Below are 57,671 nucleotides of genomic sequence, written 5' to 3'. Positions count from 1 at the left end.
TCAACCTGCCCAAGGGCACCGAGCATTTTATGAGCGATGTGCATGGCGAGTACGAAGCCTTTATGCACATCCTCAACAACTGCTCGGGCGTCGTGCGCGAGCATGTCGACGAAATCTTTGGCGACACGCTCTCCTTTAACGAAAAGGGCGAGCTGTGCACGCTCATCTACTACCCGCGCGAGAAGATCGATCTGGTCCGCAGCCGGCACGAGGACTCGCCCACCTGGTACAAGACCATGCTCAACCAGCTCATTGTGGTTGCCCGCTCGCTTTCGAGCCGCTACACCCGCTCCAAGGTACGTAAGGCCATCCCGCGCGATTACGCCTACATCATCGACGAGCTGCTGCACACGCATCCGGACGAGAACAACTACCGCGTGCGTTATCACGAGCGCATTATCGAATCCATCTTGGAGACCGCCAGCGCCGACGACTTTATCGAGTCGCTCGCCTCGCTCATCAAGCGCCTCGCTGTGGACCACCTGCACTTGGTGGGCGACATCTTCGACCGCGGCGGCGGCGCGGCCAAGATTATGGACCGCCTGCTCACCTATCATTCGCTCGATATTCAGTGGGGCAACCACGATCTGTTGTGGATGGGCGCCGCTGCCGGCGAGCCCGCCTGCATCGCCACGGTGCTACGCAACAACCTGCGCTACGACAACTACGAGATTCTCGAGAACGACTACGGCATCTCGCTGCGCGAGCTTGTCGCCTTTGCCAACGCTACCTATACCGCCGGCGAGCCCATCAGCCCGCTCATCAAAGCCATCAACGTTCTGCTCTTTAAGCTCGAGGGCCAGATTATCCAGCGCCACCCCGAGTTCGACATGGCCGACCGTCTACTGCTCGACAAGGTCGATCACGACGCCGGCACGGTCACCCTCGCCGACGGCAGTGTGTGGCCGCTCACGACCAACGACTTCCCCACCGTCGATCCGGCAGACCCCTACACGCTCACGCCCGAGGAACAGCACATCATAGACAAGCTCGTGTCCGAGTTTGTCACCGCCGATCATCTGCATCGCCACATCGATTTCCTCTATACCCACGGCTCCATGTATAAGGTCGCCAACGGCAATCTGCTGTTCCACGGCTGCGTACCGCTCAACGAAGACGGCACCTTTAGCAGCATGAACTGCCTGGGTACCTGGCACGCCGGCCGCGATTATTTTGATTTTTGCGACTATATCGCCCGCCGCGCCTGGCGTGCCGGCGACCGCGATGCCCTCGACTGGATGTGGTACCTGTGGATCGGCTTTAACTCACCCGCCAGCGGACGCGTGGTGCGCACCTTCGAGCGCGCCTACATTGCCGACAAGAGCACGTGGGTCGAGCCGATGGACCCGTACTACACGCTCACCACGTCCTCGTCCGTTTGCGACGACATCATGCGGGAGTTTGGCGTCGCCCCCATGGCCTGCTCGCCGACGGGCCATATCATCAACGGCCATACGCCCGTCAAGACCACCAAGGGCGAGCAGCCCATCCGCGCCAACGGAAAGTTGCTGGTCATCGACGGCGGTTTCTGTCGCGCCTACCACCCCAAAACGGGCATCGCCGGTTACACGCTCATCTCGAGCTCGCGCGGATGCCGCCTTAAGTCGCACCAGGCCTTTACCAGCGTTGCCGAGGCGCTCACCCGCAACATCGATATCGAAAGCGAGACCAACCGCTTTGACGAGGCCGACCGGCGCCGCATGGTGAGCGACACCGATACCGGCGTCAAGATTCGCAGTCAGATCCAAGACCTGCGCCAGCTCCTCGATGCATATAGAAACGGTGCTATCGAGGAGCGCGCCTAGCCCCGCCTGCGGGGATTGGTTAAACTTGCTAGGTTTGTCATCCCCGCGGCGCCCCGGCGCCACCCTAAGGCAGGTACCATGCAAAAGCTCCTTGCGCAGATCATAAAGTTTGGCGTCGTCGGCGTCGTTGCCACCGTCATCGACTTTGGCATCATGAATCTGCTCCACTACGGCCTGGGCCTCAACATCTTGATCGCCAACACCAGCGGTTTTATCGTCTCGCTCATCTTTAACTACGTCGCGAGCATGAAGTACGTGTTTGCACACAAGGAGGGCATGAGCCGCCGCCGCGAGTTCATCATCTTTGTCGTGCTATCCGTTATTGGCCTGGCGCTCAACGACGGCATCGTGCTTGCCCTCAACGCCGGCCTGGGCCTCGAGGCCAATATCGCCAAGATTTGCGCTACCGCACTCGTCATGGTCTACAACTTTGTAACGCGAAAAATCTTCCTAGAGGGCGAGCAGACCAAATAGCTCGGCCTCCTCGTTGCACTACGAGACCCATGAATGACGCGCGTCGAGTGCTGTGTTATTCGCGGGCCTTGCTCGTTTACGGGTAGATTTGCAACGTTTGCAGATTACCTCTTGAATATTTGGCGAGTTCGTATAGTTCTTGCCAAAGACCTTACGTTTGCCATGCAAAAGCTCTAAAGTATCTCGTTGCTCGATTCATCAACGCATTGGATGTGATTACGTGCGTAACGCGCTGGCACAACCTCATACCAAGCAGTTCCTCAAGTTCGCTGTCGTGGGCCTTATCTCCTTTGGCGTCGACTGGGGCATGCTTATTGCGCTCGTCGAGCTGTTCCACCTCGACTTTTTGATGAGCACGACGGTCTCGTTTACCACGTCCGTCGTGGTTAACTACTGGCTCAGCATGAAGTACGTGTTCGACCATCGCGAGGGCATGAGCCGTAAACGCGAGTTCACGATCTTTACCATCCTGTCGGTGATCGGTCTGGGCCTCAACGACCTGTACATGTTTGTGGGCGTCACGTTTTTGAGCATCGGCTACCAGGCCATGAAGGCCATCGCCACGTTCCTGGTCACCTGGTACAACTACTTTAGCCGTCGCTTTTTCCTCGAAGGCGCACGGTCGTAGTCAGCCAAACATACCCTTGCATTCGCAACCGGTTGGAATTCCCATTCCAGCCGGTTTTTGTTTGCAGAGTCTGCCGAGGAAGGCGGGCTACGGTGCATGAATGGGACGCAGTTTCCCCATGAACGCCGTTCCGGAAAGTGTATCCCAGATTGCAGCCTCAGAATGGGATGCAGCTTCCGCAACGCCGTCCTAGCGGAAACTGTGTCCCGGAATCAGCCAACAGAACGGGACGCAGTTTCCAGATGAGCCCCCATGCGGAAAGTCTATCCCGGAATGAGCCCCCAGAGCGGGGCACGCTTTCCGAAACCCGCCCCATCGGGAAACCGTATCCCGGTCTGAGCGTGGATTCCGGGACGCAGTTTCCCGCGGACGCCGAAACGGAAAGCACATCCCGTTATCGATGTCTAGAACGAGATGCGCTTTCCCAATGGATGCTGATGCGGAAATTGCGTCCCGGAATTCACCTTCAGAGTGGGATGCGATTTCCGGTTGAGCCTCGATTGGGAAACGACGTCCCATTCGCATAAAAACGGGCGGCTCGGATGTTGGTCCGAACCGCCCGTTTGGCATGTTATGTCGAGGCATTTAGCCCGTTACGTAATACCAGACCACGCTGTCGCCATTGGAGAGAACGTAGTTGCTGCAAGCCGTGTTGGGCGTTACGCCGTTGACAGAGTACATCCAGCCGCTTGTACCACCGTGCTCCTTCTCGGCCAAACCACCGATAGCGGCGACATACGTGCCGTACGATGAGCCGTGCGCATTTACGGAAAGGCCCAGTGCGCACAGGGCATCGTAGGGGGTAGCACCCTCGTTGAAGGTGAACGTACCGCCAGAAGACACCGGGTTACCCACGGCACTCGACGTCACTGAGACCGTCACAGTAATGTAGCCAGGCTGCTGCGAGCCGCCCTGATTGCCAGCAGAAGCGCTGTCGCCGTTGGATACAGACCCACCGCCAGACACCGAGCCGCCGCCCGAAGAGGAGCCGTCAGAAGAACTCGATCCACCAGCGGATTCGGAGCCCTGTCCGGCAGACGCGTTGTTGGACTTCTTGCCGCCCTTGCCTTCGGACTTCTTCTCTTTCGAATCCTTGTCTGACTTCTCGTCCGAAGACTCGGAAGCGTCCTTGGAATCCGATTCATTCGAGTCCTTGGACTCGGAGTCCACAGCGTCAGAAGACGAGGAGCCCGCTGTCTCCGTCTTGCGAAAGGCGATAGAGCCAGAGTCGGCAACGCTCCTCCCCGCCACGGCCCGAGCGATCCAATCGATGGACCAGGCGCCGCTGGCGGAAGGGTGAACAAAGCCCAGCGAGACGAAAATCAGCGCGATGCAGACGGCCGTCAGAGAGCCAAGTAGCGCCTTGCGCCGAGGGGCGGACACCGCCGAAGCGGCGCCCTTTTGCTTAGCATCGTCGAGCTGAATGAACGACGAGTCGGGTTGCTTGGAGTCGGCATCCTGAGGTTTATTGGACACAGCTCTCACCTACCGGCGCTTGGTAAACACGAACACGCCAATGACCGCAAGCCCGATCACGCCGGCCGCTACGCCGACAATGGCGAGCGGGTTGAAGCCAGACTGCTGTGCCAGAGCCTCAGCGGACTTCTTAGCGGTAGTCGCGGCAGCCGATCCCGTATCGGACTTGGAGCTGGACTTGCCGGACTTCTTGTCAGACTTCTTGCTGTCCTTCTTGTCGCCCTTGCCGGAATCCTTCTTGGAATCCTTGCCGTCCTTGGTCTCGGTCTTGGTCGTTGTGGATACCGGCTTCTGGCCCGGAGCAACAGCACCGCCAGTCTGCTGGCCATTTGTGCCGTTACCGGAGCCAGAACCAGCACCGGCATTACCCGAGCCGCCATTGCCGCCGTTGGAGCCAGAGCCGCCGTTACCGCCAGGGGCAACAGCCTTCTTGTTCCACTTGGCATACAACGTCATATCGGCCGTCACCGCAACGCTAAAGTCATACGCCTTGGTGCAGGCAGCATCGGTGTACCAACCGGCGAAGGTGTAGCCCTTGCACTGCGGCTTAGTCGAGGGCTCCGTCACCGCTTTGCCTTCCTTCACGCGTTGAGAATCGGGCATCGCCGCATCCTTACCGTTGGCGTCGAACGTCACAGTATAGCGTTTGACCCTTTGGCCATTGCCCTTGACAGCAAACAGCTTGCCCGAGTCATTGACATAGTAGAGTGAGCCATCGGATCCGACCGAAATAGAAGCCATGCAGTACTGCTGGTCGCCCGCCGCGGGCGTATAAAGCAGCTCGGCCTCGTCGTCGCCAATACGGTAGCGATAGATGCCGCCCGGGTTGTTGTTAGACGTAAAGTAGACGTACGTCTCGCCATTCTGGACAGAAACGACCGGCTGCGACTTTACATCACCGCCGCCCGAAGCCCCCTGACGAATATAGCTACCGTCCGCCTTGCAAATGGAATAGTCCACGGCAAGCGTCTCGGCATCAATCACTGCAAGCTGACCGTAGTAGTACGTGTACTTGTTCTGATAGCCGCCCATAAAGGACTCGGTCGATGCGCCTCCGACCACAATTTTGCCGTTGACCAACACCGGCGTCGAGGTCGAGCTGCTGCCAAACGAAACCTTGCCGAGCTCAGAAAGCGCTCCGTCTTTCCCAACCGAAAGCTTATGCAAAACGCCATCGGCACTTACAACATAAGCGGTTGACCCATCGACCAGCACCGTTGTACGGACGCGATCGGCAACCTTGAGCGACGCAACGGTCTTTCCAGTTTCGGGGTCGACCGTGCTCACCGTACCGGAATCATCTGCGATGACGCCATAATTGCCCGAGAACGCCAAGCCGGCCCAGTAGTAGCCCTTGCTGTTCTCGTTCTTATGCTGCCACATAACCTTGCCATCGGAGATGCGCACGCAGAGCAGGTAGCCGTCGCTCGAGTCGGACCAGCTGGCCGATGCCGTCCCAAAGTAAGCAAAGCCGTCACGAACCGTAATGGACGCAAGAGACTGCTGGGCACCATCGGGACCAGCAGGCAACTCATCGGTTACCCAAACCGTCGCCAGGGCATCAACGGTCAGCGCTTGCAGGCGACCGCCCGAAAGCGGCACGAGCACGACGCCGCCGGTGTATACCATGCGCGAGGTCGTATCGATTTTTGCTGCCAAAGGCGATTCGGCAACGGTCTCACCCGTATCGACATTCTTCTTAAGCAGCTTGGAGCCAACGGCCACGTAGAGGTAGTCACCGACCAGCAGCGGGTCGGAAATACCCTTGCTCCATTCGCTCGAGCCCTTGAGCTCGCTCACCCATTTTGCCTCGGCGTCCTTCGTGGGCACAGAAGCATCGGTTACCTTGTTGGCGCTCGTATAACCAGGCCAATCGCTGTCCCAGTTGGGACGTGTGGCGCTCGGGTTCAAAACTACGCCGTCAAGCGGTTTTTCACTATCGGACGCGTAAACATACTGGATGTTGTCGCCGGGCTTGAGCACAACCTGGTCGGCACCAACCTTGGAATATTCGCCATTGACGTAGAGCTGCCAATAGCGACCCGTCGCCTCATTCGAACCCAGCTTTCGACCGTCGGTCGACGTAATGCTCTCCAGGAGGAAGTAGCCGTCCTTCTCCGGCGTCTTCAACTCGTACCCAAGGCCCGAAGCCTTCAGCGCCATCGACGTCAGGTCGGCAGCCGTCGCACCGCTCTGGAGCTTCGCGTCGTTGAAGGAGTACCAGACCGAAGTCTTCTCGTTAGCATCAGGACCAATCAAACTCAACGAGGCCTTGACTTTAGCCTGCCCAATCTCGTCAAGACTGGTACCAAAAGCGGAATAGTAGAGCACGACGCTATCGCCGGGGGCGAGGTGAACCTGGCCGGCGCCGACCTCAGACGCCTTCCCGTTAACAAAAAGCTGCCAGTACTTGCCCGTCGACGCATCCCAGCCCAGCTTGCGACCATCCGCCGAAGTGATATCACTCAGATAGTAACTCGCCGTGCCCACACCGGTCGCGGTATGGGTCATGCCCTTTAGAGCGTCTTCAATCACATCGCCGGCAGTCGAGCCGTAAACTACACTCTTGGCGGAATCGGCCCAAACCTCGTCGTTGCCGTCGGCGTCGATACCAACGAGCTTAAAGGCAACGGAAATCTTGGGGTCGGAATGATCGACCGTACCAACAACGCGATACGTCGCCTTAACGCTCTGGTTAATGAGGCTCTGCAGCTTAGCGTTCTCGGGATGCGCCTTCGCCAGAGATTCGTACTTGGCGTACGTCAGGTTGCTCTCGACCGTAACAAGGGTATCGGCCTTGGGGCGCGTCACCTTTAGATTTTCGTTCGAGATGACCGAGGTGTCGCTCGTACGATACGTGCGCCAGTCGTTCCCCGACATCGCGTCGTATCCAGGAAGGTCTGCTGCCACAACGCCGGATAGCTTGCTGTCCTTACCCTTGCGGTACTCGATGCCGCCGTCTGCCGTAGGCACCGCCTCGGCAAAGGTCGACAGATTCTCGGTAACCGCGTCAACCGAAGCGTTAGCGCCGAGCAGAGACTTTGCGTAGGCATCCTTGACCTGCTGCATAAATGCCACAGCCTGGTCAATCTCGGAATCGTCGATGGGCTTAACCTTGATGACGATGTCGCGCGTTACGGTTATGTCGTCCTTGGCAAGCGTAGCCGTAATAACTACTTCATTCGAGACGCCTTTGGTATCACGGGTAACAACCACGCGGTAGCCGTTGACCTTCGCAACAGCCTCATCGTTCGATGCATAGGAGAGCTTGGCGCCGGATGGAGCGTCGATACCAGAACGACGGGGCAGCTGGATGTCGCCCTCAACGGTATTGGCATCGATTACCTTGTTGGTAGCGAAATCCTTGAGCACAATGCGGTCAAGCGCAGCTGACAGCTCGGCCTTTTCGGCATCGATCTGCTCCTGAGTTTTCGCCTTGACGGTATAGGTGACAAGATAAGCCGTCCCGTTTGACGGGGCATTATTGTAGCCAGGAACCGCCAGCGAGAGCGTAGCCGTGAGCCAAGCAATCTGGTCGGTCATACCGTGGGTATACGTAACCGTCGGATCGCCGTAGCTGGAATTCACCTTGGCAACAGAGTCATCAAGACTCATCCAGACAATAGAAGCAACCTTTATACCGTTGATGCTAATTGAGCCGGGAAGCGTTCCCTGCGTGACGCCCGCCTCAATCTCGTCGGGCAGACCCTCAGCATGAGCCCATGCCGCCTTAAGATAGGCGATGACCTTGCCGCCGTCCCATGCGAGCGTCGATGCGCGACCGGGCGTATACGACACGCTCTCGGAGCCAAGCGTCAGCGTATACGTCGGCGTAAACTGGCGAAGCAGCGAGTAATCAAGCGCGGAAGTCTTATCTGCAGGAGACAGGAAGAAATAGGAAATCTTTCCATCATCCGCGATGCCGCCATCCTGCTTGGGATCGCGACCGCCATAGGTTACGCCCGCAAGCGAAACCTTGATATCCGAGTAGCCCAAGTTGGCAAGCTTCGCCAAAAGCATGGAGCAGATGTTGGTATCGGTTCCCTGGGATGGATTGGGATACCAGCCTGAATAGCCATCGGCTTTGAGCTTCGCAACCGCCTCGTCCAGCTTCTTCGCATCGTCAGACTTGAGGGCTTCGGGTTCGGCAGGAGCCTCTACGGGATACTTGAGGCTTGCCGTGAACTCGTAGTCGCCGGCGCCATACGTAACACGGCATGCGACATACTTGCCGGCAAGATTGGAGGTCAACTTGAGATCACGAGCAGTTGCGCCTTCGATAGCGGTGTAGCCCGACGCCGTCGGAGCGGTAGACTGGCTATTGCCGACATACCACTGATAGCCCAGCTGGTCGTACTCTGAGGAGAGAATCTCCTCGTCTTCGCCAAACTCGTCCTTGTAATAAGCTGCGACCTTAACGGTATCGCCAACCTTGGCGATACCGCTGCCATAGGCAAGCCCGTTGCCGTCAGCATCAACAATTTCAGCCGAGTTAACGGTCACATATGCCGAACGTGCGGAAACGGCGACGGAGTCGGACGCATCGCCCTGCTCGGAAGCGACGGATACCGGCGCAGCCGAACCCTCTGTATTGACAGCATCACCGGCCGTCGCGTTATCGCTGCCAGCGGCATTTTCGGCGGCATCATCGTCGGCGCCTTCGGCCGCCGCGCCCTCGCCGCCCGTCGCAGCCTGAGCCACGGCCTCGGCAATGCCCTCGGCGCCCTCGGCCCAAAGTTGCGCCGGTGTGGTACCAAAAGCCATGGCAAAAGCCAGGAACGCCACCAGACCGCGCTTGGCTACGCCGCACGCAATCGCCCCATGACGACGCCACGAGGCGCGCTGGCGCTCGTCCTCAAACATATCCATTTGTCTCCTACTGTCTGCACTTGGAGCATTGCCTAGCGGCTGCCCCACGTCATCGCGCATATTGCGCTCGAGTACCCCCATCGGGGTCCCCCCTTCCCTCCAGAGCCCAACGCGTACCGGCGGCATGCGCCGCGGCCGCGTACAAGATGGGAGGCGATCCGACTTAACCTTACCGACCCGGGCGCGCCGTCCGATCTGCGGCGCGGCCATCCCGGACCAAGAGGAATTACGGTTACTGGTACAGCCGGGGACTTGCACCCCGATTCTCCCAAACGCGCAGGAAAACCGCGCATTTGTGCGTCTCCGCACCACCATCTAGGCCATCGATTATTACTGTCAATATGGTAGCACGCAAAAGGGCCCCGCACGCAGGCGAAGCCCAAGGTAAAAGCTATTGTTTGCGATAGGAGAATGCGGTGACGGTCGCAGTCTCTACCGCTTGCCGCCGTGACTGTTGCGCCAGATCTCGCGGCCCAGCATCAGCGCCAGCACCAGCGCACTCACGTAGCCCATAAAGCCAATGACCGGGATACCGAACACAACCGGCTCGATGCGCGCGTAGTACACAACCGACGAGCCGATAAACAGGCCGGCGATCACAATTGCCATCGACATGCGGTCGATAATTCCACCCAGCTGTCGCAGCGCCTTATCGCTGCTCATGATCTGCGTGTTCACCTTAAGCTGGCCGCGCGTGAGCATGCGCGACGCCAAGCCCAGATACTCGGCCGCCTCGAGCGAGCCTTTTGCCGCGCGATAGCTGCTCGCGGCAAGATCGTGCCCCATTTCGCGGACGCGCGCATAGGTGCTCTTCTCGTTTTTGATGTGCGTCTGGATGATCTGGATCATGTTGACGTCGGGCATATACTCGGTCAGCAGACCCTCGAGCGTCACCATGCCGCGCGCGAACATCGTCACCACGCTCGGCAGCTCAACGTCGTTTTTGCGCGCCAGATTTAACAGCGAGGTCAAAAACTCGCCGATATCCAGGTCCTTAAGATCGAGCCCTGCAAAGTCGGCGACGATAAAGTCCAAGTCGGACAAAAAGGCCGAATGGTCGAGCTCGGCAGAATCGCCGCGCGTCACGGCAAAGCGCATAAGCGAATCCTTGAGCTTGGGAACGTCACCTTCGGCCACGGCGAAAATCATGTCCTTGACGATACCGCGGTCGTGACTCGACATGCGCCCGACCATGCCCAGGTCGATAAAGTAGACGATCCCGTCTTTGAGGATGATGTTTCCCGCATGCGGGTCGGCATGGAAAAAGCCATCGTCGAGCACCTGCGTCGAGTAGTCCTCGACGATCACGGCGCCAATCTTTTCCAAGTCATAACCCTCGGCCACCAGGCGCTCGGGATCGGCAATGGAGATGCCGTCGATGTAGTCCATGACCACGACGTGTTCGGTACAAAGGTCCAAGTAGGATTTGGGACACGAGACGCCATGCACGCTTTTGTGGAAGTCATAGAAATCGTTGAGGTTTTTGGCCTCGGCCAAAAAGTTGGTCTCCTCGCGAAACGAGGTCCACAGCTCTTCGACCACGCCATGCAGGTCCACAAACTGGTCGGTGTTGACGAACTTGGAAACGATGCGCACCACCGAGCGAATGATGTCGATGTCCTGAGCCATCACCTGCTGCGCGCCGGGGCGCTGTACCTTAACGGCCACGTCCTCGCCGGTCACCAGACGGGCGCGGTGTACCTGCGCGAGCGACGCGCTACCGAGCGGGTTGGGGTCAATCGCGTCGAATATCTGCCCCAGGCGCTGGCCGTATTCCTCTTCCAAACAGCGGAGCACTACCTCATACGGCACCGGCTCTACGTCGGAGCGCAGACGGCGCAGCTCGTCGCAAAACCGCTGCGGCAAAATCTCGGAGCGGTTGGCCAGAATCTGCCCCATCTTGACGAACATGGGACCGAGCTCTTCGAGCAGACGACGCAGGCGCACCGGCGTGAGGTTGTCCCACACGCGATACTTTTTGATCAGGCGAACGATCTGACCAATGCGCTCACGACGACCTGCCGGCGTGAGCTGGTATTCCTCGTCCGGCGCCATCGCGTCGGGCTCCTCGGGGACCATATCGACAGCGCGCGGCTTCTTGCGAGCGCCCGAGACGGCGGCCTCGACCTCGTCGACAACCGCCGTCTCGTCACCCAAGGGATCTTGATTGTTGTAATCGGTGGTGGAATCTGCCATCTGCGCTGCTACTCGGCCTCTTCGGCGTCCTCTGCGTCGTCGGGCTCAACGGACTCGACGGGCACCGAGGTCACGTTGTCCTCGACCGAATCGACGATGTCGCGCACATGGGCCAAAAAGGCCGTGCGCTCGGGGGCGGTCATGACGCGCACGCGGGCGAGGATGAGCTCGTCGAGCACGCGCTGGGCCGCAGTCTCGCCCTGCATGCCCAGGCGCTCGGTCAGGTCGGAGATGGTACCGCCGGCCTGCTCGAACATGTCGGACACGCTGCGGGCGATATCGGGGGTGCCGGCGTCCTTGCGCACCTGCTCGCCCTTGGCATTGAGGTCGTCGAGGACCTTCTTGCCGCCCTCGACGGCAACGGCGGCGGCGCCGAAGCCCACGTTGATGGCACCGTTAACAAGCTGATCGAATTTCATAACCATGGTTGGCTCCAATCGTGAACAACTTCATTGGCCTACTTGTACCCAAGATTGGGCAAACGACACAAAATCGTTTGTCACCGAGATAGAAATCGAGCGAGGCAAAGCCTTTGACGGCGTTTGCCCCGCTCGCTCGTTGCAAGGTTATCTTTACCTAATGTTATCGTTCATCGCGAAGGAATTCTTCATGGCACAGCTCGTGGTGTAGAGCACCTTGCCCAACAGGGCATCGGTCTCCACGCGCACAAGCTCGGCAAAGGCCTCGTTGGCGCGGGCGAGCTCGGCAGACACCTCGGCCTCGGGCAGTACGGCGACAACGGCGTCGACGTCGTGAATCTGCTTGTGGCCCATGCCGCCGACCTTCTCCTGATAATCCTCGACCGCGCGACCGCACTCATGGAAGCGGACATCGGCCAAGGCGCCAATCAGGCGATTTGCCCAATAGAAATTCTCGGACGTCACGCGAGCCTGCGTGTCGGCATAGTACTCGGGCATGGTCTCGACATTGGCGTACAGCGGCACAAGCGCGTTAAACGAGTTGGAGCCAAACGCCATCCACTGCACGGCGCGATACGCCGGCTGCGCATAGGGGCGCAGCTGCAGCACGGCGAGCTGGCTGTTGCGGTTGATGCCGATGGGACGATAGGCGCCGCGCGTGGCGGGCGTACCCTTGCTGCCGTAGCAGTCGTACTCCGTGCCCTGATAGTGGCTCGAAAGCACGTACTTGATGTCCTCGAGGGTCACCTTGCGCTCGGGCACGCGGCTCCAGGGAATGTCGTCGCTCTCGGGCGTGTAGTCGGCGTCGGGACCGTCCCACACATCGCTGGGGTTGAGGCAGCGCTGCATGTACCAGGCGCGCGGTGTGTTGTAGACGTGGTCGCTGTCGCTGTGCGAGCCAAAGGCCTCGCGCGGATTAAAGACCGCGGCGGGACCGTCGCCCTTAACGCCCAACGTCAGGTCCAGATGCCACTCGGCCATCCAGGTGCGTAGGTCGGCCGAGCACATGTGGTCGACCTGCGCGCCCTCGGCGTCGTCCAAGTCAAAGCTGTCGATACCCAGCTGGTTGGGCATGGTCACATAGGCGTCGTCGGGTACGCGCTTGGCGATCCAGTGGTGGCCGCCGATGGTCTCGAGCCACCAGATCTCGTCAACGTCACTAAAGGCGATGCCGTTGTTCTCGTAGGTGCCGTAGCGCTCGAGCAGGTCGCCCAGAATGCGCACACCGTCGCGGGCGGACTTGGCGTATGGCAGCACCAGGGTCACCATGTCCTCCTCGCCCAAACCGCCGGGCTGCGCCGGCACATAGCCGTCCTCGCCCTCGTTACCCTTGGCGGGCACGAAATCCACGAGCGGATCGGCGCCGCGGACGCGCTCGTTGGTGGTGAGCGTCTCGGTTGCGGACATGCCAACATTGAGCTCGTTGAAACCGGCCTCGGCCCAAATGCCATGACCCGGGACAACGTCGGGGACGCTTGTGTAACGCATGGGATTGTCGGACAGCTCAACGGTCAGGTGGCTCAGGACACTCGTGTAGACACGCGGCTGCTCGTCGGGATGCACTACGCGCATGCGCTTGGGCTCAAATACCCCATTGGGCGAGTCCTCGTTGCGGGCAACCAGCGTCGACCCGTCATAGCTCGCGTTCTTACCGACCAAAATCGTTGTGCACGGCATGCGCATCCTCCTTGAGCGAAGAAATCAAACGGTAACAGTGTATCGCTTCGGTGCAAAAAGGGCGAAACCACAGCCTCGGCAGCCCCCGTGGTCAAAAGCCTATTTCGATGCGCGCTCGGCCGCTTCGATCACGTGTTTGGCGAGAATCGCGGTGGTCACAGCCCCCACGCCGCCCGGCACGGGTGTGATGGCGTTAACGATCGGCTCCGCAGCATCAAAATCGACGTCGCCGACCAGCTTGCCAGCGGCCTCGTCCCAGTTAATGCCCACATCGATGATCGTCTGGCCCTCGCGAACCGCATCCGCGCCAATCGTGCGCGCGCGCCCAACGGCCGCAACCACTACATCAGCCGCACGACACTCGGCAACAAGGTCGCGCGTATGCGTATGGCACGTCGTCACCGTGGCATTGCGAGCCGTAAGCATGGCGGCAACGGGACGGCCAATCACCAGAGACCGACCGACGACCGCGACCTTGGCCCCATCCAGCTCAACACCGTAATGGTCCAGCAACGCCAACACGGCCTCGGCCGTGCAAGGAGCAAAGCCCTCGCCTCGCCCTGAAAGCGTGGTAAGCAGCGAGGCCGGCGTCATGGAGTCGACATCCTTGGCGGGATCGAGTGCCGCGGCAACCGCATCCTCGTCAAGCCCAGCGGGCAGCGGGCGAAACACTAGGCAGCCATGAACGGCGGGGTCGGCATTGATGTCCTTAATAGCCGCCAGCAGCTCATCCTGCGAAGCATCGGCGGGAAGCAAAACGCGGCGAGCCTCAATGCCAGCCTTTTCACAGCGCTTGAGGGCGCCGCGCTCGTACGATAGATCGTCCTCGCGCTCGCCCACACGAACGATGGCCAGCGTCGGCACAACGCCGCGTTCGCGCAAAGCAACGCAGCGAGCGGCAAGCTCCTCGGTCAAAGTACGGGCAACGGGAGCGCCTTTGAGCAGCTCTGCCATGGCTATCCCCTCTTCCTGGCTGCGTCGGCGGCACGGCGCGCCAGCGCATCGGCACGCGGCAGCCACGTATCGAGCAGCTCATCGCACGCCGCCTCGAGCTCCTCGGCGCGCGCCCGGTCTTTCATAGACGTAGTGTTGGCAAAGAGCGTCAGACTCGCGCCCTGCATGGCGGCGCGGCAGAACACGGCACCGCACGCCACGTCGGACAGCAGCTGGCGCGACCCCTTGTCCGCCATGTCCTCGAGCAGCGCCAGCGCGCGCCCGCAGGCATCCATAATGCGATACGGTGGCATAGCCGCCACATGCAGCGCATCCTGAATCGCAGCCGGTCGAGCCGGATCGTCACGCGGAATACCGTACGCCGCGGACACCTGGCCGTAGGCACGAACATCCTCGGCGACCAGGTCCACAAGTTCCTGTGCCAACTCATCCGCCCGGGCAAACGCGTGCGCCAAATCGTCCGCTCGATCAGCAAGCGCAGGGTTCGTCGCCCCGTAGCGCGCGACCATCCCGCACAGCGAGGCGCCCAGCGCGCCCACAAAGGCGCTCGCGCTGCCGCCGCCGGGAACCGGCTCGCGCGCGGCAAGTGCCTCGGCAAATCCGCGACAGGTTTTATCCATCATCTCTTGGCTCATACGCACGCACCTTCAAGTCATATAGATCGGTCGGGCGGCAACCGCCGGCCAACTGTATCGATCAAGTAATGGTGCTAAGTCTAGCCCATAAGCACATAAGCGTCAGCGCATCTGGCCATCGCGGATTTCTATGACACACGATAGGCGTCGGCGCCGCAAGCATGGGACACATGGCCCACCCGCGCGAGCCGCCCGCGCGTACAGTAAAGGCAGGTAATCCATGGGCGGTTACAGATGAGGAGACACGACCATAAAAAAGAAGGCCTTTGCGATTGTCACCCTCTGCATCAGTCTCTTTGCCGCGGTTGCCCTGGTGGGTTGCGGCGGAAGCGGTGGCGCTACCGGCAGTGGCGGTGGCGGCGGCGCGGAAAAGCCAGCCGTGGATATGCGGACCGACTTCATTTGGTTTAAGGTCGAGGTCCCCGAGGGCGTCGAGATCATCGACGTAGACGGTGGTAGCGTGTATGTGCGCATCGACAACGTCGAAGAGCACAAGGACGCTGTCGAGACCATGATGAAGTCCCTGGAGTTTGCCGATGACATCGCCAAGGCCAAGACCGAGGCCATGAACGTCAAGCTCGACGATATCGAGATCAAGCGCTAAAGCTCCAATGGCATGCAGCAGCGCCGCTTTAACTCAGCCGGGATGCAAGGTGCGACTCCTTGCATCCCGGTTTTTTTGTGTTCGAAAGCGCCCGATCACATCACCATATTGAACACGTTGACGAATTCCTGCGCCTTCGCGTGGCTGCTGAGGCCAAGGTGCAGGCGGTCAACAGCCGGCTACTGCGCCTCTGTTTTCCCTAGCATTTCAATCTAGTAGCCACGAGACCCTTTCTCGAAGACCTCCGACGACGTCGCAGTTTCTGTCCCCGCCAGGCTTTATGATAATCGCCATTAGCCAGCCATTATCTATTAAGCAGCATCCCTCAAGAGGAAAGCGGGAGATACGAATGGGCACACCAAAACCGTCTTTGCGCGACTGCATCTACGGACTTGCCGTTGGCGACGCACTGGGCGTTCCCTACGAGTTTATGCCTCGCGGCACGTTCGAATGCACCGACATGATTGGCTATGGCACGCATGGGCAACCCGCCGGCACCTGGAGCGACGACACATCTATGACGCTTGCTACCTGTGACTCGATTAGGGAGCTCGGGCATATCGACACCGCAGACATGCGCGACAAGTTCGTAGGCTGGATTGCCCGTGGCGAGTATACGATTGACGGTGTTTTCGATTACGGCGGCACGACCGCTCGAGCCCTGCGCACCGGCAAAGGAGGCTCCGGCGAGCGCGACAACGGCAACGGATCGCTCATGCGCATCGCGCCCCTGGCATTTGTCGACGCGACGGACGAAGAAATCTGCGAGGTCTCCGCGATAACGCACGCTCACAGAACGTCAACTGAGTCATGCATCATATTTGTTGAGCTGATGAGGTCCGCGATGGACGGCGCGCTCCCCGAATGGGCACTCTGTCTGAAAGATGTACCCGAGCACGAAATTAGGTCCGGCGGTTTCGTGCGCGACACGCTTAAAGCCGCTACCTGGTGCTTCGTCAACACTAACAGCTACGAGGATTGCGTGCTTGCCGCCGTCAACCTGGGCGACGACACCGACACCACCGCAGCCGTCGCAGGTGCACTCGCAGGCACAGCCTACGGCATGGACGCAATTCCACAGGAGTGGGTCGACACCCTGCGAGGGAAGGATCTGATTGAGAACTGCCTGTTTTAGGGCACCATTCAAGAAATAAGGAGGAGGCATCGTGGAGGGGAAGATCGCAAATACCGATGAGTTCCAAATGGAAGAAAACGGGACTCCAATGCTCCCAGCGGGGCTGAGGGAGGAAGGAAACCTTTACGTCCTCCCCGACGGGCGTTACCTCCCCTGCGGGGTCTACCGGACCAAAGATGGCGGCTCACTCATTTATGAGCCGTTTGAGCTCAGCACCTTCGGGCAAATGCTTGCCCAATTCGAGGAAAACTAAAGACATGATTACCAGCTGGATTGACGCTGCTCAAAACAAAAGGCAGAACCATCAATAACCCTCTCATTAAAGAGCAGCAGCGCAGCGAAACCAAATAAGTAAAGAAGACGGTTCCAACCCCAGACCGAGCCCAGGGCGGAACCGCCAAGCAATTTCATCTTATCAGCTCTGCAGGATTGGTTTGATGGTGGCAGGAGACACCTGAAGCCCAGCGCAGAGTAATCATGCATAAGCCTCCTCCGGAAGGTTGCCGTCGATGGCAGCATAGGGCCGGCCGTCGCGGTCCTCCCAGCTCGCGCAGACGTAGTTGTATTTTTCGAGCTCTACACCATCGTCGTCAATCCATGCGGCCTTGAACTCATGCACAAGCTCATTCGGGACTGCCCAGCCGAACATATCCCAACAGTGCTTGCCTCGGATAATCTCCTGATCGACATCGGCCGTATCGAAGAAGAAGCGCTTCCCGCTACGCTCAAGCTGAGCATTGACCGGGTCAACGGAATCGATTATGCATTCGCTAAACCCATCGTATCGTTCCCGGCACTCTTTGGACCTATATTCAGTTTAATTACCGGTTAGATCGACGCTGATTCAAAGCCTACCGCGATAAACCGCTTGTATGCATCGGCTTGATTTCCAGCTAGATCGACATTGATCCAAAGCTTGATAAGGTTGCCAGCGTAAGGGGAAATAGGAATCACGAAAAGTAGCGCAGTACGAAGAGCGCCCTTGATTGAGGAGACGTAGGTGCAAATCCTACCGCCGCGCAAGCCGTCCTTCGGGGCGGCTTTTTATGCCGATACGAGGCGAGGGATGTCCCTCGAGAAACCCGCCGCGGTTGCCGCCGACCCCGTGGAGAGCGCCAAGTGGGACAAGCTCACCGCCGGCCACGCGAGATCATCCCCGCATGTGTGAAGAACAGGTGGAAGAAGTTCCGGGGCTTTGACGGCTGCCGGGGTCATCCCCGCGTGTGCGGGGAGCAGTATCCCGTGCAGCCCGCGAACACGCTCTGGCTGGGATCATCCCCACGCGTGCGGGGAGCAGGAATTGCCGTTCGCCGCGTTGGTGCTGTTGACGGGATCATCCCCGCGTGTGCGGGGAGCAGTACCAAGGCCCTGCGTTAGAACCGTTCCTCAAGGGATCATCCCCGCGCGTGCGGGGAGCAGTACTTCACGCACGTCACGTATGACCTGTGTATGGGATCATCCCCGCGTGTGCGGGGAGCAGTCGCGCTTCAGGTCGAGAGCACCCTTGCGTTCAGGATCATCCCCGAGTGTGTGGGGAGCAGGAATTGCCGTTCGCTGCGTTGGTGTTGTTGACGGGATCATCCCCACGCGTGCGGGGAGGAGGAGGCTTCGTCGCCGGTCGACTCTACCTCTTTGGGATCATCCCCGCGTGTGCGGGGAGCAGCAGTCGGCACACACGTATTGCGCGCGCCCTCCGGGATCATCCCCGCGTGTGCGGGGAGCAGCCATGGCAAATATGTACGTGAGTACCTTCGGAGGGATCATCCCCGCGCGTGCGGGGAGCAGTCCATGAGTGTCTTCATCCCCTCAATCAAGGTGGGATCATCCCCGCGCGTGCGGGGAGCAGTTGGCCTCGCAGTGCCGCGAGCAGGCGGTCAGGGGATCATCCCCGCGCGTGCGGGGAGCAGGTTGCCACGGCCTTGTCGATGGATGCGACGGTGGGATCATCCCCGCGCGTGCGGGGAGCAGAGTACCGAAGCAAGCCGATGAACGGGCGCACCGGGATCATCCCCGCGCGTGCGGGGAGCAGACTTAGCGTCCAGCAATGACGAAGGCGATCCTGGGATCATCCCCGCGCGTGCGGGGAGCAGGTGCTGCCCGAGGGCGCGTCCACGCGCTGCCTGGAATCATCCCCGCGCGTGCGGGGAGCAGTTGCTATGCAAAACGGATACAGGTGCATACACGGGATCATCCCCGCGCGTGCGCGGAGCAGCCGTCCCATTCGCACCAGCGGATGCGCCATTTGGGGTCATCCCCGCGTGTGCGGGGAGCAGTCGCGCTTCAGGTCCAGCGCGCCCTTGCGCTCGGGATCATCCCCGCGCGTGCGGGGAGCAGGAAGACATTATCCGCAAGCTGACCAGCCGCAAGGGATCATCCCCGCGTGTGCGGGGAGCAGGTCTGCGTCCAGGCCGCGACCGTCCACTGCGGGGGATCATCCCCGCGTGTGCGGGGAGCAGACGAGGTAGTCGTGCCTGCGGCCGCCCCGGACGGGATCATCCCCGCGTGTGCGGGGAGCAGTTTTTGGCTTGGCGGCGTGCCGGATAGAGGCCGGGATCATCCCCGCGTGTGCGGGGAGCAGGCGAAGACGGCCTTCTCGCTCAGGCCGAACTCGGGATCATCCCCGCGTGTGCGGGGAGCAGTCAAGATACGGCATATGTTCGATTATGTTTGAGGGATCATCCCCGCGTGTGCGGGGAGCAGCGTCTTTACAGCGCTATTGTATTCCTCTTTCAGGGATCATCCCCGCGTGTGCGGGGAGCAGTCTGCAAACGGGTCGTTGGCGTACTTCATAAAGGGATCATCCCCGCGTGTGCGGGGAGCAGCTTTTTATGCAATTTTAGGACACTGGGCAACGGGGATCATCCCCGCGTGTGCGGGGAGCAGGAGTGGGTCGCGGCAGGAGGCACGGAGCGGCAGGGATCATCCCCGCGTGTGCGGGGAGCAGGAATGGAGGAGCAACCCCTCAGCAGTGGTTAAAGGGATCATCCCCGCGTGTGCGGGGAGCAGCGCTAGCGAGCAATGGAGGACGCGCCCAGTACGGGATCATCCCCGCGTGTGCGGGGAGCAGTACGCGAACGACCCGTTCGCCGACCCGTACAAGGGATCATCCCCGCGTGTGCGGGGAGCAGCAATATCTACACATTCGGCGCTGGAAGATCACGGGATCATCCCCGCGTGTGCGGGGAGCAGAATGTGTAGACTTCGTGTAGACCGACTTTGTCGGGATCATCCCCGCGTGTGCGGGGAGCAGCTTTTTATGCAATTTTTGGACACTGGTTAACGGGGATCATCCCCGCGTGTGCGGGGAGCAGCGGGATATAGGCCTCTCACTAGTCCGCTCATCGGGATCATCCCCGCGTGTGCGGGGAGCAGTCCTCGCTCAGCTCGGTGTCGGCGAACAGCTCGGGATCATCCCCGCGTGTGCGGGGAGCAGTGTTTGTAGGTTAATCGCATATCGACTACAATGGGATCATCCCCGCGTGTGCGGGGAGCAGGTTACAAATCTTCTCAAGTTAAACCCTATGACGGGATCATCCCCGCGTGTGCGGGGAGCAGTCGCCGTGTCCAATATGCACGTGCGTGCCCTCGGGATCATCCCCGCGTGTGCGGGGAGCAGCGCTACCTATTGTATACGTACTCTTCGAGATAAGGATCATCCCCGCGTGTGCGGGGAGCAGTGCGCAAGCTTTTTGCCTACGGAATCTATAGCGGGATCATCCCCGCGTGTGCGGGGAGCAGTATTCCATCCAGAAAGGTCACCAACAGAAGTAAGGGATCATCCCCGCGTGTGCGGGGAGCAGCAGCTCAGGGAGTACGGCATACCGTCCGGCTCGGGATCATCCCCGCGTGTGCGGGGAGCAGCGTGAGTTGTTTACTGGTCAACGTCTGCGTTAGGGATCATCCCCGCGTGTGCGGGGAGCAGTCAATCTTGTCGCGGTACATATGCGCGAACTCGGGATCATCCCCGCGTGTGCGGGGAGCAGTGTAGGCAAGTGCAGCGGCGGATATTGTGCATGGGATCATCCCCGCGTGTGCGGGGAGCAGACTCCGCCGAAGGCCTGACCGGCAACGATGGCGGGATCATCCCCGCGTGTGCGGGGAGCAGCCTGTCCACCATCGGCGCCAGCTCGCAGACCGGGGATCATCCCCGCGTGTGCGGGGAGCAGAGGCGCTCAACGGTCGTCCATGTTTTAGCGTTGGGATCATCCCCGCGTGTGCGGGGAGCAGACGCCTGCCGCAGCTCTCGTCTCAGAAGCAACGGGATCATCCCCGCGTGTGCGGGGAGCAGGCGGTATCCCTTGACCTATAGTGTGGTATTCGTGGATCATCCCCGCGTGTGCGGGGAGCAGTTTTTGAGTGCGGGCTTGCAGTGCTTAGGGTCGGGATCATCCCCGCGTGTGCGGGGAGCAGCCGCTTCCAGTTGCTAGAGGAAAGCACGAACTGGGATCATCCCCGCGTGTGCGGGGAGCAGACTAGCGATTGTACTAGCGAGTTCGAGGATATGGGATCATCCCCGCGTGTGCGGGGAGCAGCAGTTCATCGACGCTCTTCCAATCTCGTTCCCGGGATCATCCCCGCGTGTGCGGGGAGCAGGCGTCCTCCATCTGTCTCGTGAGGATGTCAACGGGATCATCCCCGCGTGTGCGGGGAGCAGTGACTTCAACACGTGGGTGCGTGGTTGCGAGGGGGATCATCCCCGCGTGTGCGGGGAGCAGCATCTAACCCCCTACGCGATTAAACGCTATATGGGATCATCCCCGCGTGTGCGGGGAGCAGGCGGCAAGCTCGCCACGTGTGAGCGCGTCTACGGGATCATCCCCGCGTGTGCGGGGAGCAGAAGGACTAACAATGAACGTCAACGAAGCTATTGGGATCATCCCCGCGTGTGCGGGGAGCAGTTGAAGCCATCTGCGCTCTGACCTAGGTGGTTGGGACCATCCCCGCGTGTGCGGGGAGCAGCAGTTTATCGACGCGCTGCCCATCGCTTTCCCGGGATCATCCCCGCGTGTGCGGGGAGCAGTGGACGGCAACGACCTAAGGACGGTGCTTACAAGGATCATCCCCGCGTGTGCGGGGAGCAGATCGGTGCAAAACGTCCCGGAAAGTTCTTCGTGGGATCATCCCCGCGTGTGCGGGGAGCAGCGTCACGAGGTTTCCAACAGTGATGTTGGAAAGGGATCATCCCCGCGTGTGCGGGGAGCAGCCACCTATACAGCTTAAAGTAATAAGCAGCAAGGGATCATCCCCGCGTGTGCGGGGAGCAGAACTTAGGTAGGCGGTATTCAATAGTCGTCCTGGGATCATCCCCGCGTGTGCGGGGAGCAGCGAAGCTCGTCACCCGCCCACTTCACTGCTTCGGGATCATCCCCGCGTGTGCGGGGAGCAGAACGTTTTTATTAGTAGGGGTTGCAGCCGTATGGGATCATCCCCGCGTGTGCGGGGAGCAGTGGCGGGCATCTGGGGCCAGACTATAGACGGCGGGATCATCCCCGCGTGTGCGGGGAGCAGCAATACCTCCAGCTCAAGGAATCGGCCATCGAGGGATCATCCCCGCGTGTGCGGGGAGCAGAGCACCGAGGGCTTCAAGGCAGAGGGTGTCGTAGGATCATCCCCGCGTGTGCGGGGAGCAGGACGAGTCCGAATCGACAACAAGGGGCCTTGGGGGATCATCCCCGCGTGTGCGGGGAGCAGCCGATAGACACGTCGGAGCCGCTGTAGCTCTCGGGATCATCCCCGCGTGTGCGGGGAGCAGGTGGGGTTTCCGTCCTCGTCTTTAACTTCCACGGGATCATCCCCGCGTGTGCGGGGAGCAGGCCTTCGGTACCGTCGGACAGTTCCCGTATACGGGATCATCCCCGCGTGTGCGGGGAGCAGGCCTACTACACTACTGACAAGCCGTCCATAAAGGGATCATCCCCGCGTGTGCGGGGAGCAGAACTTCGGTAGGCGGTACTCTATCGTGGTTCGGGGATCATCCCCGCGTGTGCGGGGAGCAGTGATACTGATACTTTGATACTGGGGGGGCTTGGGGATCATCCCCGCGTGTGCGGGGAGCAGGAGTGGAAGCGCAGGGCGTTCGACTCGGGAACGGGATCATCCCCGCGTGTGCGGGGAGCAGGTCTCGTTGCCCATCAGGTCGCTGACGTTCTCGGGATCATCCCCGCGTGTGCGGGGAGCAGTGATACTGATACTTTGATACTGGGGGGGCTTGGGGATCATCCCCGCGTGTGCGGGGAGCAGCTGGCTACGTTTTCTCAGAGGCGAACGGCAACGGGATCATCCCCGCGTGTGCGGGGAGCAGGACATAACTGGTGGGCGGAACTCATTCAAGAAGGGATCATCCCCGCGTGTGCGGGGAGCAGCGCAACCTCGCGCCCACGCGTTGAAGTCACCTGGGATCATCCCCGCGTGTGCGGGGAGCAGTCCTCCTTGGTACCGCCGTAGCCCAACTTCAAGGGATCATCCCCGCGTGTGCGGGGAGCAGGTATTCCATCCGGCGATGACGTCGGGATGGTTGGGATCATCCCCGCGTGTGCGGGGAGCAGTATACCAGCAATGATTACCATGGCCTTTGCTAAGGATCATCCCCGCGTGTGCGGGGAGCAGCTGGTGTGTCAGCAGGCAGCGACACGTCGGTCGGGATCATCCCCGCGTGTGCGGGGAGCAGGCCTTCGGTACGGTCGGCCAGTTCCCGTACACGGGATCATCCCCGCGTGTGCGGGGAGCAGACTTAAAAATCCCAGCTCAAAACACCCTATCCCTTTGATGTGGGCCCCATTTTAATCAGTTTTCTAAACAAGCTCAAGGTCGCCTCACAATCAGACTCGGCACGATGAGGTATTTGATTGTCAAGGTTCAAAAGGCCGAGCAGGGTCTTCAAGCGGTAGTTCGGCGCATCGGGCATCTTCTTCTTTGCCAGTGTAATGGTGTCGATGCACTCATTGTCAAAATCGTCTAGGTCGCATTCTTCGCACGCTGCCTGCACGAAACCGGTATCGAACGAAGCGTTATGCGCAACCACTATGCGGCTCCCGACAAAGGAAAGCAGGCCGCTCACCGCTCGCTCAAGCTCGATCCCCTTTTCGGCAAGCATCTCATCGGTAATGCCTGTTAGCTCGACTATCTTCTTAGGGATGCCTTTCTCGTATCGAATAAGCTCATGGAGCCTGCCCTCCTCAACACCCTGCTCAACTTTGATGGCGGCAATCTCGATAATCGCATCTTTGTCTGGGTCCAGCCCCGTGGTCTCAACATCAAGTACAACGTATTCGCGCGGCTCGTCCCTTTCGGCTGCCACGCTCCCGCGACGTGCCTTCGATCGCATCGCCGCGTAACTCCATCCCACTCTCTTCGTGCCAAGGGCCTTCATGCGCGAAGGCGAAGGCCGCATCATTAGCTTGATGCCATCAAAGTCGATAGGTTCCCACGCGGTGTTGTGCACTCGATAGTTGAGGTGTTGCTCGTTGCGTGCAGAAAAAACCATCGTGGCACGCCCTGTTTTGCATTCTTTGCAAATACGACTCCAAAGCTCATCTCTTACACGCGCGCTCACCCTGCCGACATACACGCCTAGGCTAATCTCCTGTAACCATTTCGTTAGGTCGCCGCGAAGTGCAAGGGGACATTTTTCCAAAACAACAACAATCACCCGTTATCCTTCCACAAGCACTCCGTTATTCTCTTCGGTGGCATCCACCTGGACGTCGTTTTCCTTGCCATAGGACACTCCAAAAGCAACGGCAGGGCGCCTCTCATCCCAGAGGAACATCGTATCGATATCAGGCTCGTCCTCTGTCTCGAAGTCGCCCAACAGCAGACCCCTGATATCGCGAGCACAGCGCTCCATTATCTTCCCGTCAAGAAACGCATCACGAGTGCACCGACGCGCTTCCGCCCCGATATCCTCTGGAGGATCGGAAGCCACTTCGAAAGCGATGGGAATCGTCACCTCTGCTTTATACAAATCGGCAATGTCATACACAAACGAGCGCTCATGGCCAACGTGGACAAATCCCAATGCCGGAGAGCACCCCAGCGCCACAATCACGCTGTGAACGACTCCGTAAAGGCATGCATGGGCAGCCGACAGCGCCTGATTGATTGGGCTTGCATCAAGAAAATCATCGGGGTTGTATTCCCTCCCATCCCATGGGACGTCGTATTGCTTCGACAGCCGCCGATAAAGTGTTCGAATCCGAGCTCCCTCGCGGCCACGGAGCTGCTGCATCGTGTAATTCGATACATCCTCGCCGGGAAAACGCATGCCGTACATCGCTCGTGCCACGGCAAGACGCCTTCGAGTGTTCGACACGAGCTCAGCCTGCGCGACAACCAACCGAGAAGAATGGGTGAGCGGGCGGCCGTGCGCATAGTAGCGAACGCCGTGCTCGCCCACCCAAATCACGCTTGTCCCCGAATCGCCGAGCAACTCAACCGCACGATGAGAGATATTGGTCCCAGGCCCCAGCATAAGCACCCCAAGAGAAGCCGCGGGGACATACGCCGTTCCGCGCGCATCGGTTATGCTCACTGCGCTATCTTGCCTGCTCACAAGACATCGCTCGACATAAAGAAACGTCATTCGCTCCTTTATCGTGGGCAGTGCGCGCAAATCAGGCTTGATCATGCCAGGATTATCACCCATGCCGCTCACCTATCCAGTGGAACCAGCGTGAGAAGGCCGCATCCGAATCCTTTGGCATGCCCGATGCCACACACAAGCGCATGGCGCAAGGCATCAGCATCGGTCACGCGCAACACGCCATCGTACTGGGCGCGCGTAAAGGTGACTTTGTTTCCTTGGACACCCTTGGTAAACGAGATTCTGTTGGAATTACTAACAATCAAGCTCGGGCAGCCCTCATCGTCGCTCAAAACCTCAAAACCATTCCTTTGGGCACGTGATCCCCGCTCGGGCGCAAAAATGCTTGGCACTTCCTTGTCGGCGCCCTTATATGCTTGAGCTCCAACGAGCCAGGCAGTTTGCTCCAGAATGGTCAGGTGGCCAATTCTATTTCTCTTAGGTTCGCCCTCGCTGTTTAGCAGGTCGCTTTTGCCGCCACGCGTGCTTCTGTTGAGCGACGGATTCGCTACCAAGCGAAACGAATAGGTCTGTCCGTTCGAGATGCGCCCCAAAAACGGATCGTATCCGCGCGTGCCCCACTGCGGTTCGCAGTCGGGCCACCCAATTTGTTCATCAAGCCCTACCAAGCTCGGCTTGCCGGGACTCACGATATAAAGGCGAGAACCCCCATCAGGCATTCTATCCACGCGCCAAAGCACGCGGCCGTCCCCGCTCGTCTGAGAAAAGGGGAAGCTGCCTGCAATCGCCGCATGCATGCGATAGGGCGAGGCAAGCATCGCACACGACTCCCTCCGCGTCATATTGATGGGAAACTGGGTAAAGAACATCGGCTATACCTCCTTTCCTAGAGCAGACCAAGGATCATGGTCGGCCTGCGCGCCAACATATTTCGGGTTCCTAACCGTTGCTGTTGTATGGGCAACAGTACGAAAGCTGTATTGGCGATGCTCCTGCGAAAAGCTGATGGGCACGTCGCGCAGCGAAACATCGTAGCCCTCGCCTTCGTCAGAACCCTGCTTATCGTAGAGAATCTCCAGGTCAACGCTTTCCTTGCCATGAAACTTCCAGTTGCCCTGATATCTCTCGCTTGCTTCCCAGGGGTGATTGCGCAAAGCTTGGAGTAACGTCACATCCTCAAACAGCCCAATATGCACCCTGCACGCGGGTGGACAGGAACGGCGACCTAGAAACAGGGGAAACGCCGGTGCGTCAAGCGCCTCGGCGCACCTTTGCAAGAGCTCTCCATCGCCCTCAAATGCCGCAACAAACACAGCATCGGCCAGATAATGCCGACGAGTTAAAGGCAGGGCATCGCCCGACACCCATCGAGCGCTCTGCGAGTCCCACTTTCGTTTGTGCTCGGTTTGAAAGTCACTTAGAAACGTTCCTGGCTGATCGATACGCACGCCAAAGCGTAGTGCCGCAAGGTCATCAACGGGATCTGTTCGGTAACGACCCAAGGCTGCGGCAAGCAGACCTACAACGCCGCTCTTCGTCGGCTCGTGCTCTGTTCCGCGCTCAGCGAACCTACTCGAAGACCCCCACGATTGCAGCGGACCCGCCAATTTGAGCAGCAGGACCGCCATGGCTAGTCCACCTCTTCGGTTTGGTAGCCGTTTTCGGCAAGATAAGCAGCGCACGCTTGCGAGATTTGCGCAATTGCGGCGTCAAGACTACATGCCCCTTCGACACCCATGGCACCGGGAAGAGACTGCGCATCCGGAGATGCAGTTATAACGAACGTCTTTTGCGGGGTCGTTCCAAACGCCTTGTCAACCGCCTCTTCCTGCTTGGCCAAACGCTCACAGCCAATTTCAATCTGGCTTTTCCCATGCGATGCCTCAACAGGTTTTTCAAAGGCATTCACCAAGCTCACTGGTTGCGTATCCCTCAGTTGAAGGACAACCGCTCCGGGGAGCGTGCGGTTTGCAAACGAATTCTGCTTTCCCGTGGGCATGGAAGTGATGAATGCCTTCAAAAACGCCTCGATGCCGCGGCAAGCAACCGCAGCCGAACCAAGGTTTTCGCAAAGGTGCAGCACATCAATAGTTGCATAGCGATACATTGTCGATGATGTGAACTCCGTTGTCTCAATCATTGCTGCGCCGGCATTATCTTCGGGAGAGCAATCGTCAAGAGCGGTGAAGTAATCGAACTCTGGATTCATCTTCCCAATGCCAATGGCATGGGCGACCTGAACGGAGGCGTCGACGTTCAAATCAGGAGCATCCGCCACCATACGCCCGAACATCGCCACATCGATGCTGTTAAGCGTCGGCTTCTTCTTGATGTCAAGAATTTCCTTAGCGAGTTTCTTGTCGACAGCCCCGCCCGCTTCAAAGGCCTGCGCCGCCAACGATGCAAGGGCTTTAATCTGTGCTGTAGAAAGAAACAATAAGTAGCCCGTTTCGCCGCCTTTGACTTTGACGCCCGTTGCCGCCAAGGCCTTCTCGGCAACAACTTCGGCCTGATCGTCCTCAATTTCCGGCAAAATAGCGGCCACGGCTTCCGCGATCAAGCTTGCTGCGCGCTTCGTACGCCAACCAAGACCGAACTCATCCAACAGATCGGAGAAACTATCGCGCGTGGCCTTCTTCCACGCTTGGCTTGAAACCCTTGAGCGCTTGACTCCGCCGAAATATGCCGTTTTTGGACTACCCGTGTCATCTCGATTGATGTTGCTCGGGGGGACAGTCTGAAGGATATGGATATCGATGAACTGGGGCTTTTTCATTGTAGGTCCTTTCTTGTTGATTTCCTCATCAACTATTCTTCTGAAGGGCTGGCATCGATGCCGGACTCGGCCTTTGGCATTCGGCTATATTCACGCCCCCACGCAAGGCGCACCTTATCTGCTGTATAGGGGCTTTGCAGCTTGTATAGCTGTGCTGCAAAACGCGCGTAATCAACGGGAATCTCGGCAGCTCGCAGCTGTTGCACAAGCTGCCTTGCATAGTGAAGCGTCTCTTCCATGCAATCGGCCGTTATAAAAGCCCTAAACCTTCGAGGCATTTCACCCTCTTCGAGATTCGAGAAACGCTCTTTATGGCCGCTCACGAGTTGCCGCAGGGCCGCGCCAAACGAATGCTCACCACCAGGCACATACATTGCCTTGGTTTTGCCCTGTTGATGGACCGCATAGAGCGTGAGCGCGGCATGTACCGCCGTCTCGGCCCACGATGGTTCGGTGCCTCTCCCCACAAGCTCGGCAGGAAGGCCCTCGAACTCAAGCGGCCATGCATCTGCATTTGAGCCCATGGGCATAAGAAGCGCATGGCGCAATGTTGCCAGCTTTCGTGCTCCTCGTGGTTTTCCGCTGGCAGACAGATAGTCGTTTTGGATAGAGCATATGCGCCCGTGCACGAATGTGAGCATAAGCTGCTCTGACTTTTGCGCGCTGTTGTCCGTCATATCTAAACCTCCTTATCTCTTGGTTCGTCTTCTTCAAGAGGCAGATACTTTTTTAGGGCAGTGTCGAGCATCGCCTTGGCTCGCGGTGCCGTCATCCACCCGTTTATCTTGCCTGTTTTCATAGGAGCTCCAACGATTGCCTCTGGGCCAGCCTCGCGAAGAAGGGCCCTTGCGTTTACTTCGATAATCGCGCGGGCCGTGCAGTGCCACCGCATCCGCTCGGCTACCGCGTTGCTGCTCTCGTTAAGACCGGCGAGCCACTGGCGAAACGGCATATCAATCTCGAAGAAAGTACGCGTCTCCGCTTTCTCTTTCGCGCCCTTAAGCTCATCTGCCCCATTTCCACCAGACGCTACACAGAGGTTTGCGGCAAGGGTACCCAAGGCAAAAACCGCGTCCGACGTTGAAGAAGCAAGGCTTTTGGCAAGAGCAGCCAAGTCTTTCCCTTCGCTTGACAGGAGAAATGCACTCAGCTCAACCGTGTCATTGATGACATTGGAAACGACTGAGTTTTGTGTACCATATTCCATTCCAATCGCGTGGACTTGAATAAGCGCATTATCGAGCTGACATCCCGAATCTCTGCTCGCAAGATAGGAAACCCAACCTTTCAGCCCGGACCCAAGAACGGTTGAGTCCGCTTCTGGCGAACTGACGCCAAACACGGAATCGAGACCTCGCCAGAGGGCTCTTCTGGGCTGATGCGTCTTGGGCAGGTAAACGAGAGGCAATTTCAACTGTCTTTCCTGGTTCGGACTACGCCTCCATGCCGTCATGGGTTCACAGCCCTGACGGTTAATCTGCGCAAGCTTGTCGCCGTTCGTCAAAACCACGGCAACCACGTAGCCGCTCTCAGGAATCAAACGAACTCTTCGAGCTTGCCAAGTGTATAGATCAAGCCTACCAGTCGGAGCAAGGTCATCGACTCCGGCGGGCGCCGTCGACTTCTCCCAACAGGGCAAGTCATCGTCCGAAAACAGCTCGTTTATCTCATCGCCACACAGAATAGAATTAAGCAAGAGGGTTTCTTTAAGCGAAGGGCCCTCAAAACACAACCCTCCTAAACAGCCCGACCATCCGGTACCAATTGGATAGCTCTTCCCCTTCTTAACGCGTGCATCGCCAACCGTTCCGCTTTTAATGCCAGCAGTATCAAAAGCGTGAACGTGAATAAGCCAGCGCGCGGATTCCGAGAAAGTCAGACGATCCGCCCCCTCACCTGATCGAAGCGAAAAGAGCGTATCCCCATCCGGTATGTCAGCGATCACCTTTCTTATTTCAGAGAACTCGTTCTTTGCCGTATGCAGACCAGCGACCTGCATAAAAGGTTGTTCCTCGTCAAACAGATCGAAACGATGGTGCCACTCGTCGAGGTATTTGTGAATCTGGTCGATGGGCAGTTCGTGCGCACGCCATAGGCGCCCCCAAACCTCCGCTGGAACGTCGTCATCGTCGAGCATCGGAGAAATTGCCCTTTGCAGCACTGCCAGTAAAACGCGCAGAATCGCAAAATCCTGTGTGGGTAGATCGTTAGCCAAGCACTTGATGCTTGACGCTTGCTCAAATAGCTCGAGCAGTGATACCTCGCGCGTCGCCCCGCCCAAATCGCGAACGCAGATCCATGGTTCGTCCACGAGGTTAAAACTCACATTCTGGCTCATTGCGCATCTCCTTTCTTCCTCACTGTTTCAACAAGTTCAAGCCCGGCCTTACGCGAATAGTGCATGCGATAGATAGCATCTTTCGTTTCTATTACCGTATCTAGGTTTGAATCAAACGCCAAGACCAGTTGACCTTGAAGCCATCTTGACTCTTGCCATCTGAGCGCCTGAGATTTTGTCTCCAGGGCATCAATTACCTGCTCAGACGATAGCCAGAATGGCAGGCTCACGGTACAACTCGCCGCAAGGCGGGCAACCTCATCGTCAGGCGCTTCCCTTCCATCCCCTAAATAGCCCTGACACGGACGGCTCCCCTTTATGTCGGTGACCCAGGGAAGCAGCGTGAAACCGTCGTTGCCTACTTGGACCGCAATAACCTCAACCGTGTCACCAGAATCGCGAACGGCAGCGCGTGCTTTTGTCTCGTCTGCAAGCGAGAAGGTTTCATTCAGCCAGCCAATAAGACTTTGCGTCCCCTTCTGTGGCTTGCTCAGAAGCCAGGCATTTGCCTTGAGCTGCTTGTTCTCTTTTGTCTTCTCCAGCTCTTTTTCTGCGCTTTGCAAAGCATGAACCCATTCCGGTGCTGCGCCCGCATCGCATAACTCTTCCGCCGCAATGCTTCGTGAATACGTCCGCTCGACAAGGCCAGCAATATCGTGAGGCAGATTGACCATAGCCGTCCCTCCATCGGTACTCTTTGCCCTCAGCGAAAGCAAGCTGCGCAAAAGCATCGCAGGGTGATAGACCTTCTCTATACCCCCATTCACCTTAGGCGGAGCAGTCGCCCAGTCCTCGATGCCCGTGATAAAGCAACGTGCTTGCCTGAGCTTCTCCGGACGCTGTCCCTGATTTTCCCCGCGTTCATGGCGGTGTAGGCGTCCCATTCGCTGCAGCAAAAGGTCGATAGGGGCTACATCGGTGATCATTACGTCGAAATCAATGTCGAGGGATTGCTCGATCACCTGCGTACCCACTACGATGAGTTTACTGGGCCTGTCGGCAGAGTCGGGACCAAGCAGTCGCAGCAGTTCCGCATCATTTTCCATTCGGTCGACGGCAATAAAGCGCGAATGGACGAGCTTTACGCACGAATCGCCAAAGGCAGTCTTCAACTGCTCGTAGGAGCTTTGGGCACGGGAAACCGTGTCTCGCAACACGCATGCGCAACCACCATCGGACAATAAGTCCTCCAATTGTGCAACCAGCGCAGCATCGTCGTCTTCCAATCGTTCGACAATAACGTTTGTTCCGATCGAAGGGTCATCGCATGCTCGGTACATGCTATCGTCCAGCGCTCCATTTCGGGTTGCCGTTGTAACGAGCGGGTACGACGGCAACCCTGATGCTTTACGAGGAGCTTCCGGAATATCTTTCCGCTTTGATGCGCGACGAGTGGATTTTCTATCCCTACCCCGATAGGCGTGGATGAGCTCGTTGCGGCGCTCAGCGGGAAGCGTTGCCGAAAGCAGTATGGTCGGCACGCCGTAAGCGCCAAGCCACGTGAGCACACGGTCAAGATAGACATTCATATAGGCATCGTAAGCATGAACCTCATCGATTATGACAACCTTGCCGGCAAGGCCCAAGTGCCTAAGCTGCACATGGCGCGCCTTAAGCGCCGCCATAAGCAGCTGGTCGACCGTGCCCACAACAAATGACGACAGAAGACCACGCTTCCTTCCGCCAAACCACTGGTGCGCTGTCACATCTTCCTCAACGCTCTTTTTCGCGTCGTCCCCCATCCAAGTGCGTCCCCAACTTCGCAGGCTGTCGTAGTCCGGGTTCAAAGCCGCCTTGCTATGCAAAAGTTGCATCGACTGCGTACTGCGGCCCCGCGAATCGGGAACGCACTCGAGCCAATCTTTAACGCGCTTGAACATCGCGTTGGAAGTTGCCATTGTCGGTAGAAGATAGGCGATTCCCCCTGCCCCGGTTTTCGGAGCCATAATCTCTGAGCACATCAGTGCGGCCTCTGTTTTGCCGTTGCCCATGGGCGCTTCGATAATGAGTAGCCCTGCGCCGTCCATGTCGGATGCCGCCTGCATCGCCTGCTCCTGCGCTGGACGCAAGCTCACATCCTCAGGAAGACCAATAAAGCGGTGATGAAACAGCTCTTGTCCCTCTTCCTTTACCGGCATCGCCTGCCACGCCGGGGGCAGCGCCAGCGAAGCCCATGCGGCATCGGTGCGCTTGATAAATTCGTCATAAGAGCCGATGCAAGAGTCAAGAGGGAACAGATCTGAATTTGAGGCAATCCAATCGGCAACGATAACCAGCGCAGAGACAAGTGCTTGTTCTGGTTGAGGAACAGGTGACGAGCTAAAGACACTCTCGAACTTCGCCATCCCCGACTCCTCAAACATCCAGTCAAGAAGCTCCTCTTGGACGGCACGCCAATCGTCATCACCCAAGTTCTCGTTGGGAAAATTACGCGATGCGCTCGTTATGCCGTCGAGCACGCTATCGGACGAAGGCGTGGTTCCATGATGCGCTCCCAGAATGCACCCGAATGTCCACGAGCAGTCCCAACCGCGTCCATCGAGCCAATCTTCGAGGATCACCTCACTCATGAAGGCATGCGATGGAGGGTGGTTCATCATGCGGGGGCTCGGAACCTGAAGCCCCGCTTGTTCAACAAGTTCTGCCCGCTCCGAGACCTTGTACTGGAAGCCTGGCGTCGCCTTGCCAATGTCGTGGATACCAGCAAGCCAGGTAACGAGTGCCGCCGTTGCAGAGTCGTCACAGCCAAATGCGTTCACGATTTGGTACTTGACAGATTCCGGCAGCCATTCGTTCCAAAGCTTGCGCGCAACACCCGCAGAATCAACCATATGAACATAAAGAGGCGACCACAGGTTACGCTCTTCCGCGCCGCCGGTTTTTGCCCATAGTGCACGGGCACGTGAGCTTATGGGAATAGAGTCCATCATGGTCTTTTGCATTACTCTCCCATCCGCTTCTTCCTAGAACCCGAGAGGCTGGAAACGCCTTACGATTAGACTACTACCGCATACGGACATTTTTTAATAGCTATCGGCAGACGTAATGTTGCTCAACGTTCGTGCTATGAGCGTGAGCGTTTAATGGAGTGCCTGCGGGTCCTGTCGCCGCACAAAAACGGGGCAGCCCGCACTCCTGCGAGCCGCCCTGCACCCCCGGTCATCACGTTACAGCGCCAACCGGCACTACTCCCCTACTTCCCAAATAGCGCACCCAGCAGGCCGCGGCGTTTGGACTTCTCCTCTCGGTAGGAGCCCTCGACTGCCGCTGCCACCTGACGCGGTTGCCCGCCGCCTCCATGGCGCACGATCTGGTACAGAAACGGCGATTTAACGTATTTGACCTCGATGGGCGTGGCGTGCACGGTGCTTTCGCTCGACAGCATCACGTTGGGATTGAGCGGTGCCACCACATGTGTCTCGCGCTTGTCGCTAAACACTACCGCGGCCGCGCGGCCCGTCTGGCCGTTTACGGCAATGCGCACCTGCTCGCCTTCGCGGCTGTCCGTCGCCGGACGATCGACAAAGTAGACCGGCACCATCACCAGACCATCCTTGTGTTTGCGGGCCTTGCGCGCCCACGTGCGGATACTCTTTTTATTGAGCCCCAGCACCGCCTCGGCATCGTTGCCGGCAACGTCGAGCGCCAGCTTATCAATGACCACCTGGTCCTTGGTAGACGCATCGACGGAAACAACGCGAAAGTCACCTTCCTGCATGGCAGGATCGAACGGCCCCACCTTGCCAAAGTCCCACGGCTCCAAAATGCCCATAAGACGAACGTCCAGGTAGTTTGCCCGCGGATATGCCCAGTCGAGCACCTCGTAGTACACCAAGGTCTCCTTGCTCAGCCCCTTGCCCGGGAAGGACGCCATCATGCGCAAATCCGCGAGCGCCATGGGAAAGTAGAAGAGCATCATGTCGTTTTGGATCGCGTCTTCTACATCGTGACCGGCAAAGGCTTCCGCATACTGGTGCACCAGCTGCAGCGCGTTGGCACGTGCCTGCTGCGGCGAGATTTCGCAGGGAATACCCTGCTCGGGTACATACTCCGCACCAACGCCCATGGTCAGGCGCTTGCTAAAGGTACCGGGCTTGAGTAGGTCTGCAACGCCGATCTTATTGCCGCAGGACGGGCATTCAAACACGCGCTGGGTCGACTCGCCTTCGAAGGATGCGCCACAGAAGGGGCACGGGATGCTCACATGCGCGGCCTCCTGGAACTCCTGCGCCGTGCCGCGGTCCTCCCACAGTAGATGCTCCAGAACCGACTGGTTGCGCCAGTGCGCATGAAAGAAATACCAGTCGGGGTCCACCGGGCGCTCGAGCTGCGACACATGGGTGAGCTTAAGCAACCCATCGACAACCGTCAGCGGCGCATGGCGAATGCCCAGGGCGCTCTTGGGCTCCCCCGCATCGGCCTGCCACGGAACGACTGTGCCGCAATAGGCACACTCAAAGCTGCGTTGAGCCTGGTGTGAGTACATGGGGCCGCCGCAGTTTTGGCATTTGATGGCAAACATCTCGTCCATGGATACGTCCTCCTTTACGCAGGGGCTGTCGACATTAAGTATGTCGGGCAGGCAGGCACAAGCCCATACCCATGTGGCCCAAAATGGAACACCCGATCGGACAAGAAGCCCCGCTCGTTAGCTCCAGCAGACCATTGCTGCATTTTCTGAGCATCGGCGCACGGCGCGCCTATGCGAGCTACACTATCCCCTTAAACGAGGATGCGAGGAGGTACGCCATGCTATTTGTAAATCGGCTGGTACATACACTTGTTCCTGGCAGCGAGGGCGAGCCGGTCGATGCATCATGTCGCACTAACGCGGGCTTTGCCGCAAGCCTCATCTGCATTGGCCTCAACATTACCCTGTGCCTGGCCAAGGGCATCGCGGGTCTGCTCGCCGGCTCTGTCTCGCTTGTCGCCGATGCCTTTAACAACCTCTCCGACGCCTCGAGCAACATTGTGAGCTTGCTCGGGTTCCGCCTTGCCAGCCGCCCGGCAGACGAAGGCCACCCCTATGGCCACGGCCGTTACGAATATCTCGCCGGCTTGTTTGTCGCCGTCCTCGTTTGTGCCGTCGGCATCAACCTGGTGCTCGAGTCCATTACCAAGATCATCAAGCCCTCCCCCACCGCCTACACGCTGGTCTCCCTAGCCGCCCTCGTCTTGTCCATGCTCGTCAAATTATGGATGGCTGCATTCAACCGCGCGCTGGGCGACCGCATCGACTCGGAGACGCTCATCGCCACGGCGCAGGACTCCAAAAACGACGTCATCGCCTCGGGCTCGGTCTTGGCGGCGGCGCTTATTTCGCAGACGACCGGCTTTGACCTCGATGGCTGGGCAGGCCTGGGTGTGGGCATCTTCATCTGCATCAGCGGCATGGGCCTGGTGCGCGACGCCATCAGCCCGCTGTTGGGACAAGCGCCCGACCCCAAGCTCGTCCAGGAAATCCGCGACAGGATCATGTCGTACCCCCAGGTCTTGGGCACACACGACCTCATGGTGCACGACTACGGCCCCGGCCGTCAGTTTGCCAGCGCACACGTGGAAATGCCCGGCGAGGGCGATGCCTTTGAGCACCACGAGATCCTGGACACCATCGAACACGATATTAAACGCCAGATGGGCATCGACATCACGCTGCACTGCGACCCCATCGCCACCACCGGCGACGACCTGCGCAGCTGGGTCAAGCGTGGCGTCATGCAGATCGATCCCGCGCTCTCCATCCATGACCTGCACGAGCACGATGGCTTTGTGTCATTTGACCTGGTGCGTCCCGACGGCTTTCGCATCTCCGACGACGAGCTGTTGGAGCGCGTAACGCATATCGTGCACGAGCGCAGGCCCGATGCATCATGCGTTGTCACGTTTGACTCGGGTTTTAGCTCGCCCGACCGTCCGGCCGAGCAGTTGTAGCCCCGCTCCGCTCGACCGCTAGTTTCCCTGCGCGCCCGAAATGCCATTTTGCAGGGCATCCCAGGCGTTCGTTGCCATATCACCCAGGTTCTGTGCAGTATCACCGAGGTTCTGGGCTGTGTCGCCCAGCTCTTGGGCCTTATCCCCAAGCTCCTGCGCCTTGTTGCTCAGGTCCTCCAGCGTGTTGGAGCTCGAGCTGTCCGTGGTGCCTTGATCACTGGACGCATTGCCCGACGAGCCGTCCTTGCGCGTGAGCTGAATCTCAAGGTTGCCGTTGTCGTTATAGTAGGCAGATGTGACGACCCAGTTGGCATCGACGACGGGCGTCGAGCCGTCGTCGGTCAGAATCACGGCATTCGAAAGGTCGGCCCCGCGCGACTTGAGGAGCTTCTTGGCGTTTGACCAGTACTGACCCGGGATATCGCTCAGGTCGACGGTGCCGGACTGGGCAGTCTCGGTCTGCTCGGCCGTGGTATCAGTCGTGGCGCCCCGCTTGTTGAGCATGCCCGACACGATGGCAAACACAACCGACAAGGCAAAGAAAATCGCCAGCACGATAAGAATCTTCTTGATCACGCTCGACGAACGCGAAGGCTTCTTCTCCTCGTCCTCGCCATACTGGGGGATGGACTTGGGATACTCACGATACGGCTCGCGCGCGTATCGGTCGTGCGACTCGTAGCGCGGCTGTGCCGTGCGCGGCATATACGTCGTCTGCTGGGGCTGCGGAATGGGATTTTGCGGCAGGTTGTTATAGGCATCTGCCGCCGCATTGCCATACGGGTCCGGCGTCGCGTTGCCATACGAGTCCTGCGGTGCATAATCAAACGGATCCCGTGGTGTATCGCCATAGCCCATAACTCGTGTGGGTTCGGCAGACATCTGTGTCGCATCGGGGACAGCATTGCCGGGATTCGGCACGATACGGGTCGTGTCGGCGCTACCGCCGGCCTGTGCGGAGCCATATCCGCTCATCACAGTCGTCTTGTCCTGGTCCATGCAACGTTTCCTTTCCGTCGCCCGTAAGCATCAAGATATCCATGCATTCTACCCGCGCAAAAGCCTATGATGGACAAAGCCCGCCGGTATCTACAAGACATGCGCGGCCGACAGTCACAAGCGAATCGAGGATATGTCATGGCAAAAAGCAAGCTCATCAAGGACACGACGCGTGCCGAGCGTGAGGAGATCATCAAGCTAGCGCTCGCGGGCTGCGGCAACGGCAGCTGCGACAACTGCGGAAGCTGCAGCTTGGGAGCCGGCGACCCGTACGGTACCTACCAGCCCTACATTGACGGCGAGATGGAAATCGCCGATATCAACATGATGGTCGCCGAGCGCAACGCCAAACTCTTCGGCCTCCAGCGCGGCTAACGACCTCTTCTTGGGCTGTGAACCATAAAATGCGCCCATCTACTACGTTTAACCCAAGGGTACCAACCATATCCATATTTGTGTTAACAAAACCGCAGGTAAACGTCTTGCCGCATTGTTAAAAAAACGATTCATGGTCGGTCCAACCCTGGCAAACGTAGTAGATGGGCGCTTTTCGTGGCGCGGCTGGCCCAGACAGCTTGTCTCGGAGCCAATTTGCATCAAAAAGTCCCCGGCGGCGCTGCGTTTTGCGTCACCGGGGACTGTTCAGTTCACTCCCTGTTGTTTTGCCCTACTCGTTGGGCACATGCGTGGCGCAAGGATACTCGGGCGTCACATCCTGGCCGTTGAAATAGCTCGAATCTTGTAGTACGCCGACCTCGTCACCTGTTCCGAACGATACGGAGGAATGTAGCTATCGGTGTAGGTACGCACGCAGGCGATATCGCCGTCAATCGAGACGATCTCGGCGGTATACATCATGGTCACGCGGCTGTCCTCGTCATCCATCGAGGCCTGCTTGCTCGCATCGAGCGTGTCCGCAACGAGCTGGACCATATCCTTGTTGAACTTGGCGACACCTATACCCTGGCCTTTTACCTGAGGATAGGTCCACGCAGCCGAAATCTGGCACGTGTCATCGGGGGACGGGTCCAGCGGGCCTTCGCCAACCGCAGCCGTAAAGTCGACATCCTGCGTAGCAGAGACGGCTTCGTAGCCCACCTGCGCACTGTCATCGTCCTTCGACTTCAGCTGCTCCAGCGTCGTGGCCACCGTTGCGATGTTGCTGGCTACGCTCTCCTCGGTGCTGGTAAGCACGGCGCTCAGCTCGGACACTTCACCTCATTGACCCAACAGCCACAAAATGATCCGTAATCCTTCCGTCCCCAAGGGATCAAAAAGCCCCACCGGGCCTTGGTAGGCGCGGCGGGGCGGGCAAGCGGCTATGGGCGGCAGGCTTAGAACAGGCCGGTGATGTTGCCGTCGTTGTCGACGTCGATGTTCTCGGCCGCGGGAACCTTGGGTAGGCCCGGCATGGTCAGAACGCTGCCGGTCAGCGCGACCACAAAGTGGGCGCCGGCGGAAACCTTGAGCTCGCGCACGGTGATGCGGAAGTTCTCGGGCGCGCCCAGAGCCTTGGCGTTATCGCTAAAGCTGTACTGGGTCTTGGCGACGCACACCGGCAGGTTACCAAAGCCGTTCTCGCGCAGCTCGGCGAGCTGGCGCTTGGCAGCCGGCGTAAAGTCGACGCCATCGGCGCGGTAGACCTTGGTGGCAACGGCCTCCAGGGCGTCGGCCACATCGGCACCGTCCTCGTAGGCAAACTTGAGCTCGCTCGGCTGCTCAATCAGGCGCATGACCTCATCAGCCAGGTCGAGCGCACCCTCGCCGCCCTTAGCCCAAACCTCGGACAGCTTAACGTTGACGCCGAGCTTCTGGCACTCGGACTCGATGAGCGCAAGTTCGGCCTCGGTGTCCGTCGGGAAGCGGTTGATGGCGACCACGCAGGGAAGACCATAGACGTTCTGGATGTTGTCGACGTGGCGCAGCAGGTTGGGCATACCGGCCTTAAGGGCCTCGAGGTTCTCGTCGTTGAGGTCGGCCTTGGCAACGCCGCCGTTGTACTTAAGCGCGCGGGCAGTGGCGACGACCACGACGGCGCTGGGACGAACGCCCGTCATGCGGCACTTGATGTCCAGGAACTTCTCGGCACCAAGGTCGGCGCCAAAGCCGGCCTCGGTAATCGCAACATCGCCAAAACGCATGGCCATGCGGGTGGCCATGATGGAGTTGCAGCCGTGGGCGATATTGGCGAAGGGGCCGCCGTGGACAAACGCGGGCGTGCCCTCGAGCGTCTGCACCAGGTTGGGCTTGAGCGCATCCTTAAGCAGCGCGGCCATGGCGCCCTGGGCCTTAAGGTCGCGGGCGCGGACGGGCTCGCCGGCATAGCTGTAGCCGACGACGATCTCGCCCAAGCGCTCCTTAAGATCGTTGATACTCGTGGACAGGCACAGGATTGCCATGACCTCGGAGGCAACGGTGATATCGAAGCCGTCCTCGCGCGGCACGCCCTGGGCCTTGCCGCCAATGCCATCGATAACATGGCGCAGTTGACGGTCGTTCATGTCGACGACACGCTTCCAGGTGATGCGCTTAACATCGATGCCGAGCTGGTTGCCCTGCTGAATATGGTTGTCGAGCATGGCTGCCAGCAGGTTGTTGGCGGCACCGATAGCATGGAAGTCACCGGTAAAGTGCAGGTTGATGTCCTCCATGGGGATGACCTGGGCCCAGCCGCCGCCGGCGGCACCGCCCTTGACGCCAAAGACGGGACCGAGCGAAGGCTCGCGCAGGGCAACGGCGCTCTTGACGCCGCGACGACGCAGACCGTCGGCCAGACCGATGGTCGTGGTGGTCTTGCCCTCGCCCGCAGGCGTGGGATTAATAGCGGTCACAAGGACAAGCTTGGCCTGGTGATCAGTTGGCTCGTTGAGCAGAGAATAGTCGACCTTTGCCTTGTCGAAGCCGTACGGAATCAGGTGCTTAACGTCGACGCCGGCGTTCTTGGCCACCTCGGTAATAGGCAGCGGCGTAACAGAACGTGCGATTTCGATGTCAGTAGGCATGGGCGGTCCTTTCGTTACCGGATGAGAAAAAGACCAATTCAGCATAGCACGGGCGCGCAATAGTAAAACACCCGTAACCGATGAACGGCGATATGTTTATCCAGTGCCCAGCGATAGCCTACAGACCAGCCAAAACAAACCCGCCCCTAAACGGTAGGTTCAATCCCCAGGTGTTCAAAGGTGCGAAGGGTCGCCTGACGGCCCTGCGGCGTGCGAATCATCAAGCCGCACTGCAACAGGTAGGGTTCGTAGACATCTTCGAGCGTACCCGGATCCTCGCCCACCGCGCTGGCAAGGGTCGTCAGGCCCACGGCACGGCCGGAGAACGTCTTGGCGAGCGTCTCCAAGATGCGAATGTCCATCCAGTCCAGACCAAGCTCATCAATCTCAAAGAACTCGAGCGCCTGACGGCAGATATCAAGCTCAATAGGACCGTTGCCGCGCACCTGGGCGTAATCGCGCACGCGCTTGAGCAAGCGGTTGGCAAGACGCGGCGTACCGCGCGAGCGCGAGCCGATCTCGAGCGCGCTCGGATGGTCTATTGTCACGCCCAAAATGGTTGCCGAGCGCGTCACGATCTGAGCAAGCTCCTCGACCGTGTAGTAGTCCAGGCGATACGAAATACCAAAACGGTCGCGCAGCGGGCCGGTCAGCATACCCGAGCGGGTCGTTGCCGCCACCAGCGTAAACTTGGGGATATCCAGGCGAATCGAGCGCGCCGCCGGACCTTTGCCAATCACGATATCGAGCGCAAAGTCCTCCATCGCGGGATACAGGACCTCCTCGACCGAACGATTGAGACGGTGGATCTCGTCGATAAACAGCACGTCACCCGGCTGTAAGTTGGTAAGGATGGCCGCCAGGTCGCCGGTGCGCGCGATGGCCGGGCCACTCGTCGTCTTAATCTGAGCGCCCAGCTCGTTGGCGATAACGGTGGCCAGCGTGGTCTTGCCCAGACCCGGAGGGCCCGAGAAGATCACGTGGTCGAGCGTCTCGCCACGGCTCTGCGCCGCCTCGATCAGCACGCGAAGGCTCTGCTTGATATGCTCCTGACCGCAATAGTCGTCCAGGCGCTGGGGACGCAGGGTACGGTCGACATCGAGGTCCTCGGGCGTCAGCTCCGAGCCCACCATGCGCTCACCGTGCGCCATGGATGCCGCCGGCGAGCTGCCGGGCGTCGCCCACAGGTCCTGAGAGTCATCGGCTTCCCACATCACGCATCCATTCCGAGTCGCTTAAGCGCCGCGCCGAGCAGATCCTCGACACGCATATCCTGCCCATCATACCCGCTCAGAGCGACATCGGCCTCCTGCGGGCTAAAGCCCATGGAAAGGAGTGCCGCGCGGGCATCATCGATGGCCGAGGGAGCGGCAGCAGGCACGGGCATCGCAACCTGTCCGGGAATCACGTCGACCGGCACAAAGCCCTTATCCTTGGCAAAGGTACTCTTGAGCTCCAGAATGAGGCGCTGAGCTGTCTTTTTACCCACACCGGGTACCTTGGCCATGCCCTTGTCGTCCTCGGCCATCACCAGCGAATACAGCTGCCCCACGGTATAGGTGGAAAGCACGGCGAGCGCCAAGCGCGGGCCAACGCCCGAGACGGACACGAGCCGGTCGAACATCGTGCGCTCGTCCTTGGAGGCAAAACCAAAGAGCGTCATGGCGTCCTCACGCACCTGCATGCGCGTGTAGAGGCGGACCTCGCCGCCGGGCGTCGGCAACGTGGCCGCAGTGCTGCCCGAGATGCCGAGCTCAAAGCCCACGCCCGACACATCGACGACAGCAGAGCTCATCGTGGCCTCGACAAGCGTTCCGTGGAGCTGGGAGATCATCAGTATCCGGTTCCTCTCTGTTGATAGAACTCGCCGCCGGTAAGCGCTCGGGTGCGGCTGAGGTTAACGTGGCAGATGGCGCAGGCCAGGGCATCGGCGGCATGGTCGGGGTGCGGGTCGTGATCAAGCTGCGTGAGCGTACGAACCATATACGCGACCTGTCGCTTATCTGCGGCGCCGGTGCCCACAACAGCCTGCTTGATCTGCATGGGCGTGTATTCGCCAATCTCGAGCGCGCACTCCGAAAGCGCCACAAGCGCAGCGCCGCGGGCATGCGCCGTGGGGATGGCCGAACGAACGTTGGCGCCAAAGTAGATGCTCTCGATAGCAGCGGTATCGGGACGATAGCGTTCGACAACGCCCTTGAGGTCGCGGGCGATATGCGACAGGCGCACCGCGAGCGGACTTCCAGCACTGGTCTCGATGCAGCCATAGGCACGACAGCGAACCTCGCCACGTCGCTCCTCGATAATCCCCCACCCCGTATGGGCCAAACCAGGGTCGATACCCAAGATAACCAAGCCAACCTCCCCTCGTCACAAGCGCAGCGCAAGGCAAGGCCCCACGCACTATTCACGAACGTCTGTTCTAGAATAACACAACGGGGCCAAGATGCTTAGTTAAAGCATCGGGGTTGGGAGCGAATCCTATCCCCAGTTTAGTTCTGCGAGAAAAAAGGAAACTGACGGGGATCCACCGGCGGATGTGGCATCGGCGTACCCTGGGGACCGCCCTGCGGTCCGCCCTGGCCGCCCATCATCCTTTCGATGGCGTCCTGGACCTCGCCCTCGAACTTTTTCATTCCCTCGTGCAAACGACGCTGACCGTCCTCAGAGCGCAGCTCCTCCATCTGCTCGGGCGAAATACCCAACAGCTCACCCAACAGACCCATCATCTCACCGCGCATGCGATCGCCCGTATCGCTATCGGCAAAGCGGCGCACTTCGGCGTGCGCCAGTGAACCAACCGTCATGCGCTCCTTGCCGTTGAGCCCCAAATCGGACCATGCAAGCATGTACGGCCAAGCGCGCTCGGCAAACGAACGGGCCGAAACGATCGGCGCCGTCGGCAACATGCGACGGGCAGCCTCACCCTGTCGAACGAGCATCAGCAGCAGCGAGCAGGCCTCAGGCTTGCCAGCGGCCATCGGGATGTCGTCGAAAGATCGATTGCGGTCCACGTGCGCCTCGAGCGCGCCATCGACCTCACCAGGCTCAAGCCCGCCGAGCAGCTGTGCCGCGCGGTCGAGCATATCGACCGGACCGTCGAGCGTCGAGAGCGCCTGCGCCAGCACTCGCTCCATACAATCTTCCACCGCGTTGAGCGTCACGAGCTCTTGGGGCACCACGGCAGACGTGCGGTTGCGTACGCGCGCCACAAACTCAAGCGTCGACAGGTACACATCGCCAAAGGGCGCAAAGTCGCCCTGGTAGCCGCCGGACAGTGCGGGTGCCGCTAGCGCGTACTCGGTCTTGGAGAGCGGGCTCAACGCCATGGCGCCCAGCTCGAGCGCCGTATCCTCCAACATCAGGCCCAGCGCACGCGAGCGCAGACGCTCGGCATCGCCTGCCGACACGTCGCGATCGAGCACACGCGCCGCATCCGGTGCATCGCGCTCGACGGTGCGAATGTGCAGGCGCTCGGCAATCGCGCGGACGGCGGCACAGCGGGCAGCCTCGGCCTCTTCCTGAGCCGGCGTAAAGATACGGTTGCGCCCCAGCACAAGGCCAATCACATTACGCGGGCCCAGAGCGTCAACGGCAAGTGCCGCCAGCAGGGACGATGGCAAGTCACCCTCGAGTGCCACCACAGCACGCGACGCGCCGCGAGCGCGGGCATTGTCGCGCACGGCGAGCACCAGCGCCTGCCACAGCCACGCCTCGGAACGAAACTCGGGCAGTTCGTGATCTTCCAGGGCATCGAGCATCACGCCGCGCTGAATCTCCTGAACCAGCAGGCTCTCCTCAAAACACGGCGCCTGGGCCACCACGCGACCGCAGTCGTCGAGCACAAACGAACCGCCGGTATATACCGACTCGTCGTACGCACCGACCGGCGCCATGCAGGCAAACCACACGCTGCGCTTAGATGCGATCTTGCGGTAGGCACCGCTGCGAACGGCGGCGATGGCGGCAGTCTCGCGGTCGGTCATGTCAAACGCGTTGAATTGGAAATACGCAATGAGGTCAACACCGGTCGGCAACATCTCGAGTTCGCGGTCCAAGTCAAAAATCACGGCGATGCGCACGCCGTCCACGTCGAACACCGGCGGCGCCCAACGCGTGTCGTTGTTCTCGCCACGCTGCAGGGCAATGCTCGATCGCGCCGGCACCACATGACCGTCCTTGAGCATCATGTAGTCGAGCAGTGGCTGGCCCTCAAACGAAACCGCCGCGGGCACGATGCAGATCATATCGAGCTCTTGGATACGCTCGGCAACACCGGTCAGGCCTGTCAGCATGTCGTGCTCAAAGTCGGCAGTACCCATCAGGCCGCCGGGCAGAGCACCCATAAAGAGCGGTGCCGGGACGCACAGCACGCGCGCCCCGCGCTCGTGGGCCAGACGAGCCTGGTCCTCGATGCGACCGCAAATGCCCTCAATATCACCCAGGCGCATATCGATCTGTGCAAGCGCGAGCTTCATGGCCCAGCCCTTTCCGTCGTAAACCATCGAAACCGTAGTAAAAGCGCCGGCCGCATAATGCAGCCGGCGCTTGCATGTGCATATGCTAGCTATGATACCCCGAGCGGGGGCGCGCTCCTAGAACGTCGCGGACCACAGCCCATGCAGGTTGCAGTAGGCATAGACGGTACCGGTCTTGGAGCCGCCAGCGAAAAACGTCGCGGGCTTCATGCCGGGCTCAAGGTAATGGACCTCCAGGCGGCCCTCGGCCTCAAGCGCGATCCACTCGATGTAGTGCTCGGGCAGCATGGGGTGCTCCGTCGAGCCCACGCGCGCACGAATGACGTGGCCGTCGCGCTCGATCTCGACAACAGGCACGTGCTTCTCGTGCGCCGCATCCTCGGTGTTTGCCGTCAGCTCCGTGCAGCCGGCAGGGGTCGCAACGTCGTCGCCAAGAGCGGCAACGAGCTTGCCGTCGGAGTCTTTAAAGAATTTCGCCATGATGTTCTCCTTTGCTGATGTGCCAATGTTCTCGTTAGTTCTTATGCCCAAAGAGCGCCGAACCATCCATGGCATTGCAAATGAACACATAACGGGTGAGGCAAGCGGTCGGGCTAAGACGAACCGGCGACCTGGCCCAGCCCGGCGGCCCCATCCCGCGCGCAGCTAGCGACCGTCGCCACCGAGCAGCGCCAGAACATCCTCGCGCGTGAACAGCGCCGACGAAATGCCGTCACCGCCGAGCACACTGTTGACCAGGTCGCGCTTGGACTCCTGCATCTGCATGATGCGTTCCTCGATCGTGTCCTTGGCGATGAGCTTGTACACGGTCACGGTGTGCTGCTGGCCAATGCGGTGGGCGCGGTCGGTCGCCTGGTCCTGCGCCGCCACGTTCCACCACGGGTCGTAGTGGATGACCACGTCGGCAGCCGTCAAATTAAGGCCCACGCCACCCGCCTTGAGCGAAATCAAGAACACCGGCACCTCGCCCGCTTGGAACTGCGCAACCATCTTGGCGCGGCTCTCTTTAGACGATGCGCCCGTAAGCTTAAGGAAGGCGATATCCTCCTTGGCCAGGCGCTTGCCGATGATATCGAGCATTCCCGTAAACTGGCTGAACAGCAAGATGCGATGACCGCCGTCGAGCGCGCCGTGGACGAGCTCCATACACGTATCGAGCTTGGCGCTTCCCGCCTTGTAGTCCGCGTAATGCAGATGAGGATCACAGCAGATCTGGCGCAGCTTGGTGAGCTCGGCAAGTACCTTGAGCTTATCTTTTTTGAACTCCCCGGCCTCGCGGTGCTGCACTTGCTGGGCAATGCGGTCCTGGTTGGCCAGGTAGAGCTTACGCTGCTCGCCGGTGAGCTGCGCCATCACCGTGTCCTCGATCTTCTCGGGCAGGTCGGCCACCACGTCTTCCTTGACGCGGCGCAGCACAAACGGCGACACGAGCGCCTGTAGGCGAGCGGCGCTGTCACCCTCGGCGTGCTCGACCGGGCTTTCGAAGCGCTTGGCAAACGACTCGCGCGTGCCGAGCAGGCCCGGCATCAAAAAGTCGAAGATGCTCCAGAGCTCGGACAGGCGGTTTTCGATGGGCGTGCCCGTCAAGGCAAAGCGCACGCCGGCCGGCAGACGCTTGGCGGCGCGTGCCACCTGCGTGAGCGGATTTTTAATGTACTGGGCTTCGTCCAGCACCACGCGGGCAAAGTCCTGCTCGACGTACTCGTCGATATCGCGGCGCATGAGATCATACGACGTCACGATCACGTTGTGCTCGGCCACGCCGGCAATCTGCACGCGACGTTGGGCCTTGGTGCCCACAATGGCGCACACATCAATCGAGGGGGCAAAGCGCTCCAGCTCGGCAGTCCAGTTGTACACGAGCGACGCGGGGCATACCACGAGCGTGGGCTTAGCGTCCCCCGCCTCCACGCGCGCCAGGATATGCGCGATCATCTGGAGCGTTTTGCCCAGGCCCATGTCGTCGGCCAAGATGCCGCCAAGGCCCAGATGCTCGAGCGAACCGAGCCACTGGTAGCCGTCAACCTGGTAGCCGCGCAGTGTGGCCTTGAGCGAGGCCGGCACCGTAAAGTCCATCTTGCCGAGCGTGTCCAGGCGCTCGACGGTGCGACGGAATGCAGCGTCGCGATCGGCTTCGAGCGCGGACGTGCGCGCAAGCATGCTGTCGACGAACAGGGTACTCGACGCGGGAAGCGACACGCCGTCGAGCAGGTCGACAGCATCGACCCCCAGATCCTCGGCAAGGCCAAACGCGGCGCGCGCTCCCTCGTCCAGGCGAATGATGTCGCCCGACGTGAGACGAGCAAACGTCTGGTGACGCTTGTAGGAATCGAGGTAGATGGCAAGGTCTGCCGCCGAAAGGCCGCTCGCGCCCAGTTCGACGTCGAGCAGGTTACTCTTGACGGTGGCGCGCACCGAAAGCTTGGGCGCAGGGCGGACCGAGATCTGGCGCAGGCGGTCGCTGAGCATGACCTCGCCCAGATCGGACAGGGCAGACAGGCCCTCAGTGAGCAAGTGGAACAGGCTCTCGTCATCGCGTTCCTCAAACGCCAGGCCACCCTCGTAAAAGTCGAAATACAGAGCCGCCGTGTCCATAACGCGAAACTCTGCCACCTCGTCGCGCGGCGGCACGCCCGGGCGCCGCTCTTCGAAGGGGCTGCCCGGAGCGCCCATGCTAAAGAGATCTGCCGACCAATCGCCGTAGGTAACCGTAATTTTGCAGGTCACGAGCCCATCGTCGACGCCGATCGCCATGGCAAAGCTTGGCTCGGGCGCCACGGTATCGAGCACAGCGGGCGCGGTAAGGTCGGTGTAGTCGCGCAAGATAGGCAGCGCCATGCGGCAAAACTCACCCACCTGGTCGGCGGCGATATGGACCGGTGTGCGGCAGGGCAACAAGTGCGATAGGAACGGCGCGGCATGTTGGGCAAACGCCGTGTCGGTACGGCGCGCGCGGCGCGTATCGACCAGATAGGCGACGTCGCCCGAGGCAAAGCAGTACGTATCGGCCGGAAGGCGCAAGTCGTAGCTGCCCCCGGCTGCCGGCACAATCTTGGCAGCAATCAGCGGCGGGCGCTTAGCCGGGACTTCGTTCTCCCCTTCCGGCAACGACTCGACCGTCACCTCGTAGGCGCGGTGCGTCGTCGTCCCCCGCGACCAAGCAGGTTCAAAGGACATGGTCCTGCCACGCAGCAGGTCCAGCACGGACACGATGGAATACTCGGATACCGGCAGCTGACGCTCGGCGACAAAACCGCTGCGGGCAAAGTCGTACGATGCCGAGCGCGAGCTCGTAATATCGCCTAGGTAGGCGACCGTCATTGCAACAAAGTCGAGCAGCTTTGCCGACACATCATCGAAAGCCTCGGGCGCATGAAGGAACGTAAGCTTCTTGCCATAGGAGAACGTACCGCCACGCGCATAGGCATCGGCCATGCCATCGATATCCTTAACCACGTAGGACACCGAGCCGCAGCGGATGCGAAACTCAAGCGCCCAGCTAAAGCGATCGGCAAACAGCGGATTGTAGTACGGCACCAGCGAGGGCTCCAGCACTGCTTTGGGCGCATCGGGGTCAATGGTGCCAGCGAGCTTGCGGCGCATGGCCACGAGTTTATCCATGCGCGCGTCCGAAAGATCGGAAAGCGCTGCCACAAGGCTCGGGCTCGTGGGCACGGGCGCCGGGAAGGGAAAGTTGGGGTTGACCGCAGATGCGCTGGGCGCGGGGCGTGTGGGCTGCTTGGACTGTGCGGGCGGCACCGTAAACGTGCGGACCGGCGTGCGCAAACCCTCGACGGGCTCGGCGCCGCTGGCATCCAGATACGCCAACGCCGTGGCGATGGCGTGCTTGCACATGCCAGAATAGCGGAAGGCGGCGGGGCAATCGCAGTCGTAGTCGACAACCTCGTGCTCGTCCATATCGAGCGCCACGTGCGTCTTATACAGGTCGCCGCGCGAACCACGCACCGTACCCTCGATATTCACGTTTTTGGAGAAGCGCGAGCCGGAGTCCTCAAACGACAGCACGGCGCCGTTGAGCATGAGCGAACGCCCCTTCATAAAGGTACTGCTGAGCGCCGCCTCCTTACGAAGCGCCTGCACAAACGTCCCCTGCGCCATCGCTTCCTCCAATCTCACCCGGGGTAGCTAATTTGGGACGGGGCTATTTTAGCTACCCCCATATGTCGGTTGAGATGTGTTCCGACCCCGACTCATTCGCCGTCAGCCAAAGGGTAGCTAAAAAAGCCCCGTCCCAAATTAGCTACCCCGCCAACGGCGTCCTTAGATCACCGTCACTCTGCCTTGGTTACCCACGATGGCCTTGGCCTCGGCCAACAGCGGAATCGAGCGTGCGTTGACCTTAGCAGGTACCTCGGCACGCAGCACGCGCCCGTCCGCCTGCTCGATAAAGATCTCTACGCGGTCGCCGCCCGGGTTGGCGGTGAGTACCGTGGCAAGACGCGCCATGTTGCCCTGGCTAAAGCGGCTGTTGGGCACCATGACCTCAAACACCTTGGGCTTGTTGTTCTCCTCGTTGAGCTCAAGCGGCACAATCTCCTGCGCGATGATCTGGTCGCCGCGGTCCGAGCGCTCGAGCTTGCCCTTAATGCGCACAAACGCATCGGACAGCTGCGCGCCGGTCTCGGGGTCGACCTCGCCGTACAGATACCCCTCGGCCTCCTTGAAGGTCTTGGGGAACACCACGACCGTGGCCTCGCCTTCCATGTCCTCGAGCTGCACGATGCCCATGGGGTCGCCGTTTTTGGTCACGCGCTTGGACACGCTCGAGACCATACCGGCCCACCACAGCGCCTTGCCCTCGGGAATCTCCTGGTTGATGGTGCCGCCCGTGGGGTTCTGCACCTCGTAGCCGGTGTCGATCTGCGAGAACGAGAAGTCGCGCGCTTTGCTGAGCGCATACTCAAACGGGCGCAGCGGGTGGTCCGAGACATAGATGCCCAGAACCTCTTTTTCCTGGCTCAGCTTAAGGTGGCGGTCCCATTCCTGGCCATCCGGATCGGGTACGCTCACCTCAAAGCCCGAGCCCTCAACGTCGCCAAACATGTCGAAGAACGACGTCTGGCCGCTCGCGCGATCCTTCTGGCGCTTTGCCGCGGCATCGATGATGTTCTCGGGGTTGTTCTTGTCCACAAAGTGCATCATCTGACGACGCGGATACCCCGTGGAGTCGAAGGCACCTGCCTTGATGAGCGATTCGATCACGCGACGGTTGGCCTGGCTCGAGTCCACGCGCTCGACAAAATCATGCAGCGTCTTAAACGGACCGCCCGCCTCGCGCTCGGCGATAATCGCCTGCGCCACGCCGGTGCCCACGCCGCGGATGCCGGCCAGACCAAAGCGCACACCTTCCTTGGTAGCCGTGAACTCGGTACCGGACTCGTTGACATCTGGCGAAAGCACGGGGATGCCGTCGTGACGGCATGCCGAGACGTAGTGCACGATCTTGTCGGTCTTGCCCGTATAGGACGTCAGGACGGCCGCCATGTACTCGTGCGGATAGTGCGCCTTGAGCCACGCCGTCTGCATAACCAAGATGGCGTAGCCGGCGGAGTGCGACTTGTTGAAGGCGTAGGACGCGAACTCGAGAACATCGTCCCAAATCTTCTGGGCGACCTCGCGCGTGTAGTTGTTCTTGATGGCGCCGTTCATCCAGTGGTCGTAGGTGGTCTCGTCCGAGCCATCCTCCCAGTGGAGCACCGTCGACGTGAGCAGCTTGATCTTCTTCTTAGCCACGGGCTTACGGATACGCGAGTCCGATTCGCCCTTGGAGAAGCCGCACATCTCGACGGAGATGAGCATAACCTGCTCCTGGTAGACCATGGTGCCGTAGGTTTCGCCCAAGATGTCGTCCAGACGGTCGTCGTAGGAGACGGCCGGCTCCTTGCCGTTCATACGGTTGATGTAGGACGAAACCATGCCGGCGCCCAGCGGGCCCGGGCGGTACAGGGCGATCAATGCCACGACGTGCTTGTACTCGGTGGGCTTCATGTTCTTGATCGTGGCCGTCATGCCGGCGGACTCGACCTGGAAGACGCCGGCGGTGTGGCCGGAGCCCATGAGCTTAAAGATCTCGGGATCGTCAAAGGGAATCTCTTCCTCTTTGATGTCGATGCCGAAGTTCTTTTTGATGTTTGCCTTGGCCTTGGAGATAACCGTCAGCGTACGCAGGCCCAAGAAGTCCATCTTGAGCAGGCCCATGTCGGCAACGGTATGGCCCTCGTACTGGGTAATCTCGACGCCGCCCTTGGTGTCGAGCTTGGTGGGCACGTGCTCGTTGACGGGGTCGCGGCAGATCAGAACGGCGCACGCATGCACGCCCTCGCCACGGGTGAGGCCCTCGATCGAGAGCGCCGTGTCGATGATGCGGCGGGCGTCGTCGTCCTTTTTATAGGCCTCGGCAAAGTCGGGGTTAAACAGATCCTCTTTGCCGGGTTGTTTTTCGAGCACCTGCTTGAGCTTGACCTTGGGGTCGCTCGAGACCATCTTGGACAGGCGCTGGCCCATGTAGACCGGGTAGTCCAGGACGCGCGCGGCGTCGTTGATGGCCTGCTTGGCCTTAATGGTCGAGTAGGTGATGACGTGGGTGACCTTCTCGGGACCGTAGAGCTGGCGAACGTGCTCCACGACCTCAAGACGCCGCTCATCGTCGAAGTCCATATCGATATCGGGCATCTCGGTACGCTGCGGGGACAGGAACCTCTCGAACATCAGACCGTTCTCGAGCGGGTCGAACGCGGTAATGTTCATGGCGTAGGCGACGATAGCGCCGGCGGCCGAGCCACGGCCGGGGCCGACGCCGATGCCGTTGTCCTTGGCCCATTGCACGTACTCGGCGACGATCAAAAAGTAGGCGGCAAAGCCCTTGTCGCAAATGACCTTGTATTCGTACTCAAAGCGCTCTTTGATGTTGACGCCACCGATCTCGCGCGTGGCCCAGTCGTCACCGTAGTGCTGGCGCAGGCCTTTCTCGCACTCGCGGCGGAACTGGCTCTCGTGCGTCTCGCCGGGATCGAGCAGCGGAAAGCGCGGCAGGATGATGGAGTCCCAGTCCAGCTCAACGTAGCACTTGTCGGCGATCTCGAGCGTGTTGTCGCAGGCCTCGGGGCAATACGGGAACATCGCCCGCATCTCCTCCTCGGTCTTCATGTAAAACTCCGAGCCGGTCATGCGCATGCGGTTGGGGTCGTCGACCTTGGCGTTCATGCCGATGCACATGATGACGTCCTGCACGGGCGCGTCCTCGCGGCGCAGGTAGTGGAAGTCGTTGGTGGCGATGACCTTGACGCCCACCTGTTTGGCGATATCAATGAGCGTGCGGTCCATCTGCTCGTCGGTCAGTCCGTTATCGGTGGTGATGCCGTGTTCCTGGATCTCGATGTAGAAGTCACCAGGCTCGAAGGTATCACGGAAGGTCTCGGCCCACTTGATGGCGCCCTCCATGTCGCCCCGGTCGATGTATTTGGGGATGATGCCCGCGATGCAGGCGCTGGTGCAGATCATGCCCTTGGCGTGGCGGCGCAGGTTGTCGAGCGTCACGCGCGGCTTGTAGTAAAAGCCCTGCACGGCGGCCTCGGAGACCGTTTGCATCAGGTTGACGTAGCCCTCCTGGTCCTTGGCCAGAAGGATCATGTGGTAGAGCTCGGGTTTGTGGTCGCGGGCGAGCGTCTCGTCCGGCGTAAAGTAGACCTCGCAGCCAAAGATGGGCTTGATGACCAGAGGCGGCTTGAGCTCGTCGATATTGCCCTTCTCGTCCCACATGGCCATGTCCTTCACATACTGGGCATGCTCGCGCGGGTTTGCCTCGGGATCGGGCTCCACCAGCTCGTCACGGCGGTCCTTTTCCAAGAAGGCCTTGTCGTGGCTCCACGTTTTGTACTCGGGCGTATTGTGGTTGACGGCGTCGCAGGCCAGCGCCAGGTCGGGCACGCCATACATGTAGCCGTGGTCGGTAATGGCCACGGCGGGCATGCCCAGCTCTACGGCACGGTTGACCATATCCTGGATACGGGTTGCGCCGTCGAGCATGGAGAAAACAGTGTGGTTGTGCAGATGGACGAATGCCATGTGATGAGCTCCGATGCGGGTTCGTGTTCTGACTGAACGATTTTACCCCACGGCACGGACAGTGCCCGAACCTAGCCAAACCCACACGGGTAGCTAATTTGGGACGGGGCTTTTTTAGCTACCCTTTGGCTGACGGCGAACGAGTCGGGGTCGGAATACATCTCAACCGATGTATGGGGGTAGCTAAAAGAGCCCCGTCCCAAATTAGCTACCCCTGAGCTGCAGTGGAATCGAAAAGGATTCCACCGCAGGTTGTTGAGGGTTAGAGGTTGTAGGTGACCACCTGGGGCTCGCAGGGGTTGGCGGGATCGGCCTGCTCCACGCGGACGAACTTGACCGTCGCGGCCTCAAAGCCTGCCTTGTGCAACACATCGGCGTAGACGCGCGCCTGCAGGGCGTGCTTCTCGAGCAGCTGGTCGGGTGTCTCATCCGGCGTGCCACCCGTCTTGTAATCGATGACCAGTGCGCGTGACGGATCGGCCGGGTCGGTCGCCAGCGCATCGATGGCGCCCTCGGCATATGCACCGTAGCGGGCAATGTCCTTGTCCTCGCAGCCCAGCGAGAAGAACGGCACTTCGGCACGGACGCACGGCCAGGCAAGAAGCTCGGCACGGACCGACGACCTGAGCCAGCGATTCAGGGCAACGTCAAAACGCTCGCGCTGCTCCGGCGTCAGGCACCACAGGCGCGTCAGCGCATCGGCACGCTCAGCGGGCAGCGCATCGGCACCCATCTCGATGAGCCACTGGCAGGCGGCATGGAACGCCGAGCCCAGCGCCATGGGGTTGCCGGCGGGCTCGGCGGCAACCACGTCTGCATCGGCCATCTCCGAGCCATCCGACTCGGCATCGTCGCCCGCCTCATCCATGGGAACACGCGCCTCGGCGGCACGGCCTTCCGTCTCGGCATGGAGCGCCGCGGCGATCGACGAATAGCTGTACGAATCACGCGCCGGGAACGGACACGTGCCCATGCGCACGCCCGCCGCCTGGGGATATACGAGTTCAAACGAATCGGGCTTGGGGTCGGCAGGACCGGGCACGGTTGAGTGCGCAGCATTATCGGCGACATCGGTATCGCCACGAACGAGCCTGCCCTCGGCATCCAGCGAAGCGTTGGCCTCAAACGCCTGCTCGCCAAAGGTAAAGTCCGAAAGCGAAATGAGCTCGTAGTCGCCCGGCTGGGAGTTGTCGAATACCAGGCGGTCGGCATCGAGCTGCGGCATGTCCAAAGCGTCGGTCGGCAGAATGCGGCGCAACACGTCGTAGGTCAGATCGGTCTCGACATCGAAGGTCGGCGCCGTCACCTTGCCACGGCTCACGCCCGCATCCATCGCCAAGATCACCAGCTCGCGCGCACGGGTCATGGCAACATAGAGCAAACGGGCCCGCTCCTCGAGCGAAAGCTGCAGGTCGTCGTTGCGCAGGCGGGCAAATGCCTCGGCGGGAGAACCCGTCGCACAGACGTCCTCCATGAGCTCCGGCGGTAGCCACAGCGACGTGCCCTTGCCCTTAAACGCATGCTCAAACTGCTTTTTGACGTCATCGCCCTTTACGAACGTGCCGTCCGCGAGTTTAACGCCGTCGAAGCGTGCCGGCAGCGCCACGACCCGCGCTCCGCCCTCGACGCGACCCATCTGTGCCGCACCCGAGGACTTACGCACGCCAAAGCACTCGGCGACCGCCACGACCGGATATTCCAGACCCTTGGAGGCATGAACCGTCATGATGCGCACCGCGCCGTCGCCCTCCTCGTTGAGGGCGCCCGGGGCCTCCTTGCCCGCCAGGAAGCGATCGAAGGCAAGCGCAATAGAGCGCGGCGAGTTACCGAACTCGGCCTCCGCCTCGGCCACGGCATCGAGCGCCTTGAGCACGTTGGCGGCGATGGCCTTGCCCTCGGGGCCGCGCTGCGCCAGACGCACGAACCAGCCGGAAGCATTGACCGCGTCGCGCGCGATGGCGGCGAACGAATCACGCCCCACGCGACGCAGCGCGTAGCGCAGCACCTCGCGGGCACGCGTCACGAGCGGCAAGCCCTGCAAGCCCGGCACATCGGAATCGCTCATGATGCCCGCGTCGATGTTGCGGCGCGACGTCTCGCCCGTCTGATCGTCGAGTTTGGTCGCCAGCGCCAGGAACTCCTGGGCGCCCAGCGCAAACATCGGCGAGGCGAGCAGCGGCATAAGGCCCTGCGCCGTATCGGCCGGATTGGCGAGGGCACAAACCAGGGCGCGCACCGTCTGCACCTCGGCAGCTTGGGCAAAGACCGAGCCGCCCGCGATGACGCAGTCGAGCCCCTGGTCACGGAAGGCCTGTGCGTAGACGTCTGCGTTGGTCATGCGGCCCAGCAGCAGCACCATGCCGCCCTGGGGCTGGCCGGCATCGGCAAGCGCGCGGAATCGCTCCGCGATCGCGCGGGCCTTGGCCTGTGTGCGCTCCTGCGTACTGCCGCCGGCAACAAAGAGGGCCTGGCGGCGCGAGGCGTCCGCCACCAGCGTGTCCTTGCGGCCGTCGCTCGCCTCAAGATCCAAAAAGCCCTGCATCAGGCCGCCGTCATCGCCGTCGAAGACGCGGGCCACATAGCGCAGCACCTCGTCGTGGCTGCGGAAGTTGCGCACGAGCTTGACGAGCTCGCCGGCGGGGGCATCGGACGTGGCAACCGTCTCCGACGCCGCCGTCGATTCCACCTTGCGCTCCTGGCGACGGAACACCTCGACCTCGGCGCCGCGGAAGCGATAGATCGACTGCTGCGCATCGCCCACGGTGCACAGCGCGCGCTCCCCCGCACCCGTCAGGTAGCGGATTAGATCGACCTGCATCTGGTCGGTATCCTGGAACTCGTCGATCATGACCATCTTAAAGCGGCCCTCGTACGCAGCACGAATGGCAGGGTAATCGCGCAGGGCCTCGTAGGCCATGCGCAGCAGGTCGTTATTATCGAGGGCGGACTGGGCAGCCTTCAGTGCGCGATACTCGGCCTCTACAGAGCGGGCCAAGCCCACCAGTGCATCGAGCGCGGGGGCACCGCAGGCAAGCACGATATTGATAAATGCATCGGCGGCCTCGGCCTTGAGCAGCTCGACCTGCTCCTTGGGGAACGCCTTGCTCGCGCGCGGCATGGTGCACGACATCATGAGTCGCGCCGCATCGGACATGGTCTTGCCGCTCGCCTCGAACGCGTCGATGGCATCGAGCGCCGTCTGCGCCTTCTCGGTCGCCGCCTTGCTTGCACCCAGCGCCGATCGATAGGCATCGGCGAGCGCCGAGGTATCGGCCTGGCCGCGCGCCACGCACACGTCGTCCATGCCGCCCGGCAACTGACTCGAGAGCTCCAGCAGGTCGCGTACCAGGCCCTTGATGGTCGTGCCGGCGCCAAAGGGGCCGCCCTCGCCCGCCATGGGATACCAGGCGTAGAGGGCCTTGAGCGATGCCGCGAGCTCGGGGGCGGCATCGGGTGCCGTCGCGCGGGCCAGCACATGCTCAACAGCCTGGTCCATGAGCTCGTCGGTATCGGTGAGCACCGTGAACTCGGGGTCGATGCCCAACTCCAGCGCGTGTGCGCGCAGGATACGCGAGCACATGCCGTGAATGGTCGAGATCCACGCGTCGTCGACGGTCAGCGCTTCCTCGTCCATGCCCTCGTCAATAAGCGCACGGCGCACGCGATCGCGAATCTCGGCCGCGGCATCCTTGGTAAAGGTAATGGCGAGCACCTGGTCCAGATGCTCGACGAACGGACCGGATTCGGGCGAGAGCGCGTAGACGATGCGGCGCGTGAGGGTAAAGGTCTTGCCCGAACCGGCGCCCGCCGAGACAAACAGCGGACGGTCGAGCGTCTTGACGATCTGCAGCTGTTGCGGCATCAAGGTCGAAAGATCCATGGTCTACACGTCCCTCCTTACAAACGTTCCTTCGTGGTTATACGAGCAGCGGGCATGCGCGGCCTGCGTCGACGCCGGGTCGACAGCAGTGACGTTGCCCGCCTCGAGTTCGCGCAAGCGCTCGGCGATGCCGGCCTCCACGCGATCGAGCAGGGCGTCGAAGTCCATGCTGCCACCCTCGTCGCCGGGGAAACCTTTCTTAAGGCCCGGGATGCGACCGTCGCCACGCTCCTCCTCGAGTAGCTCGGCGCTCGCGGCACCGCGCAACGCGGGCCTAGCGCCCTTGGTCGAAAAATAGAGTGCCGCACGGGTATCCAAATCCAGCGCCCGGCGCATGGCCTGGGCGTAGATGAGCGTTTGGGTATGTGGCGGCAACCAGCGCGGATCGTCGATGGGCGCCGTGCCCGACTCCTCGTCGCGCACCGTAGGGTCGGCGAGCTTAAACTCCTCAACGCCCGTGCGATGCTTGTAGTCAATCACCACAGCGCGATTCTCGGCATCCACATCCACGCGGTCGATGCGCCCGCCGAGCGGCCAGCCGGCATACTCGACCTGGAGCTCGTTGAACGCAAACTCCAGGTAGCGCGGAGCGAAGGGGGCAAGCGCCTCGGACTCGTAGGCAAGCACGCCCTCCAGCTGCGGCAAGATCTCGGCCACCTGACGCTCCTCCACCGGCGAGAGCGGCACCAGCGGGCCCTCGTTGCCACGTTTGCCGGCGTGCTCGGCCAAGGTCTCGGCAAAGACCTCGTGCAGCAGCTCCTGCGCACG

At 60.3% G+C, this 57,671-nt stretch carries 39 protein-coding genes and 1 CRISPR repeat array (2 of these 40 cut by a window edge); of the genes, 9 read left to right on the top strand and 30 right to left on the bottom strand.

All coding sequences use genetic code 11. The features are described from left to right. The 3 genes from ACTQXM_RS02845 to ACTQXM_RS02835 all read left to right on the top strand — a co-directional run. A protein-coding gene (locus ACTQXM_RS02845) for a fructose-1,6-bisphosphatase (protein ID WP_441063470.1) crosses the window boundary here: on the top strand, window positions 1-1,805 show its 3' portion. It extends 112 nt beyond the left edge of the window; the window shows 1,805 of its 1,917 coding nt (coding positions 113-1,917); the start codon falls outside the window, past its left edge; it ends in the stop codon at window positions 1,803-1,805. A 78-nt stretch (window positions 1,806-1,883) separates the two neighbouring features. Then, the gene (locus ACTQXM_RS02840; RefSeq protein WP_427728966.1) at window positions 1,884-2,279 is read left to right on the top strand and encodes a GtrA family protein; all 396 of its coding nucleotides are present in this window, start codon (window positions 1,884-1,886) and stop codon (window positions 2,277-2,279) included. A gap of 220 nt (window positions 2,280-2,499) precedes the next feature. Continuing rightward, on the top strand, window positions 2,500-2,907 hold the full coding sequence (locus ACTQXM_RS02835) for a GtrA family protein (RefSeq protein WP_370450581.1): 408 nt from the start codon (window positions 2,500-2,502) through the stop codon (window positions 2,905-2,907). A 585-nt stretch (window positions 2,908-3,492) separates the two neighbouring features. Here ACTQXM_RS02835 and ACTQXM_RS02830 read toward each other — a convergent pair. From ACTQXM_RS02830 to ACTQXM_RS02800, 7 genes are all read right to left on the bottom strand, one after another. Next, the gene (locus ACTQXM_RS02830) at window positions 3,493-4,383 is read right to left on the bottom strand and encodes a DUF4430 domain-containing protein (RefSeq protein ID WP_441063471.1); all 891 of its coding nucleotides are present in this window, start codon (window positions 4,381-4,383) and stop codon (window positions 3,493-3,495) included. A 9-nt stretch (window positions 4,384-4,392) separates the two neighbouring features. Next, the gene (locus tag ACTQXM_RS02825; RefSeq protein ID WP_441537113.1) at window positions 4,393-9,252 is read right to left on the bottom strand and encodes a DUF4430 domain-containing protein; all 4,860 of its coding nucleotides are present in this window, start codon (window positions 9,250-9,252) and stop codon (window positions 4,393-4,395) included. A gap of 432 nt (window positions 9,253-9,684) precedes the next feature. Beyond that, the gene (locus ACTQXM_RS02820; RefSeq protein ID WP_441063474.1) at window positions 9,685-11,448 is read right to left on the bottom strand and encodes an ABC1 kinase family protein; all 1,764 of its coding nucleotides are present in this window, start codon (window positions 11,446-11,448) and stop codon (window positions 9,685-9,687) included. A gap of 8 nt (window positions 11,449-11,456) precedes the next feature. Further along, window positions 11,457-11,873 (bottom strand): hypothetical protein, encoded by a 417-nt coding sequence (locus ACTQXM_RS02815; protein WP_154515830.1) that lies wholly within the window; start codon window positions 11,871-11,873, stop codon window positions 11,457-11,459. Between the two features lie 147 nt (window positions 11,874-12,020). After that, on the bottom strand, window positions 12,021-13,544 hold the full coding sequence (locus ACTQXM_RS02810) for a C69 family dipeptidase (protein WP_441537114.1): 1,524 nt from the start codon (window positions 13,542-13,544) through the stop codon (window positions 12,021-12,023). Window positions 13,545-13,643: 99 nt separating this feature from the next. Continuing rightward, complete coding sequence (locus ACTQXM_RS02805; RefSeq protein WP_441537115.1) at window positions 13,644-14,498, bottom strand: bifunctional 5,10-methylenetetrahydrofolate dehydrogenase/5,10-methenyltetrahydrofolate cyclohydrolase; 855 nt, start codon at window positions 14,496-14,498, stop codon at window positions 13,644-13,646. Window positions 14,499-14,500: 2 nt separating this feature from the next. Further along, a complete protein-coding gene (locus ACTQXM_RS02800; protein WP_441537116.1) occupies window positions 14,501-15,133 on the bottom strand; it encodes a cyclodeaminase/cyclohydrolase family protein in 633 nt (210 codons plus the stop codon). A 385-nt stretch (window positions 15,134-15,518) separates the two neighbouring features. Between ACTQXM_RS02800 and ACTQXM_RS02795 the strand changes: the two genes are divergently transcribed. From ACTQXM_RS02795 to ACTQXM_RS02785, 3 genes are all read left to right on the top strand, one after another. Continuing rightward, window positions 15,519-15,737, top strand: a complete 219-nt coding sequence (locus tag ACTQXM_RS02795) for a hypothetical protein (protein WP_441547600.1) — start codon at window positions 15,519-15,521, stop codon at window positions 15,735-15,737. A gap of 349 nt (window positions 15,738-16,086) precedes the next feature. Beyond that, window positions 16,087-16,872: an ADP-ribosylglycohydrolase family protein gene (locus tag ACTQXM_RS02790; RefSeq protein ID WP_441537118.1), complete on the top strand. Its 786-nt coding sequence runs from the start codon at window positions 16,087-16,089 to the stop codon at window positions 16,870-16,872. Between the two features lie 31 nt (window positions 16,873-16,903). Continuing rightward, entirely contained in the window at window positions 16,904-17,125 is a 222-nt protein-coding gene (locus ACTQXM_RS02785) for a hypothetical protein (RefSeq protein WP_441537119.1), read from the top strand. 8 nt (window positions 17,126-17,133) lie between these two features. Here the strand turns inward: ACTQXM_RS02785 and ACTQXM_RS02780 are convergent, their stop codons facing one another. Together ACTQXM_RS02780 and ACTQXM_RS02775 are read right to left on the bottom strand one after the other, a co-directional pair. Continuing rightward, window positions 17,134-17,355: a hypothetical protein gene (locus ACTQXM_RS02780; protein WP_441537120.1), complete on the bottom strand. Its 222-nt coding sequence runs from the start codon at window positions 17,353-17,355 to the stop codon at window positions 17,134-17,136. Beyond that, the gene (locus ACTQXM_RS02775) at window positions 17,348-17,491 is read right to left on the bottom strand and encodes a hypothetical protein (RefSeq protein ID WP_441537121.1); all 144 of its coding nucleotides are present in this window, start codon (window positions 17,489-17,491) and stop codon (window positions 17,348-17,350) included. Before ACTQXM_RS02775 ends, ACTQXM_RS02780 begins: the two co-directional genes overlap by 8 nt. Here ACTQXM_RS02775 and ACTQXM_RS02770 point away from each other — a divergent pair. Next, on the top strand, window positions 17,486-17,704 hold the full coding sequence (locus ACTQXM_RS02770) for a hypothetical protein (RefSeq protein ID WP_441537122.1): 219 nt from the start codon (window positions 17,486-17,488) through the stop codon (window positions 17,702-17,704). The genes ACTQXM_RS02775 and ACTQXM_RS02770 overlap by 6 nt on opposite strands. A gap of 436 nt (window positions 17,705-18,140) precedes the next feature. Beyond that, window positions 18,141-23,600: a CRISPR direct-repeat array (repeat unit 29 nt; unit sequence GGGATCATCCCCGCGTGTGCGGGGAGCAG). A gap of 26 nt (window positions 23,601-23,626) precedes the next feature. Here ACTQXM_RS02770 and cas2e read toward each other — a convergent pair. From cas2e to ACTQXM_RS02725, 9 genes are all read right to left on the bottom strand, one after another. Further along, a complete protein-coding gene (gene cas2e, locus ACTQXM_RS02765; RefSeq protein WP_441547599.1) occupies window positions 23,627-24,520 on the bottom strand; it encodes a type I-E CRISPR-associated endoribonuclease Cas2e in 894 nt (297 codons plus the stop codon). 3 nt (window positions 24,521-24,523) lie between these two features. Next, window positions 24,524-25,516 carry a type I-E CRISPR-associated endonuclease Cas1e gene (gene cas1e / locus ACTQXM_RS02760; RefSeq protein WP_427795739.1) on the bottom strand — a complete coding sequence of 331 codons (993 nt, stop codon included), beginning with the start codon at window positions 25,514-25,516 and terminating at the stop codon, window positions 24,524-24,526. Between the two features lie 5 nt (window positions 25,517-25,521). After that, window positions 25,522-26,283: a type I-E CRISPR-associated protein Cas6/Cse3/CasE gene (gene cas6e, locus ACTQXM_RS02755; RefSeq protein ID WP_441537124.1), complete on the bottom strand. Its 762-nt coding sequence runs from the start codon at window positions 26,281-26,283 to the stop codon at window positions 25,522-25,524. A gap of 3 nt (window positions 26,284-26,286) precedes the next feature. Beyond that, complete coding sequence (gene cas5e, locus ACTQXM_RS02750) at window positions 26,287-27,042, bottom strand: type I-E CRISPR-associated protein Cas5/CasD (protein WP_441537125.1); 756 nt, start codon at window positions 27,040-27,042, stop codon at window positions 26,287-26,289. A gap of 2 nt (window positions 27,043-27,044) precedes the next feature. Beyond that, entirely contained in the window at window positions 27,045-28,190 is a 1,146-nt protein-coding gene (gene cas7e, locus ACTQXM_RS02745; protein ID WP_441537126.1) for a type I-E CRISPR-associated protein Cas7/Cse4/CasC, read from the bottom strand. A 32-nt stretch (window positions 28,191-28,222) separates the two neighbouring features. Next, complete coding sequence (casB, locus tag ACTQXM_RS02740; RefSeq protein ID WP_441537127.1) at window positions 28,223-28,867, bottom strand: type I-E CRISPR-associated protein Cse2/CasB; 645 nt, start codon at window positions 28,865-28,867, stop codon at window positions 28,223-28,225. A 2-nt stretch (window positions 28,868-28,869) separates the two neighbouring features. Next, on the bottom strand, window positions 28,870-30,528 hold the full coding sequence (casA, locus tag ACTQXM_RS02735) for a type I-E CRISPR-associated protein Cse1/CasA (protein ID WP_441537128.1): 1,659 nt from the start codon (window positions 30,526-30,528) through the stop codon (window positions 28,870-28,872). Next, on the bottom strand, window positions 30,525-33,470 hold the full coding sequence (cas3, locus tag ACTQXM_RS02730; RefSeq protein ID WP_441537129.1) for a CRISPR-associated helicase Cas3': 2,946 nt from the start codon (window positions 33,468-33,470) through the stop codon (window positions 30,525-30,527). Before cas3 ends, casA begins: the two co-directional genes overlap by 4 nt. A gap of 251 nt (window positions 33,471-33,721) precedes the next feature. Beyond that, window positions 33,722-35,059: a hypothetical protein gene (locus ACTQXM_RS02725; protein ID WP_441537130.1), complete on the bottom strand. Its 1,338-nt coding sequence runs from the start codon at window positions 35,057-35,059 to the stop codon at window positions 33,722-33,724. A gap of 218 nt (window positions 35,060-35,277) precedes the next feature. Here ACTQXM_RS02725 and ACTQXM_RS02720 point away from each other — a divergent pair, with 218 nt between their 5' ends. Further along, a complete protein-coding gene (locus ACTQXM_RS02720) occupies window positions 35,278-36,459 on the top strand; it encodes a cation diffusion facilitator family transporter (protein WP_441537131.1) in 1,182 nt (393 codons plus the stop codon). Between the two features lie 18 nt (window positions 36,460-36,477). Here ACTQXM_RS02720 and ACTQXM_RS02715 read toward each other — a convergent pair whose 3' ends face one another. Beyond that, entirely contained in the window at window positions 36,478-37,458 is a 981-nt protein-coding gene (locus ACTQXM_RS02715) for a hypothetical protein (protein ID WP_441537132.1), read from the bottom strand. A gap of 138 nt (window positions 37,459-37,596) precedes the next feature. Between ACTQXM_RS02715 and ACTQXM_RS02710 the strand changes: the two genes are divergently transcribed. Then, entirely contained in the window at window positions 37,597-37,833 is a 237-nt protein-coding gene (locus ACTQXM_RS02710; protein WP_035137347.1) for a hypothetical protein, read from the top strand. Window positions 37,834-38,166: 333 nt separating this feature from the next. On the opposite strand, the gene ACTQXM_RS02705 is transcribed toward ACTQXM_RS02710, so the two are convergent. The 11 genes from ACTQXM_RS02705 to ACTQXM_RS02655 form a co-directional block, all read right to left on the bottom strand. Then, complete coding sequence (locus ACTQXM_RS02705; protein WP_441537133.1) at window positions 38,167-38,670, bottom strand: hypothetical protein; 504 nt, start codon at window positions 38,668-38,670, stop codon at window positions 38,167-38,169. 122 nt (window positions 38,671-38,792) lie between these two features. Continuing rightward, window positions 38,793-40,460 carry a formate--tetrahydrofolate ligase gene (locus ACTQXM_RS02700; protein WP_427717820.1) on the bottom strand — a complete coding sequence of 556 codons (1,668 nt, stop codon included), beginning with the start codon at window positions 40,458-40,460 and terminating at the stop codon, window positions 38,793-38,795. 146 nt (window positions 40,461-40,606) lie between these two features. Then, window positions 40,607-41,674, bottom strand: coding sequence for a Holliday junction branch migration DNA helicase RuvB (gene ruvB, locus ACTQXM_RS02695; protein ID WP_128620210.1), 1,068 nt, complete (start codon window positions 41,672-41,674; stop codon window positions 40,607-40,609). Then, window positions 41,674-42,294: a Holliday junction branch migration protein RuvA gene (ruvA, locus tag ACTQXM_RS02690; protein WP_427793317.1), complete on the bottom strand. Its 621-nt coding sequence runs from the start codon at window positions 42,292-42,294 to the stop codon at window positions 41,674-41,676. Before ruvA ends, ruvB begins: the two co-directional genes overlap by 1 nt. Continuing rightward, complete coding sequence (gene ruvC / locus ACTQXM_RS02685; protein ID WP_035137351.1) at window positions 42,294-42,815, bottom strand: crossover junction endodeoxyribonuclease RuvC; 522 nt, start codon at window positions 42,813-42,815, stop codon at window positions 42,294-42,296. Before ruvC ends, ruvA begins: the two co-directional genes overlap by 1 nt. A 137-nt stretch (window positions 42,816-42,952) precedes the next feature. Then, window positions 42,953-44,938: a hypothetical protein gene (locus ACTQXM_RS02680; RefSeq protein WP_441537134.1), complete on the bottom strand. Its 1,986-nt coding sequence runs from the start codon at window positions 44,936-44,938 to the stop codon at window positions 42,953-42,955. A gap of 117 nt (window positions 44,939-45,055) precedes the next feature. Then, window positions 45,056-45,418: a desulfoferrodoxin family protein gene (locus tag ACTQXM_RS02675; RefSeq protein ID WP_154515902.1), complete on the bottom strand. Its 363-nt coding sequence runs from the start codon at window positions 45,416-45,418 to the stop codon at window positions 45,056-45,058. A 165-nt stretch (window positions 45,419-45,583) separates the two neighbouring features. Next, entirely contained in the window at window positions 45,584-49,057 is a 3,474-nt protein-coding gene (locus ACTQXM_RS02670; protein ID WP_441537135.1) for a DEAD/DEAH box helicase, read from the bottom strand. Between the two features lie 162 nt (window positions 49,058-49,219). Continuing rightward, window positions 49,220-53,023 carry a DNA polymerase III subunit alpha gene (gene dnaE / locus ACTQXM_RS02665; RefSeq protein WP_427727452.1) on the bottom strand — a complete coding sequence of 1,268 codons (3,804 nt, stop codon included), beginning with the start codon at window positions 53,021-53,023 and terminating at the stop codon, window positions 49,220-49,222. A 262-nt stretch (window positions 53,024-53,285) separates the two neighbouring features. Continuing rightward, on the bottom strand, window positions 53,286-56,903 hold the full coding sequence (locus tag ACTQXM_RS02660) for a UvrD-helicase domain-containing protein (protein WP_441537136.1): 3,618 nt from the start codon (window positions 56,901-56,903) through the stop codon (window positions 53,286-53,288). 3 nt (window positions 56,904-56,906) lie between these two features. Beyond that, window positions 56,907-57,671 carry the end of a PD-(D/E)XK nuclease family protein gene (locus tag ACTQXM_RS02655; protein ID WP_441537137.1) on the bottom strand. Its footprint extends 2,337 nt past the window's final position, so only the last 765 of its 3,102 coding nucleotides appear in the window; its start codon lies off the right edge, out of view; it ends in the stop codon at window positions 56,907-56,909.

Origin of the sequence: Collinsella sp. LCP19S3_D3 (assembly GCF_052121455.1) — a bacterium.
Taxonomy (GTDB): Bacteria; Actinomycetota; Coriobacteriia; order Coriobacteriales; family Coriobacteriaceae; genus Collinsella.
Note: the sequence above shows the minus strand (reverse complement) of the source record. Positions and strands in the feature narration are given on the sequence as shown.

Excerpts from the sequence above, each read along its gene's own strand:
- ACTQXM_RS02700 (WP_427717820.1), bottom strand. The coding sequence starts at position 40,460 with ATGCCTACTGACATCGAAATCGCACGTTCTGTTACGCCGCTGCCTATT.
- cas1e (WP_427795739.1), bottom strand. The coding sequence starts at position 25,516 with ATGGGTGATAATCCTGGCATGATCAAGCCTGATTTGCGCGCACTGCCC.
- ACTQXM_RS02660 (WP_441537136.1), bottom strand. The coding sequence starts at position 56,903 with ATGGATCTTTCGACCTTGATGCCGCAACAGCTGCAGATCGTCAAGACG.
- ACTQXM_RS02805 (WP_441537115.1), bottom strand. The coding sequence starts at position 14,498 with ATGGCAGAGCTGCTCAAAGGCGCTCCCGTTGCCCGTACTTTGACCGAG.
- cas7e (WP_441537126.1), bottom strand. The coding sequence starts at position 28,190 with ATGAAAAAGCCCCAGTTCATCGATATCCATATCCTTCAGACTGTCCCC.
- ACTQXM_RS02720 (WP_441537131.1), top strand. The coding sequence starts at position 35,278 with ATGCTATTTGTAAATCGGCTGGTACATACACTTGTTCCTGGCAGCGAG.
- ACTQXM_RS02715 (WP_441537132.1), bottom strand. The coding sequence starts at position 37,458 with ATGGACCAGGACAAGACGACTGTGATGAGCGGATATGGCTCCGCACAG.
- cas5e (WP_441537125.1), bottom strand. The coding sequence starts at position 27,042 with ATGGCGGTCCTGCTGCTCAAATTGGCGGGTCCGCTGCAATCGTGGGGG.
- ACTQXM_RS02780 (WP_441537120.1), bottom strand. The coding sequence starts at position 17,355 with ATGCATGATTACTCTGCGCTGGGCTTCAGGTGTCTCCTGCCACCATCA.
- ACTQXM_RS02825 (WP_441537113.1), bottom strand. The coding sequence starts at position 9,252 with ATGGATATGTTTGAGGACGAGCGCCAGCGCGCCTCGTGGCGTCGTCAT.
- casA (WP_441537128.1), bottom strand. The coding sequence starts at position 30,528 with ATGAGCCAGAATGTGAGTTTTAACCTCGTGGACGAACCATGGATCTGC.
- ACTQXM_RS02815 (WP_154515830.1), bottom strand. The coding sequence starts at position 11,873 with ATGGTTATGAAATTCGATCAGCTTGTTAACGGTGCCATCAACGTGGGC.
- dnaE (WP_427727452.1), bottom strand. The coding sequence starts at position 53,023 with ATGGCATTCGTCCATCTGCACAACCACACTGTTTTCTCCATGCTCGAC.
- cas3 (WP_441537129.1), bottom strand. The coding sequence starts at position 33,470 with ATGCAAAAGACCATGATGGACTCTATTCCCATAAGCTCACGTGCCCGT.
- ACTQXM_RS02820 (WP_441063474.1), bottom strand. The coding sequence starts at position 11,448 with ATGGCAGATTCCACCACCGATTACAACAATCAAGATCCCTTGGGTGAC.
- ACTQXM_RS02840 (WP_427728966.1), top strand. The coding sequence starts at position 1,884 with ATGCAAAAGCTCCTTGCGCAGATCATAAAGTTTGGCGTCGTCGGCGTC.
- ACTQXM_RS02670 (WP_441537135.1), bottom strand. The coding sequence starts at position 49,057 with ATGGCGCAGGGGACGTTTGTGCAGGCGCTTCGTAAGGAGGCGGCGCTC.
- ACTQXM_RS02710 (WP_035137347.1), top strand. The coding sequence starts at position 37,597 with ATGGCAAAAAGCAAGCTCATCAAGGACACGACGCGTGCCGAGCGTGAG.
- ACTQXM_RS02800 (WP_441537116.1), bottom strand. The coding sequence starts at position 15,133 with ATGAGCCAAGAGATGATGGATAAAACCTGTCGCGGATTTGCCGAGGCA.
- ACTQXM_RS02770 (WP_441537122.1), top strand. The coding sequence starts at position 17,486 with ATGCACAAGCTCATTCGGGACTGCCCAGCCGAACATATCCCAACAGTG.
- ruvB (WP_128620210.1), bottom strand. The coding sequence starts at position 41,674 with ATGTGGGAAGCCGATGACTCTCAGGACCTGTGGGCGACGCCCGGCAGC.
- casB (WP_441537127.1), bottom strand. The coding sequence starts at position 28,867 with ATGACGGACAACAGCGCGCAAAAGTCAGAGCAGCTTATGCTCACATTC.
- ACTQXM_RS02790 (WP_441537118.1), top strand. The coding sequence starts at position 16,087 with ATGGGCACACCAAAACCGTCTTTGCGCGACTGCATCTACGGACTTGCC.
- ACTQXM_RS02725 (WP_441537130.1), bottom strand. The coding sequence starts at position 35,059 with ATGGACGAGATGTTTGCCATCAAATGCCAAAACTGCGGCGGCCCCATG.
- cas6e (WP_441537124.1), bottom strand. The coding sequence starts at position 26,283 with ATGTTCTTTACCCAGTTTCCCATCAATATGACGCGGAGGGAGTCGTGT.
- ACTQXM_RS02795 (WP_441547600.1), top strand. The coding sequence starts at position 15,519 with ATGCGGACCGACTTCATTTGGTTTAAGGTCGAGGTCCCCGAGGGCGTC.
- ACTQXM_RS02680 (WP_441537134.1), bottom strand. The coding sequence starts at position 44,938 with ATGAAGCTCGCGCTTGCACAGATCGATATGCGCCTGGGTGATATTGAG.
- ACTQXM_RS02675 (WP_154515902.1), bottom strand. The coding sequence starts at position 45,418 with ATGGCGAAATTCTTTAAAGACTCCGACGGCAAGCTCGTTGCCGCTCTT.
- ruvA (WP_427793317.1), bottom strand. The coding sequence starts at position 42,294 with ATGATCTCCCAGCTCCACGGAACGCTTGTCGAGGCCACGATGAGCTCT.
- ACTQXM_RS02810 (WP_441537114.1), bottom strand. The coding sequence starts at position 13,544 with ATGCCGTGCACAACGATTTTGGTCGGTAAGAACGCGAGCTATGACGGG.